General features: G+C 71.5%; 59 protein-coding genes and 1 pseudogene (1 of these 60 only partly in view). 24 read left to right on the plus strand and 36 right to left on the minus strand.

Going from position 1 to position 56,343, the window contains the following annotated elements; all coding sequences use genetic code 11:
- Positions 1-118: 118 nt before the first annotated feature.
- From moeZ to ACWD38_RS05595, 3 genes are all read right to left on the minus strand, one after another.
- Positions 119-1,303: an adenylyltransferase/sulfurtransferase MoeZ gene (gene moeZ / locus ACWD38_RS05585; protein WP_184477033.1), complete on the minus strand. Its 1,185-nt coding sequence runs from the start codon at positions 1,301-1,303 to the stop codon at positions 119-121.
- A gap of 201 nt (positions 1,304-1,504) precedes the next feature.
- Positions 1,505-2,551, minus strand: coding sequence for a DUF3152 domain-containing protein (locus ACWD38_RS05590; protein WP_184477031.1), 1,047 nt, complete (start codon positions 2,549-2,551; stop codon positions 1,505-1,507).
- Positions 2,552-2,647: 96 nt separating this feature from the next.
- Positions 2,648-3,655, minus strand: a complete 1,008-nt coding sequence (locus tag ACWD38_RS05595; RefSeq protein ID WP_450123441.1) for an alpha/beta fold hydrolase — start codon at positions 3,653-3,655, stop codon at positions 2,648-2,650.
- 129 nt (positions 3,656-3,784) lie between these two features.
- Between ACWD38_RS05595 and ACWD38_RS05600 the strand changes: the two genes are divergently transcribed.
- A complete protein-coding gene (locus ACWD38_RS05600) occupies positions 3,785-4,405 on the plus strand; it encodes a TetR/AcrR family transcriptional regulator (RefSeq protein ID WP_184477029.1) in 621 nt (206 codons plus the stop codon).
- Between the two features lie 272 nt (positions 4,406-4,677).
- On the opposite strand, the gene ACWD38_RS05605 is transcribed toward ACWD38_RS05600, so the two are convergent.
- On the minus strand, positions 4,678-5,577 hold the full coding sequence (locus ACWD38_RS05605; RefSeq protein ID WP_184477027.1) for an alpha/beta fold hydrolase: 900 nt from the start codon (positions 5,575-5,577) through the stop codon (positions 4,678-4,680).
- Positions 5,578-5,609: 32 nt separating this feature from the next.
- Positions 5,610-6,509 carry an AurF N-oxygenase family protein gene (locus ACWD38_RS05610; RefSeq protein ID WP_184477026.1) on the minus strand — a complete coding sequence of 300 codons (900 nt, stop codon included), beginning with the start codon at positions 6,507-6,509 and terminating at the stop codon, positions 5,610-5,612.
- A gap of 83 nt (positions 6,510-6,592) precedes the next feature.
- Between ACWD38_RS05610 and ACWD38_RS05615 the strand changes: the two genes are divergently transcribed.
- Together ACWD38_RS05615 and ACWD38_RS05620 are read left to right on the plus strand one after the other, a co-directional pair.
- Entirely contained in the window at positions 6,593-7,360 is a 768-nt protein-coding gene (locus ACWD38_RS05615; RefSeq protein WP_343071189.1) for a TetR/AcrR family transcriptional regulator, read from the plus strand.
- 17 nt (positions 7,361-7,377) lie between these two features.
- A complete protein-coding gene (locus tag ACWD38_RS05620) occupies positions 7,378-7,698 on the plus strand; it encodes a DUF4873 domain-containing protein (RefSeq protein WP_184477022.1) in 321 nt (106 codons plus the stop codon).
- A gap of 276 nt (positions 7,699-7,974) precedes the next feature.
- Here the strand turns inward: ACWD38_RS05620 and ACWD38_RS05625 are convergent, their stop codons facing one another.
- Positions 7,975-8,202, minus strand: coding sequence for a DUF3107 family protein (locus ACWD38_RS05625; protein ID WP_184477020.1), 228 nt, complete (start codon positions 8,200-8,202; stop codon positions 7,975-7,977).
- Positions 8,203-8,309: 107 nt separating this feature from the next.
- Positions 8,310-8,990, minus strand: a complete 681-nt coding sequence (locus ACWD38_RS05630; protein WP_184477018.1) for a ferritin-like fold-containing protein — start codon at positions 8,988-8,990, stop codon at positions 8,310-8,312.
- Between the two features lie 660 nt (positions 8,991-9,650).
- Between ACWD38_RS05630 and ACWD38_RS05635 the strand changes: the two genes are divergently transcribed.
- Entirely contained in the window at positions 9,651-11,255 is a 1,605-nt protein-coding gene (locus ACWD38_RS05635; RefSeq protein ID WP_450123442.1) for a DEAD/DEAH box helicase, read from the plus strand.
- Between the two features lie 198 nt (positions 11,256-11,453).
- A complete protein-coding gene (locus ACWD38_RS05640; RefSeq protein WP_450123443.1) occupies positions 11,454-12,890 on the plus strand; it encodes an Rv3212 family protein in 1,437 nt (478 codons plus the stop codon).
- A 41-nt stretch (positions 12,891-12,931) separates the two neighbouring features.
- On the opposite strand, the gene ACWD38_RS05645 is transcribed toward ACWD38_RS05640, so the two are convergent.
- The 5 genes from ACWD38_RS05645 to ACWD38_RS05665 form a co-directional block, all read right to left on the minus strand.
- Entirely contained in the window at positions 12,932-13,453 is a 522-nt protein-coding gene (locus ACWD38_RS05645; protein WP_184477014.1) for a hypothetical protein, read from the minus strand.
- A 23-nt stretch (positions 13,454-13,476) separates the two neighbouring features.
- Positions 13,477-14,310: a PD-(D/E)XK nuclease family protein gene (locus ACWD38_RS05650; RefSeq protein WP_184477012.1), complete on the minus strand. Its 834-nt coding sequence runs from the start codon at positions 14,308-14,310 to the stop codon at positions 13,477-13,479.
- A gap of 110 nt (positions 14,311-14,420) precedes the next feature.
- Positions 14,421-15,299: a PHP domain-containing protein gene (locus ACWD38_RS05655; protein WP_450123444.1), complete on the minus strand. Its 879-nt coding sequence runs from the start codon at positions 15,297-15,299 to the stop codon at positions 14,421-14,423.
- Between the two features lie 222 nt (positions 15,300-15,521).
- Entirely contained in the window at positions 15,522-16,091 is a 570-nt protein-coding gene (locus tag ACWD38_RS05660) for a PH domain-containing protein (RefSeq protein ID WP_184477009.1), read from the minus strand.
- An 18-nt stretch (positions 16,092-16,109) separates the two neighbouring features.
- Positions 16,110-16,271: a hypothetical protein gene (locus tag ACWD38_RS05665; RefSeq protein WP_184477007.1), complete on the minus strand. Its 162-nt coding sequence runs from the start codon at positions 16,269-16,271 to the stop codon at positions 16,110-16,112.
- Between the two features lie 165 nt (positions 16,272-16,436).
- Here ACWD38_RS05665 and ACWD38_RS05670 point away from each other — a divergent pair.
- The 4 genes and pseudogenes from ACWD38_RS05670 to ACWD38_RS05685 all read left to right on the plus strand — a co-directional run.
- Positions 16,437-16,745 (plus strand): annotated as a pseudogene (locus ACWD38_RS05670) (NUDIX hydrolase); the annotation flags it as partial.
- 504 nt (positions 16,746-17,249) lie between these two features.
- Complete coding sequence (gene corA / locus ACWD38_RS05675; RefSeq protein WP_450123445.1) at positions 17,250-18,329, plus strand: magnesium/cobalt transporter CorA; 1,080 nt, start codon at positions 17,250-17,252, stop codon at positions 18,327-18,329.
- Positions 18,330-18,472: 143 nt separating this feature from the next.
- Positions 18,473-18,664 (plus strand): hypothetical protein, encoded by a 192-nt coding sequence (locus ACWD38_RS05680; protein WP_184477003.1) that lies wholly within the window; start codon positions 18,473-18,475, stop codon positions 18,662-18,664.
- A gap of 337 nt (positions 18,665-19,001) precedes the next feature.
- Positions 19,002-19,502 carry a CAP domain-containing protein gene (locus ACWD38_RS05685; RefSeq protein ID WP_450123446.1) on the plus strand — a complete coding sequence of 167 codons (501 nt, stop codon included), beginning with the start codon at positions 19,002-19,004 and terminating at the stop codon, positions 19,500-19,502.
- A gap of 61 nt (positions 19,503-19,563) precedes the next feature.
- On the opposite strand, the gene ACWD38_RS05690 is transcribed toward ACWD38_RS05685, so the two are convergent.
- Genes ACWD38_RS05690 through ACWD38_RS05700 form a run of 3 tightly spaced genes read right to left on the minus strand, consistent with a single transcriptional unit; the run spans position 19,564 to position 22,564 of the window.
- Positions 19,564-20,403 (minus strand): carbohydrate ABC transporter permease, encoded by an 840-nt coding sequence (locus ACWD38_RS05690; protein WP_184476999.1) that lies wholly within the window; start codon positions 20,401-20,403, stop codon positions 19,564-19,566.
- Positions 20,403-21,293 carry a carbohydrate ABC transporter permease gene (locus ACWD38_RS05695; RefSeq protein ID WP_184476997.1) on the minus strand — a complete coding sequence of 297 codons (891 nt, stop codon included), beginning with the start codon at positions 21,291-21,293 and terminating at the stop codon, positions 20,403-20,405. The genes ACWD38_RS05690 and ACWD38_RS05695 overlap by 1 nt, the downstream gene beginning before the upstream one ends.
- Positions 21,293-22,564 (minus strand): ABC transporter substrate-binding protein, encoded by a 1,272-nt coding sequence (locus ACWD38_RS05700; RefSeq protein WP_425503516.1) that lies wholly within the window; start codon positions 22,562-22,564, stop codon positions 21,293-21,295. The genes ACWD38_RS05695 and ACWD38_RS05700 overlap by 1 nt, the downstream gene beginning before the upstream one ends.
- Positions 22,565-22,680: 116 nt before the next feature.
- Here ACWD38_RS05700 and ACWD38_RS05705 point away from each other — a divergent pair, with 116 nt between their 5' ends.
- Both ACWD38_RS05705 and ACWD38_RS05710 read left to right on the plus strand, forming a co-directional pair.
- A complete protein-coding gene (locus ACWD38_RS05705) occupies positions 22,681-23,103 on the plus strand; it encodes a type II toxin-antitoxin system Phd/YefM family antitoxin (protein WP_450123447.1) in 423 nt (140 codons plus the stop codon).
- Complete coding sequence (locus ACWD38_RS05710; protein WP_450123448.1) at positions 23,100-23,354, plus strand: Txe/YoeB family addiction module toxin; 255 nt, start codon at positions 23,100-23,102, stop codon at positions 23,352-23,354. Before ACWD38_RS05705 ends, ACWD38_RS05710 begins: the two co-directional genes overlap by 4 nt.
- A 12-nt stretch (positions 23,355-23,366) precedes the next feature.
- On the opposite strand, the gene ACWD38_RS05715 is transcribed toward ACWD38_RS05710, so the two are convergent.
- The 4 genes from ACWD38_RS05715 to ACWD38_RS05730 all read right to left on the minus strand — a co-directional run bounded on the left by ACWD38_RS05715 (position 23,367) and on the right by ACWD38_RS05730 (position 29,872).
- On the minus strand, positions 23,367-23,894 hold the full coding sequence (locus tag ACWD38_RS05715) for a general stress protein (RefSeq protein ID WP_450123449.1): 528 nt from the start codon (positions 23,892-23,894) through the stop codon (positions 23,367-23,369).
- 79 nt (positions 23,895-23,973) lie between these two features.
- The gene (locus ACWD38_RS05720) at positions 23,974-24,990 is read right to left on the minus strand and encodes a CPBP family glutamic-type intramembrane protease (RefSeq protein WP_184476989.1); all 1,017 of its coding nucleotides are present in this window, start codon (positions 24,988-24,990) and stop codon (positions 23,974-23,976) included.
- Positions 24,991-25,007: 17 nt separating this feature from the next.
- Positions 25,008-28,718 carry a patatin-like protein gene (locus tag ACWD38_RS05725; protein WP_450123450.1) on the minus strand — a complete coding sequence of 1,237 codons (3,711 nt, stop codon included), beginning with the start codon at positions 28,716-28,718 and terminating at the stop codon, positions 25,008-25,010.
- Between the two features lie 191 nt (positions 28,719-28,909).
- On the minus strand, positions 28,910-29,872 hold the full coding sequence (locus ACWD38_RS05730; RefSeq protein ID WP_184476987.1) for an aldolase/citrate lyase family protein: 963 nt from the start codon (positions 29,870-29,872) through the stop codon (positions 28,910-28,912).
- 417 nt (positions 29,873-30,289) lie between these two features.
- Here ACWD38_RS05730 and ACWD38_RS05735 point away from each other — a divergent pair, with 417 nt between their 5' ends.
- A complete protein-coding gene (locus ACWD38_RS05735; RefSeq protein ID WP_266092339.1) occupies positions 30,290-31,597 on the plus strand; it encodes a magnesium transporter MgtE N-terminal domain-containing protein in 1,308 nt (435 codons plus the stop codon).
- Entirely contained in the window at positions 31,590-32,123 is a 534-nt protein-coding gene (locus ACWD38_RS05740) for a DUF1003 domain-containing protein (protein ID WP_184476985.1), read from the plus strand. Before ACWD38_RS05735 ends, ACWD38_RS05740 begins: the two co-directional genes overlap by 8 nt.
- An 81-nt stretch (positions 32,124-32,204) precedes the next feature.
- On the opposite strand, the gene ACWD38_RS05745 is transcribed toward ACWD38_RS05740, so the two are convergent.
- Positions 32,205-32,696 (minus strand): MarR family winged helix-turn-helix transcriptional regulator, encoded by a 492-nt coding sequence (locus tag ACWD38_RS05745; RefSeq protein WP_184476983.1) that lies wholly within the window; start codon positions 32,694-32,696, stop codon positions 32,205-32,207.
- Between the two features lie 274 nt (positions 32,697-32,970).
- On the opposite strand from ACWD38_RS05745, the gene ACWD38_RS05750 reads away from it, so the two are divergent.
- Entirely contained in the window at positions 32,971-34,110 is a 1,140-nt protein-coding gene (locus ACWD38_RS05750; protein ID WP_184476981.1) for a P-loop NTPase, read from the plus strand.
- Positions 34,111-34,186: 76 nt separating this feature from the next.
- Here the strand turns inward: ACWD38_RS05750 and ACWD38_RS05755 are convergent, their stop codons facing one another.
- A complete protein-coding gene (locus tag ACWD38_RS05755) occupies positions 34,187-34,804 on the minus strand; it encodes an O-methyltransferase (RefSeq protein WP_343071186.1) in 618 nt (205 codons plus the stop codon).
- Between the two features lie 335 nt (positions 34,805-35,139).
- Here ACWD38_RS05755 and sigE point away from each other — a divergent pair, with 335 nt between their 5' ends.
- From sigE to tatB, 4 genes are all read left to right on the plus strand, one after another.
- Positions 35,140-35,727, plus strand: a complete 588-nt coding sequence (gene sigE / locus ACWD38_RS05760) for an RNA polymerase sigma factor SigE (RefSeq protein WP_184484686.1) — start codon at positions 35,140-35,142, stop codon at positions 35,725-35,727.
- On the plus strand, positions 35,724-36,449 hold the full coding sequence (locus tag ACWD38_RS05765) for a zf-HC2 domain-containing protein (RefSeq protein ID WP_184476979.1): 726 nt from the start codon (positions 35,724-35,726) through the stop codon (positions 36,447-36,449). The genes sigE and ACWD38_RS05765 overlap by 4 nt, the downstream gene beginning before the upstream one ends.
- 173 nt (positions 36,450-36,622) lie before the next feature.
- Positions 36,623-38,413 carry a trypsin-like peptidase domain-containing protein gene (locus tag ACWD38_RS05770; RefSeq protein ID WP_184476977.1) on the plus strand — a complete coding sequence of 597 codons (1,791 nt, stop codon included), beginning with the start codon at positions 36,623-36,625 and terminating at the stop codon, positions 38,411-38,413.
- Positions 38,414-38,515: 102 nt separating this feature from the next.
- Complete coding sequence (gene tatB, locus ACWD38_RS05775) at positions 38,516-38,926, plus strand: Sec-independent protein translocase protein TatB (RefSeq protein ID WP_184476975.1); 411 nt, start codon at positions 38,516-38,518, stop codon at positions 38,924-38,926.
- Here the strand turns inward: tatB and ACWD38_RS05780 are convergent.
- A complete protein-coding gene (locus tag ACWD38_RS05780) occupies positions 38,905-40,131 on the minus strand; it encodes an MFS transporter (RefSeq protein ID WP_343071185.1) in 1,227 nt (408 codons plus the stop codon). The genes tatB and ACWD38_RS05780 overlap by 22 nt on opposite strands.
- Before the next feature lie 63 nt (positions 40,132-40,194).
- Here ACWD38_RS05780 and ACWD38_RS05785 point away from each other — a divergent pair, with 63 nt between their 5' ends.
- Positions 40,195-41,133 (plus strand): LysR substrate-binding domain-containing protein, encoded by a 939-nt coding sequence (locus ACWD38_RS05785; protein WP_184476973.1) that lies wholly within the window; start codon positions 40,195-40,197, stop codon positions 41,131-41,133.
- Positions 41,134-41,182: 49 nt separating this feature from the next.
- Here ACWD38_RS05785 and ACWD38_RS05790 read toward each other — a convergent pair whose 3' ends face one another.
- Both ACWD38_RS05790 and ACWD38_RS05795 read right to left on the minus strand, forming a co-directional pair.
- Positions 41,183-42,760, minus strand: coding sequence for a leucyl aminopeptidase family protein (locus tag ACWD38_RS05790; protein WP_343071184.1), 1,578 nt, complete (start codon positions 42,758-42,760; stop codon positions 41,183-41,185).
- A gap of 129 nt (positions 42,761-42,889) precedes the next feature.
- The gene (locus tag ACWD38_RS05795) at positions 42,890-43,057 is read right to left on the minus strand and encodes a DUF3117 domain-containing protein (RefSeq protein ID WP_184476971.1); all 168 of its coding nucleotides are present in this window, start codon (positions 43,055-43,057) and stop codon (positions 42,890-42,892) included.
- Between the two features lie 375 nt (positions 43,058-43,432).
- On the opposite strand from ACWD38_RS05795, the gene ACWD38_RS05800 reads away from it, so the two are divergent.
- Positions 43,433-44,221, plus strand: coding sequence for an enoyl-CoA hydratase-related protein (locus tag ACWD38_RS05800; protein WP_184476969.1), 789 nt, complete (start codon positions 43,433-43,435; stop codon positions 44,219-44,221).
- Between the two features lie 48 nt (positions 44,222-44,269).
- Here the strand turns inward: ACWD38_RS05800 and ACWD38_RS05805 are convergent, their stop codons facing one another.
- The 3 genes from ACWD38_RS05805 to ACWD38_RS05815 all read right to left on the minus strand — a co-directional run bounded on the left by ACWD38_RS05805 (position 44,270) and on the right by ACWD38_RS05815 (position 45,511).
- Positions 44,270-44,725 carry an SRPBCC family protein gene (locus ACWD38_RS05805; protein ID WP_184476967.1) on the minus strand — a complete coding sequence of 152 codons (456 nt, stop codon included), beginning with the start codon at positions 44,723-44,725 and terminating at the stop codon, positions 44,270-44,272.
- Positions 44,726-44,730: 5 nt separating this feature from the next.
- On the minus strand, positions 44,731-45,072 hold the full coding sequence (locus tag ACWD38_RS05810; protein ID WP_184476965.1) for a DivIVA domain-containing protein: 342 nt from the start codon (positions 45,070-45,072) through the stop codon (positions 44,731-44,733).
- An 88-nt stretch (positions 45,073-45,160) separates the two neighbouring features.
- A complete protein-coding gene (locus ACWD38_RS05815) occupies positions 45,161-45,511 on the minus strand; it encodes a helix-turn-helix transcriptional regulator (RefSeq protein WP_184476963.1) in 351 nt (116 codons plus the stop codon).
- A 337-nt stretch (positions 45,512-45,848) separates the two neighbouring features.
- On the opposite strand from ACWD38_RS05815, the gene ACWD38_RS05820 reads away from it, so the two are divergent.
- Positions 45,849-46,217: a hypothetical protein gene (locus ACWD38_RS05820; RefSeq protein WP_184476961.1), complete on the plus strand. Its 369-nt coding sequence runs from the start codon at positions 45,849-45,851 to the stop codon at positions 46,215-46,217.
- Between the two features lie 13 nt (positions 46,218-46,230).
- Here ACWD38_RS05820 and folP read toward each other — a convergent pair whose 3' ends face one another.
- The 3 genes from folP to ACWD38_RS05835 form a co-directional block, all read right to left on the minus strand.
- Positions 46,231-47,109 carry a dihydropteroate synthase gene (gene folP / locus ACWD38_RS05825; protein ID WP_246456661.1) on the minus strand — a complete coding sequence of 293 codons (879 nt, stop codon included), beginning with the start codon at positions 47,107-47,109 and terminating at the stop codon, positions 46,231-46,233.
- Between the two features lie 165 nt (positions 47,110-47,274).
- Positions 47,275-47,826, minus strand: coding sequence for an LOG family protein (locus tag ACWD38_RS05830; RefSeq protein WP_246456660.1), 552 nt, complete (start codon positions 47,824-47,826; stop codon positions 47,275-47,277).
- Positions 47,823-48,599 (minus strand): LOG family protein, encoded by a 777-nt coding sequence (locus ACWD38_RS05835; protein WP_184476957.1) that lies wholly within the window; start codon positions 48,597-48,599, stop codon positions 47,823-47,825. Before ACWD38_RS05835 ends, ACWD38_RS05830 begins: the two co-directional genes overlap by 4 nt.
- 232 nt (positions 48,600-48,831) lie before the next feature.
- On the opposite strand from ACWD38_RS05835, the gene ACWD38_RS05840 reads away from it, so the two are divergent.
- Positions 48,832-49,761: a slipin family protein gene (locus ACWD38_RS05840; RefSeq protein ID WP_450123451.1), complete on the plus strand. Its 930-nt coding sequence runs from the start codon at positions 48,832-48,834 to the stop codon at positions 49,759-49,761.
- A 15-nt stretch (positions 49,762-49,776) separates the two neighbouring features.
- On the opposite strand, the gene dapE is transcribed toward ACWD38_RS05840, so the two are convergent.
- Positions 49,777-50,853, minus strand: coding sequence for a succinyl-diaminopimelate desuccinylase (gene dapE, locus ACWD38_RS05845; protein WP_184476953.1), 1,077 nt, complete (start codon positions 50,851-50,853; stop codon positions 49,777-49,779).
- Between the two features lie 206 nt (positions 50,854-51,059).
- On the opposite strand from dapE, the gene dapD reads away from it, so the two are divergent.
- Entirely contained in the window at positions 51,060-52,046 is a 987-nt protein-coding gene (gene dapD, locus ACWD38_RS05850) for a 2,3,4,5-tetrahydropyridine-2,6-dicarboxylate N-succinyltransferase (protein ID WP_450123452.1), read from the plus strand.
- A 71-nt stretch (positions 52,047-52,117) separates the two neighbouring features.
- Entirely contained in the window at positions 52,118-53,041 is a 924-nt protein-coding gene (locus ACWD38_RS05855; protein WP_184476949.1) for a CHAD domain-containing protein, read from the plus strand.
- Positions 53,042-53,045: 4 nt separating this feature from the next.
- On the opposite strand, the gene dapC is transcribed toward ACWD38_RS05855, so the two are convergent.
- The 5 genes from dapC to mshB all read right to left on the minus strand — a co-directional run.
- Entirely contained in the window at positions 53,046-54,164 is a 1,119-nt protein-coding gene (gene dapC, locus ACWD38_RS05860; protein ID WP_450123453.1) for a succinyldiaminopimelate transaminase, read from the minus strand.
- Positions 54,161-54,481, minus strand: coding sequence for a ferredoxin (gene fdxA / locus ACWD38_RS05865; RefSeq protein ID WP_184476945.1), 321 nt, complete (start codon positions 54,479-54,481; stop codon positions 54,161-54,163). Before fdxA ends, dapC begins: the two co-directional genes overlap by 4 nt.
- Positions 54,482-54,645: 164 nt before the next feature.
- Complete coding sequence (locus tag ACWD38_RS05870; protein ID WP_450123454.1) at positions 54,646-55,680, minus strand: hypothetical protein; 1,035 nt, start codon at positions 55,678-55,680, stop codon at positions 54,646-54,648.
- Positions 55,681-55,692: 12 nt separating this feature from the next.
- A complete protein-coding gene (locus ACWD38_RS05875) occupies positions 55,693-56,058 on the minus strand; it encodes a hypothetical protein (RefSeq protein WP_184476942.1) in 366 nt (121 codons plus the stop codon).
- Positions 56,055-56,343, minus strand: partial view of an N-acetyl-1-D-myo-inositol-2-amino-2-deoxy-alpha-D-glucopyranoside deacetylase gene (gene mshB, locus ACWD38_RS05880; RefSeq protein ID WP_450123455.1) — the final stretch only. Its footprint extends 623 nt past the window's final position; the window shows 289 of its 912 coding nt (coding positions 624-912); its start codon lies beyond the right edge, outside the window — the gene reads right to left on this strand; the stop codon is at positions 56,055-56,057. The genes ACWD38_RS05875 and mshB overlap by 4 nt, the downstream gene beginning before the upstream one ends.

Raw genomic sequence — 56,343 nt, forward strand, 5'->3', positions numbered from 1 at the left:
TGTCTTCTCGCGAGGACAGCTTTTTCCCTCGTGGCGGAGCCACTTGGGAAAAAGATCCCGCAGCGAGAAGACACCTGAGGTTCCGCCACCCGACCACCCGAGCAAAAAGACCGGACGATCAGTAAGTAGGCAGGCTGGTGTCGACTTCGTTGGCCCATCCGAGGACTCCGCCGCCGACGTGCACGGCGTCGGAGAATCCGGCCTTGTGCAGCGCCGCGAGGGCCTCGGCGGAGCGTCCGCCGGACTTGCAGTGCAGCACGATCTGCCGGTCCTGCGGCAGTTCCGCGAGCGCCTCGCCGGAGAGGATGCGGTCCTTCGGGATCAGCGTGGAGCCGTCGATCTTGACGATCTCGTACTCGTGCGGCTCCCGGACGTCGATCAGCTGGAACTTGTCGCCCCGGTCGAACTTGTCCTTGAGCTCGCGCGGCGTGATCGTGCTGTTCACGGCCGCCTGCTGCGCGTCGTCGGAGACGACGCCGCAGAACGCCTCGTAGTCGATCAGCTCGGTGATCTTGTCCGCGTTCGGGTCCTTGCGGATCTTGACCGTCCGGTAGCTCATCTCCAGCGCGTCGTAGATCATCAGCCTGCCGACGAGGGTCTCCCCGATGCCGGTGATGAGCTTGACCGCCTCGGTGACCATGATCGAACCGATGGAGGCGCACAGGATGCCCAGCACGCCGCCTTCGGCGCAGGACGGCACCATCCCGGGCGGCGGCGGCTCGGGGTACAGGTCCCGGTAGTTCGGGCCCTTCTCCTCCCAGAACACGCTGACCTGGCCTTCGAAGCGGAAGATCGAGCCCCACACGTAGGGCTTGCCCGCCAGCACCGCGGCGTCGTTGACCAGGTACCGGGTGGCGAAGTTGTCCGTGCCGTCCAGGATCAGGTCGTAGTCGGCGAAGATGCCCAGCGCGTTGTCCGAGGACAGGTACGTCTGGTGCAGGTTGACCTTGACGAACGGGTTGATCTCGGCGATCGAGTCGCGCGCCGACTCCGCCTTCGGCCTGCCCAGGTCGGACTGGCCGTGGATGACCTGGCGGTGCAGGTTCGACTCGTCGACGGCGTCGAACTCGACGATGCCGATCGTGCCGACACCGGCCGCGGCCAGGTACAGCAGTGCCGGGCTGCCGAGGCCACCGGCACCGATCACCAGGACCTTCGCGTTCTTCAGCCGCTTCTGCCCGTCCATCCCGACATCCGGGATGATCAGGTGGCGGCTGTAGCGCGCGACCTCTTCCTTGGTCAACTCCGCCGCCGGCTCAACGAGCGGCGGGAGCGTCGTTGCCTGGGCTGAATCGCCGGACATCTCCCAGCTCCTCCTCAGTGGTCCTCACCTCGCCGTTCTCCGCTTCCGCGGAGGCGACGAGCGTCCGCGCCCGGAATCGGTGGAACCGAACCGGCGCGAAAGGTGCAACGCCAGAGTGGCGGATCGTCTTCCCGCCTCCCAAATTACTCCCACGATCCGGGAACGGAGTGGCCGCGCGCACGTTTCCGCGGGCCGGGGAGATCAGCGGCCGCTGCCGCCGACGGGGAACGGCCACGCGTTGTACTTGCAGACGTAGCCGTCGGCGGGGATCTCCGTGCCCTGCGGCACGGCCTTGTTCAGCTCGTGCAGCTCGTTGTTCGCGGTGCTGAACGTCTGCTGCATCATCACCGGCGCCAGGCCGCCCTGCTGCCCGCACGGCACGTGCCCGTTGCCGAAGACGTGGCCCACCTCGTGGTTGATCGCGTAGCGCCGGTAGGTGCCGATGTCGCCTTCGAACGCGACCGCGCCGCGCACCCAGCGGGCCGCGTTGATGTAGACCCGGTCGGAGATGCGGCACGAGGTGTCGAACGGCAGCCCGCTGCCGTAGCCGCAGATCTCCCTGGCCGTGTTCTGGCTGACCAGCGTCACCCGGAAGTCCGGGGAGGCCGAGCCGTCGACCCGCTGCAGCGCGATGTCGCCCGCCTCCGGGTTCGTCCAGCTGCGCGGGTCGGCGAGGGTCTGCTGGGTGAGCCTGCCGAAGGAGTCGTTGCCCTCTTCCAGCCGCACGCCGACTTCGACCTCGACCGTGTAGCGGTACAGGTCGCCGCCGGTGCCGACCTTCGGCGAGGCACCGGGCAGCACGTCGAAGGTGCGCCCGCCGACCTCCGGGACGGGCGAGCCCGGCGGGAGTTCGGCGGAGAACATGTCCGCGTCGTAGGTCTGCCCCGGCGGAGCCTCGGTGACCACCGGCGCCTCGGGCACGTTCGGCGCTTGCAGGTGCGTTCCCGGCCCGGCCTCACCGAGCTGCTCGGACCCCGGGTCCACGGACTCGAACACGGCCAGCGCGGTGACCACGACCAGCAGCGGGACGGCGTAGATCCGCCACCCGTACAGCGACCAGGCGCCGCGCCGTTCGCGCCGCGGGCGCTCCGGCTCGTCGATGTCGTAGTCGCGCTCGTCGAACGGGCGCCAGGACGCCGCGAGCGGCTCGTCCGGGCGCGGTCGGCGCCGCGCGTGCGGTGCGGCTCCGTCCGCCGCATCCGAGTGGCCGGGGGTGGCGTCACGGGATCGTCTCGGAGGGCGCGGCACGGTACAAGCGTGCCATAGCGCGATCGTGGGCAGCGAGGCTGTGGCCTGCGATGTCCGGTACACCCGACAAAGATCACCCGATTCGGCTCTCGGTGATCACCAACGGTCGACTTCGACCTCCCGGAGCATCCCGATCACGGCCGCCGCGACCACCCGCGGATGCTCCAGTTGCGCTACGTGGCCGGTGCGCGGCAGCACCAGGAGTCGTCCGCGCCGCAGTTCCCGCGCGGTCCGCGGCGCCTTCCGGACGCTCACCACGCGATCTTGCGCGCCCCACACGACGAGGCCGGGCGCCGCCACCTCCGGCAGCAGGTTCCACGGGGAACGCCACGGCGGCGACAGCCAGGACCACATCAGTCCGGTCGTGGTGCGCCCGAGCGCCGCCTCGGCCCAGGCGAAGTCCGCCCGTTCCCGGAACTCCTCGACGACCAGCCGCAGCCGGTCGTCCGGCACCGCCGCCGGGTCGGCGAAGCACAGCTCCAGCAGCTTCCGGGCGCGCTCGCCCGGCGGCACCGCCGCGAGCCGCCGCCGCACCGCGGGCCCGAGCAGCGGCAACCAGGCCAGCGGGATGCGCGGATCGGACAGCCGCCGCGGATCGGGCCGCAGGTCCGGCATCGCCGGGGAGATCAGCGTCAGCGACGACACCAGGTCCGGGCGGCGCGCCGCGATGAGCACGGCCACCGCACCGCCGAACGAGTTCCCGAACAGGTGCACCGCGCCCGTCCGCGACTCCTCCAGCAGCCCGATCACGACGTGCGCGTGCTGCTCGCAGCTGTAGTCGAACCAGTCCGGCGGTTCGGACAGCCCGAACCCCGGCAGGTCCACGGCGATCCCGCGCAGGTGCGGCGCGAGCGATGCCGCGAGGTCCGTCCAGTTCGTGGCGGAACCCGCGAGCCCGTGCAGGTACACCGCGATCCCGTCCTCGGAGCCGGGCGTGTCCCGGACGTGCACGGTCGCCGGGCCGAATCCCGTGATCAGCGGCACCTGCCGACCGGGCGCGGGGACGCCGGAGAGGTGGGTCTCGACGGCGTCGGCGGGCATCGGAACCCTGGTCAGCTCGCCGCTCGACCGCGATGCGTCGAGGCGACGTGTTCTCGTCCGCATGCCCCCAGCATGCCCCGGGAGGGCGACGAACCGCCGGATGTGGTCGAGACCGAGTTTACCGGCGAGTAAGGTTGTGCTTCCCCGGCTGGAGCGCCCAGCAGGTGTCACGGAAGGACGGGTGGGGCAGGCATGACGGAGACCGCGCAGCCGAGCAGAGGCGTTCGGCTGCCCCGCGACGCCCGCCGAGCACAGCTGCTCACGGCGGCTCAGCACGTGTTCGTGACCAACGGCTACCACGCGGCGGCGATGGACGACATCGCCGAGCACGCCGGGGTCAGCAAACCCGTCCTCTACCAGCACTTCCCCGGCAAGCTCGAGCTGTACCTGGCGCTGGTGGAGATGCACGGCGGCGAGCTGGTGCGCCGCGTCCGGGAGGCCATCGAGACCACCCCGGACAACAAGCAGCGGGTGCGCGCCGCGGTCGGCGCGCTGTTCGAGTTCGTCGACGGGGAGGGCCAGGCCTTCCGGCTGGTCTTCGAATCGGACCTGCGGGGCGAACCGGCCGTCGACCAGGCCGTGGACGGCGCGCTGTCGGATTGCGTGGACGCGGTCGCGGAGGCCGTCACCGCCGACGCCGGCCTCGACTCGGAACGCGCGCGGCTGCTGGCGTTCGGCCTGGTCGGGCTGAGCCAGGTCACCGCGCGCTACTGGCTGGACGAGACGGAGTCGGTGCAGCGCGACGAGGCGATCAGCCTCATCTCCACCTTGGCGTGGAAGGGCCTGGCGGGCTTCCCGCTGCAGAACGGCTGACCACCGAAAGACGACGAAGGCCGAGCCGCGATCTCCACACGGCTCGGCCTCCTAGCACCTGCCCCGGTGCAAACCTCTTCTTGTCAGCGGCGAAGCCGCTGAGCAGCGACCACCATGCCCACCGGCACCGCCGCGGGTTCTCAGCGCCCTTCTCGCGAGGACGGCTTTTTCCCTCGTGGCGGAGCCACTTGGGAAAAAGATCCCGCAGCGAGAAGAGCGCTGAGGTTCCGCCACCCGACCCCAACGCAGAACGCGGGAGCGAAGGCAGGCACTCAACTCCGGTCTGCGGCTCCGACCAGTTCGGTGATGCGGTCTGCGACCTCGTCGGTGCGCTCCATCGGCAGCATGTGCCCGGCGCCCGAGTACACCAGCAGCCGCGCGTGCGGCAGCGCGTCGGCGATGCGCCGGGAGTGCGGCAGCGGGCAGAGCCGGTCCGCGGAGCCCGCGAGCACCACCACCGGGATCGATCGCAGCGCGGCGAGCGCGTGCGCGCGATCGTGCTCGGCCAGCGACTTGCGGAAGCCCGCCAGGTTCGACGGGTTGCAGGCCGCGACCCAGTCCGCGCTGTCGGCGACGTCCTGCCGCTCGGCGCCCGCGCCGAACAGCAGCCACCGCATGCCCGGTCGCAGCGGGCGGGAGTTCCTGCTCAGCCGCTTGCCGGCGGACTTGGCGAGCACGCCGCGCACGCCGAGTTCGGCGCGGTGCGCGACGGAGGCGATCGGCGCGGGCAACCCCAGCGTGGGCGCGGCCAGGTCGCCGCTGGAGGTCGCGACGAGCGCCGCCCCGGCGATCCGCGCGGCGAACAGCTCCGGGTGCCGCTCGGCCAGCGCCATGATCGTCATGCCGCCCATGGAGTGGCCGGCGAGCACGATCGGCCCGGTGGGCACCCGCTGCGCGATGAGTTCGGCGACGTCGTCGGCGCAGCGTTCGATGGTGGCCGATCCGGCGGGCGCGGCCTCCGATTCCCCGTGCCCGCGCAGGTCGAAGCGCACGACGCGCACGTTCGACTCGCTGAGCACGGCGTCGACGACCCGGTCCCAGGTGTGCGTGGTGAGCGTCCAGCCGTGCACGAGCAGCAACGTGGTGGGGGCGTCGGCCGGGCCGTGCTCCCACACGCGCAGCCGCACGCCGTCGCCGGTGGTGAGGGTGTCGGTGTCCAGGGTGCTCGTCATCGCGGTGCGGGTTTCCTGTTCTGGAGTAGTGGTCAGCGGATCAGGAAGGACTTGCGCCAGAAGGTCATGCCGGGCTTGCCGATGAGCCCCGCCTCGTCCAGGAAGCTCATGATCTTCTCGCCGCCCCAGTGCAGGGTGTCCTGGAAGTGCGGGTTCGCCCAGGCGGCGGCGTGCGCGTCCCTCGGCCGCAGGCCGACGGACTTGTACACCCTGGGGTTGATCAGGCTGAAGCAGATCCCGTAGGACACCAGCGCCGTCCAGTACTGGTGCCAGGCGCGTTCGGCGGCGTTGCACTTCTCCATCCGCCGGATGACCTCTTCGCGGGCGAAGGTGACGTGCCGTGCTTCTTCCAGCACGTGGATGCGGTTGACCATGCGAACCAGCGGCTGCACGGTCTCGTCGTTCATCTGGTCGCGCTGGAACCGGTCCAGGATCTCCTCGGCCACCAGGATCGACGCGTACGCGGAGGGGCCTTTCAGGATCGCGGGCAGCACCCGGCCGCCGTGGCGCAGCAGCGGCACCGGGCCGTAGGCGGGCGCTCCGACGCGCCGAACAGCCTTGCCGAACATGGTGGAGTGCCTGCACTCGTCGGCGATCTCGGTCAGCGCGTAGTGCGCGTGCTCGGAGCGCGGGTCGGAGTCGTAGAACTCCTTGAGCAGCATCTGCATCAGCAGGACTTCGAACCAGAGCCCGTTCGAGGCGATGCTGGCGAACTCGTGCTTGGTCAGCTCGACGCGCTGCGCGTGGTCCAGCCGGTCCCACATTCGGGTGCCGTAGAGGCTGCTGCGGTGGAACGGGATGTAGGGCGCGTCGTCGAGCAGCGGCGCGTTCCAGTCGATGTCGACGTCGGGGTCGTAGCTGTTCTTCGCGGACGACTTCAGCAGCCGGGCCGCTGTCTTCTCCCGATCGTTCACCTGCAAGGTCCTGACCATGACGGCGCTCCCCTTCGACCTCCGCGCGGCTCCGGCGCCCCGCGTATTGCATGTTACTTCGAGTAACAGCTACCTTGGGTAGCGTGAGCCACCGCACTCGACCTGTCAAGGTCGTCCCCTCGTCGCCCCCACCGGAACGCGGCGACGCCCGCCGGGAGCGCTGGCGCGAGCACCGCCAAGCTCGCCGCGCCGAGTTCGTCGAAGCCACCGTCCGCGCCATCGGCGAGCACGGCGCCGACGTCGGCATGGACGAGATCGCCGCCGAGGCCGGCGTCAGCAAACCCGTGCTCTACCGGCACTTCCACGACAAGAGCGACCTGTACGTGGCCGTCGGCGAATGGGGCTCCGACCTGCTGATGCAGCGGCTGGCGCCCGAGATCGCCGCCGACGGCAGCCCGAACGAACGCATCCGGCGGATGCTCGACGCCTACCTCGGCGTCCTCGAGCAGTACCCCGACCTCTACCGGTTCGTCGTGCGGCGCACCTTCGCCGACAAACCGGTGCGCGACGACCCCGTCACCGCGGAGAAGACGGAGATCGCGAACTCGCTGTCCCGGCTGCTCGGCGAATACCTGCGCGCGCTGGGGCTGGACTCCGGCGGCGTCGAGCCGTGGTCGCACGGGCTGGTCGGCATGGTGCAGGCCAGCGGCGACTGGTGGCTGGAACGGCAGTCGATGAGCAAGGACAACCTCACCGACTACCTGACCCGGATCATCTGGCACGCCCTCGACGGCGTGCTGCGCTCCGGCGGCATCGTGGTCGACCCCGACGAACCGCTGGAGCTGAGCACCGGCCTGCGGCTGATCAGCGAGCACCACGGCGAACCGAGCACCGACGTCGGCGAGAGCTGACCGCGGAAGGGAGAAGCATGTCCGACGTGCGCGAATCGACGACCGCCACCGATCAGGAGCACGGCCCCGAGGAGGAGTACGAAGGCGAGGCCGTGCTGTTCACCGAGGACCACGAGGTCGCGGTGGACGTGGTGCTGCGCGGGCACTTCCAGCCCATCGACGGCCGCTTCCACTGGTACGGCCGGATCTCCGCGCACGACGGCGTCGCGGAGCTGGCCGGGGGGCGCAAGACCGACGTGGTGCTGCGCACGACGCGCGGCCAGGCGGTGGGCACGCTGACCGACCCGGACCCGTGGCAGCGCTACCGGATCACCGGCCTCGGCCGCCCACCGTTCTGAGGAGCCCTTCCAGAATGACCTGCTTAGCGGGTCGCTCAGCGGAACCTCAGCGGCTTCCTCGCTGCGGGATCGATTTCTCATGTATGTCCATACACAGCGAAATCGCTGTCCTCGCGAGGAAGCCGCTGAGAACCCGCCGGTGGTCGTCTTGCGTGCGTGGTCACTGCTCAGCGGCTGCGCCGCTGACAAGACACTGATCAGAAGATCGTTCTGCAAGGTCCCTGAAGACGACGATGCCCCCGGCCGGAGAGCTCCGGCCGGGGGCATCGCGGTAGATCACTGAACGCCGAAGCCGACCCGCGGGGACTCCGAGGGACCGATCTCGACGTAGGCCACCTTGGCGGCGGGCACCAGGTAGCGCCGGTCCTTCTCGTCGGTCAGCGACAGCACCCCGTCGGTGGTCTTCAGCGCGTCGGCGACCAGCGACTCGACCTCGGCCGAGGACTGACCGCTGGCCACGACGAGCTCGCGCGGGCTGTCCACGACGCCGATCTTGACCTCCACGCTTGACCTCCGTAATTCGCAACCGATGCGTACGCCCGAGAGGTTATCCCAGCTCCCGCCGAACCCGCCTTCGCCGTGGGCGAACACGTCGGGGGTGGCACCCCCGATCAGCCCAGGCCGAGGCGGGCCATCCGCTTCGTGTGGTTGTTCTGGAGGCGGCGGAACAGGGCGACGATGCCGGTGAGATCACCGGAACCGGTGATGATCAGCTCGGAGAGGGCGTCGCGTTCGGCGACGACGCGCTGGGCCTGGGTGACCGCCTCGCCGAGCAGCCGCCGGCCCCACAGGGTCAGCTTGTCACGCAGCGAGCGGTCGTCGGCGATGGCGGCCAGCACCTCGCGCTCGGCGAACGCGGAATGCCCCGTGTCGGCGAGCACGTTGAGCACCAGGTCGCGGGTCGAGTCGTCGAGCCACTCGGCGACCTCGCGGTAGAAGTCCGCCGCGAGCCCGTCACCGACGTAAGCCTTGACCAGCGACTCCAGCCAGGAGTGCGGCGCGGTGGAGGCGTTGAACGCGTCGAACGGCTCCGCGAACGGGGCCATCACCTCGTCCACCGCCACTCCCCGGCCGGCGAGCGCGTCGTCGAGCAGGCGGTAGTGCCCGATCTCGGCGGCGGCCATGCTGGCCAGCGCGGCCCGGCCGGACAGGGTGGGGGCGGTGCGCGCGTCCTCGGCGAGCCGGTCGAAAGCGGAGAGTTCGCCGTAGGCGAGCGCGGCCAGCAGGTCCACGACCCCCTCGGCGTAGGTGGAATCGGCGGATCCGGCTGCGGAGGGGTCGAGCTCGCTCATACCGGCAGCCTAAGGGGTCCCCGAGCGCGCGAGCGGGACCACCGCAGACCTGCCGCGCACCGCCGCCGTCGGCTCCGCGCGCGCCCGACACGCGCGGAGCGCGGGGACCGCGGCGGCACGGGACCCGCCCCCGACGCTGGTCGTGCGGGCCGTTTCACGAAGCTCATCGCACATTGCCGACCTAGATCCGGTGTGGACCAGGTATCCTGGCGGACGCAGAAGCCATGAGGCATCAGGCAACCGGCAGTGGACCCCTCTCCCCGCGCGGGCCCGACGGGCTCGAAGCGGGCCACGGTCCCACCCCGTGAGCGGCCGGTCGCCCAGGGTCCGTGCGGGAGGCCCGGGCGTGGGCGCAACCTGTGCCCGGCTACCAGGCGCGGGCGACGGCGTGAGCCTCGCCACGATGCCGACCGAACCAGCAGCGGGATTTCCGCTGATCGAACAGGGGCGCGCGACCATCGCATCGGTGACCACGAGCATGCGGCACGCGAACAACGCGGCCGGACGCGGCTCAGACCGCGGCCAACATGCCGGAGGGCGTCACCGCGAGATCGGCCGAGAATCGGCCGCAGCGCGCCGGTACTGAGAGAGGCGATCACTCTGACCCTCAGCAATGAGCGGGCCCCCGAGGCCCCCGCGACAACGGACAGAACCGAGGACGTGCACGCGATCGAGCACAGCGAGAGCGGCGCCCCCTCCGTGGAGGAAGCGCCGCCGCTGCACGCGGAGAGCACCGTCCCGAACACCCCGACCTTCGCCGAGCTCGACGTGCACGAGGAGATCGTGCGCGCGCTGGGCGAGGCGGGCATCGAGCACACCTTCGCGATCCAGGAGCTCACGCTGCCGCTCGCGCTGCGCGGCGAGGACCTGATCGGGCAGGCCCGCACCGGCACCGGGAAGACGCTGGGATTCGGCGTGCCCCTGCTGCAGCGACTGCAGGTGCCCGGTGACGGCACTCCGCAGGCGCTCGTCGTCGTGCCGACCCGCGAGCTGTGCGTGCAGGTCGCCCGCGACCTCACCGACGCCGGCAAGCACCTGGGCATCCGCACCCTCGCGGTGTACGGCGGGCGGCCCTACGAGCAGCAGATCGACGCGCTCAAGCAGGGCGTCGACCTGGTCATCGGCACCCCCGGCCGGTTGCTGGACCTGGCCGAGCAGCAGCACCTGATCCTCGGCAAGGTCCGCGGACTGGTGCTGGACGAGGCCGACGAGATGCTCGACCTGGGCTTCCTCCCGGACATCGAGCGGATCCTGAACATGGTCCCCGAGCAGCGGCAGACGATGCTGTTCTCCGCGACCATGCCGGGGCCGATCATCACCCTGGCCCGCACGTTCCTGAACCAGCCCACGCACATCCGCGCCGAGGAAGCCGACGCGAACGCGATCCACGAGCGCACCAAGCAGTTCGTCTACCGCGCGCACGCGATGGACAAGTCGGAGCTGCTGGCGCGGGCGCTGCAGGCCCAGGACCGCGGGCTCACGATGATCTTCACGCGAACCAAGCGGACCGCGCAGAAGCTCTCCGACGAGCTGGCCGAGCGCGGTTTCGCCGCCGCGTCGGTGCACGGCGACCTCGGTCAGGGCGCCCGCGAGCAGGCGCTGCGCGCGTTCCGCTCCGGCAAGGTCGACACCCTGGTCGCGACGGACGTCGCCGCCCGCGGCATCGACGTCTCCGGCGTGACGCACGTGGTGAACCTGCAGTGCCCGGACGACGAGAAGACCTACGTGCACCGCATCGGCCGCACCGGTCGCGCGGGGCGCGAGGGCGTCGCGATCACCCTCGTCGACTGGGACGAGGAAACCCGCTGGAAGATGATCAGCGACACCCTCGACCTGGGCAAGCCGGAGCCGGTGGAGACCTACTCCACGTCCAAGCACCTCTACGAGGACTTGAACATCCCCGCGGACGCGACCGGCCGGTTGCCGCTGTCGAAGCGCACCCGCGCCGGCCTGGGCGCCGAGGTGGACGAGGACGCGAAGCGCTCCTCCTCGTCGCGCAAGCCGCGTCGCCGCACCCGCGGCAACGGCGGTGGCGAGCAGTCCACCGGTGAGCCCGCGGGCGACACCCGTCCCGGTGGCCGCACGCGGCAGCGCAGGCGCACCCGCGGTGGTGTGGGCGCGGACAGCGGCGCGAAGCCCGCGGAGTCGGCTCCGCAGGGCGAAGGCGCCGGTGACTCGGCGGAAGCTCCCCGCAAGCGGCGGCGCAGGCGTCGCGGCGGCGGTGGCGGTTCCGGCTCCGGTGGCGGCGAATCGACCGCCGACTGAGGTAGGACGAGCGGCGGGCGGCCCGAGGACCGGGCGGCCCGTTGGCCGTGCCGGGGTGGCTAGGCTCGGTGGCCGGGAGGCACCGGGCCCGAGCTCCGACCGAGCACGGGCGAGTCCACCGCGGCTCGCGCCGCACCGATCAGCAACCGAGGGCCCGGCCGACGCCGGAAGACCAACGAACGCCCAACGAGGAGTGCAGTGGTACGGCCGGAACGGCGGACGCGGTCCGACTTCGTCGCGGTGGCCCTGATCCTGGTGGCGGTGGTGTCGGCCGCCGCCGTCATCTGGTGGCGCAGCGATGCACGCGCGACGTTGTCCGAGCCCGCCTCCGAGCAACCTCCCGTGGCGTCCGCACCCGCCGGAGCACCCACCTCCGTCCACGAGCTGTGGCGGGCGCCCAGCCCGGCCACGCCGGTTCCGGTGGTCGCCGACTCGACCGTGGTGACCGGCGACGGCGGAACGGTCCTGGGCCACGATCCGGAAACCGGCCGGGAGCACTGGCGCTACTCCCGCGACCTCCCGCTGTGCACGGTCGGCGGCGAGTGGGACCGCGCGGTGGCCGTGTACCGCAAAGCGGCGAACTGCAGCGAGATCAGCTCGTTGCGCGGCGGTACCGGCGTGCGCGGACCGGCCCGCAACTCCGACACCCAGTTCGGCACCCGGTTGCTCAGCGACGGCAAGTACCTGACCGCGACCGGTGATCGGGTGCTGGAGAGTTGGCGCTCCGACCTGGTGCGCACCCAGCAGTACGGGATCATGCCCGCGTTGAAGAACGCCGGGAACAACCTTCGCCGACCGGACTGCACCTACAACTCGACGGCGGTCGGCAGCGAACGGGTCGCGGTGATCGAGGACTGCCCCAGCGACCCGACCAAGCGCCTCAGCGTGCTCAAGACCAAGCCCGAGGACGACGAGGAACCGGAAGAGGTCACCACCGCGGTGCTCAACGGTTCCGAAGCGGCCGCGGTGGCGGTGTCCACCAAGCAGACCGTGGTCTACCTGCGCGATCGCGGTTCGCTCGTGGTGTACGCGAACGCCACCGGCGGGGTCGAGGCGGAGTACCCGCTGCCCGCCGAGGGGACCCGGGTCCCCGACGCCGGTGTGGAGGCGGTCGCCCCGGACCGGGTCTGGACGGTCAATTTGCGTCCCGTCCCCGAACCCGAGCAGCAGCGCGCCGCGCGTTCGATCGCCGCCGCGCTGCACCGGTTCGATCCGACGATCACCGAGCAGAGCGTGCGGCACGGGCTCGCCACCGCCGGGCCGGACCGGCCGTTCCGGGTGGCCGTCCTCGACGACGAGCAGTACCAGCAGGTCAAGGACAAGGTCGGCGACATCGCCGGGGCCACCTTCGGCGGCCTGCTGTACTGGCACAACGGCGCCACCACCGTGGCGCTGGACGCCGCCACCTTCGCTCCGCGGTGGACCGTTCCCGGCGCGCTCGGCCCCGGGACGCTGTTCGGCGGCGAGCTGCTGGTCCCCGTTCCCGAAGGCATTGCCGTCGTGGACCGCTTCACCGGAGCGCGCCAGCGGGTGATCCCGGTGGACCGGCAGGGCTACGACGGCCCGATCAGCATGGACTCCGCGGGCCCCGCCCTGCTCGAACAACGAGGCGCGACGCTGGTGGCGCTGGGCTGAGGCCCGGTGCTCGAACTCCGCTCAGCCGTCGGCGGGAGCCGTCAGAGCCACCACCAGAACCACAGGGTGCCGAAGACGGCGATCAGCACGCCCAGCAGCGCGGCCCCGCCGCGTCGATCCCGGTTGCGGTCCGCGAACGCCTGCAGCACCAGGGCCAGCACGACGCCGACGGCGTGCGTGACGATCATGCTCGTGCCCGGCCCGGCCTCGCCTTGGCGGGTGGACCAGATCTGCACGCCGAGCAGGCCGACCGTCACCACCAGCAGGCCGAGCGCCAGCGAACCGGTCAGCCCGCGCAACCACGTCCCGGCCCGGGTACCGCTCGCCGCCCCGGCGCGGCGGATCGTCGGCCGTTCGTCCACGTCCTGCTCGTGGTACCACTCCACCGGCTGCTGCCGAGGTGGGCGCGACGAGCGGAACGGCACCGTGCCCGGCTGATCGGCGGGAGCGCCGGGTCCCGCCCCGTAACCGGGGCCTCGTTGCGGCCCGCGCAGCGCCTGCGCCTGCCGGTGGCGGGCATCGGAGTTTCCGCGTGCGGCGTCCTGCGGCCCTCGTCGGGGCATGTCCATGTCGTTCCTCTGGTCCTTCATCCGGCCAACCCGGCCCACGGCGCGGCGGGCGGCGCCGCCTGCTGCCCCTCCGGGCAGTGCGCCCGGAACTCGCACCACGCGCATTGTGCGCCGGGCTTCGGGGGGAAGGCCGCACGTCCGCCGTCCCCCTCCTCGAACGTGTCGGAGGCGGCCTGGAGTTCCGCGGCGGACCGCTCCGCCGCCCGCACGTGCTCGTCGAGGGAGGCCTGGTCGTGATCCCACGCCCCGACCCGCCCGCTGGGCAGGTGGTGCAGTTCGACCCGTCCGGTCTCCCCGCGCAGCGTCTTGCGGGTGGCGACCGCGTACAGCGCGAGCGCTCGCGAATCCCGCGCGTCCTCGTCGGTCGCGGCGCGCCTGCCGGTCTTGTAGTCGACGACGACCAGCGCACCGTCGCGCCGGTCGATGCGGTCCACCCGGCCCTCCGCGATGATCGTGCCCACCGGGGCCGACACCCACCGCTCCACCGCGACGGGGTCCGCGCCGGGGCCGAGCCGCTCGACGTACTCGGCGACCCACCGCTGCGCGCGTCCCCGGTACTCGTCGGCCTGCTCGAAGTCGGCGAACCCGTCGCTCTTCCAGCACTGCCGGACCAGCAGCACCGCCTTCTCGGGGGTCCGCTGGGCCGTCGGGAGTTCGAAGAACGCCTTCAGCGCGTTGTGCACGACCGCGCCGAGCGTGGCGTTGGCGCGGGCACCGGACCGCGACGGCGTCGGCCGGTCCAGGTACGTCATGCGAAACTTGCGCGGGCAACTGTCCCAGTTGGCGAGTTTCGCCGGAGTGACCCGGACGAGCTTGCCGGGGATGCCTTCGAGGCCGAGCTGTCCCTGCACTCGCCCCACCCTACGCAGCCGGACCGTCGCGTCGAGTTTCGCCCCGCACGGCGCCGAAAACTCGCACGATCACCGCGAATCCGCACCGCGCGAGCCGGATGCCCGGCCGATCAGCCCGCGGTGAAGACCTCGCTGCCGCTGCTCTTGTCGATCAGCCGCTGCAGCGATTCCGGGGCGGTCGTCTCCTGGCCGATCCGGATCGTCTTGTTGGTGCCGTGGTAGTCGCTGCTGCCCGTCGGGACCAGGTTCAGCTCGGCGGCGAGGCCCCGCAGCTCCCGCCTGGTCGGCTCGTCGTGATCCGGGTGGTCCACCTCGATGCCGGTGAGTCCCTGCCCGGCCAGCTCCGCCACGACCGCCGCGTTGATCACAGGCCCGCGGGCTCGCGCGAAGGGGTGCGCCAGCGCCGTCACGCCACCAGCGTCGGCGATCATCTCGATCGCCCGCCGCACCGGGGTGTCGGTGCGCGGCAGGTAGTACCGGCCACTGCTGCCCAGGTAGCGGGCGAAGGCCTCGTCCACGCTCGCGACCAGACCGGCCCGCACCAGCTGCCGGGCCAGGTGCGGCCGCCCGCCCGGCGAGTCCGGCGGCAACCCCGCCATCAAGCCCTCCGGATCCACCGGGAACCCCTCGGCCGCCATCCGCTCGGCCATCTCCCGCAACCGGCCGCGCCGCTCCGCGCGCAGCCGCGACTGCTCGGCGACGAGCGCGGGCGAGGTCGGGTCGAACAGGTACGCCAGCAGGTGCACGGTGATGGTGCGGCCGTTGCCGTCCGGGCAGCTGCAGGACAGCTCGGCACCCGGGACGACCCGCAGCCGGCGCGGACCGGTGCAGGCGGCGACGGCCGCGGCCGCCTCGGCCCAACCCGCCGTGGTGTCGTGATCGGTGATCGCGACGGCGTCCAGTCCCGCGTCGAGCGCGGCGGCGACGAGTTCCGCGGGCGTATCGGTGCCGTCGGACTCGGTGGAGTGGGCGTGCAGGTCGATGCGCAAGCGTGGCCTTTCCGTTGAACCCGGCGGTCGGCGGCGGACGATCCCCCCGCCGTTCCCGCGAGTTCGGTCGAGAACCCCGCACCGGGTGTTCGACCGGCGCCCCGGGCGACCGTCCTTCCGCTGCGCACAGTCTCGCCGATGCCCGCGAGGGCTCCCGCACCAGCCCATGAACACGGACGGGGCCGCAGGCAGCGCCTGCGACCCCGGCTCGCGAGCCACCGATCAGCTCGGAAGCTTGGCCTTCTTCTTGCCCACCGCGGCACGACGGGCCTTGAGCATGGAGAACCGCTCCTGCTGCGCCTTCTTCTCCCCGAAGACCAGGTAGGAGATCGCGTCTTCCACCTCGTCGGGGCTGGGCACGTACTCGATCCGGTTGAGCGCCTGGATCTGACCGGCCGACTCGACCACCAGGGTGCCGTAGCCGAACATGCGCCCGGCCAGGGTCCGCTGGAAGGTCAAGTCGGTGACCTTCCCGATCGGCATCATCGCCACGTTGGTGGTGAAGATGCCTTCGGCGATCAGGAATCGCTTGTCGGTGACGACGATGCGCTCCACGTACCAGTCCAGCACCTGATAGGTGAACCGGAGCAGCACGACCAGGCCCGCGTACCAGAGCACGTTCTGCGGCAGGGTCGTGTCCTGCGGCAGTAGTTGGGACACCATCACCACACCGACGAGCAGCCCGATCGCCTCGAACAGTTCCCAGACCAGGCTCGCCCAGTGTCTGCGGAGCCGGATGACCCGGCGTTCGGTGTCGAGCAGGTACTCGTCGGGATCCCTAGGCGCGAACACGTCAACCGCCCTTCGGCACTACACGAAGATGTTCTGCATGAAGAGGATGACCGCCTGCGCGGCTCCTTCCAGGCTGGCGAGGATGTTGTTCACCAGGTTACCGGCCTGCTGTGGGGCGGAGAAGAGGAAGAAGAGGAGGAACGCGACCCCGGCCCAGGTCAGGATCTTCTTAAGGTTCACTGCGATACACCCCGTCCGAAATGCCATTGAACACGCTGGCGCCTGCCGATCTGTTGTACCGCACTCGGCGGCGTTAGGGCAGCATTGTCCCGCACTTGGGTCAGTCGCTAGCCGAACCGTCCGGATCAACTACCCTCCGTATCCGTGATCATACCCAACGGCCCAGTGATCCGGTGCGTCGGTGGGGTCGTCCACGATGCCGATGGCAGGTTGTTGCTGGTACTACGCCGCCACGACCCCGGCAGGGGGCAGTGGTCCGTACCCGGTGGGCGGGTGGAGCCCGGAGAAACCGATCGTTCGGCGGTACACCGCGAACTCCTGGAGGAAACCGGACTCTCCGTGATCGTCTGGAGGTGGTTCGGACGCGTGCTGCGCCCGGCTCCGACTGGTACCTACGAGATTCACGACTACGCATGCCGGACCAACGAAGTAGCCCTTTTCCCTGGTGACGACGCCTCCGACGCGATGTGGGCGGATACTGCGACCTTGGCCACACTCGACGCCGAGCACCGGCTGACCGACGGCCTGGCGGAGACCCTCCGGGAGTGGGGCCAACTCCCGAAGACCTCCCCGCCGCACTGAAACGGACCGTTGCGACAAGAAGAATGATCAGGGCGATCCGGACGGATAACGGAGTTTCCCTGTGCGCCGAAACCTAAGAATCACCCGTTTCGCCGTGTCCCATCACACCCGGCACCGCCGCCGACCGGGCCGGGCACGGCGAGTATCGTGAACCGTTGGCCGGTCCGGACCACCTCGCCGATGCGCGAGGCGGACAGAAGGAGGTGAGGGATTGTGAGCGGCAGTGCCGATAGCGCGCTTCCGAGTAGTACCAACCGCATCCCCGCCTGGAAGGCCTGCGGCTAGACCGAAGTCCAGGCGCCGGAACCCTTCGGGGTTCCCGCTGCGCCGGCGGGGATGCGCGGTCCAGGTGTGCGAGATCGCCCCAGATCCGATTCCCCGCCTTTGGAGGTCGCCGTGCCCAGCCTTCCCTCGCTCGGCCTGCGCAACCGCGCGGCCCGCAACAACGGCCGAGTCACCCCGGTTCCCGCCGCTCCCCCGGCTTACGTCATCGACTGCGGCGTCTACGTCGACGGCGTGCGCTTGTCCGGCACGTGGTCACACGCCGAAGCGATCGACGAGGTACGCAGGCGCGGCACCGGCTTCGTCTGGATCGGCCTGCACGAACCGGACGAATCCCAGCTCAACGTGCTGGCCGAGACCTTCGGGCTGCACGAGCTCGCGGTCGAGGACGCCGTGCACGCGCACCAGCGGCCGAAGCTGGAGCGCTACGACAGCACGCTGTTCATGGTCCTCAAGACGGTGCGCTACATCGACAACGAGAAGCTGACGGCCACCAGCGAGATCGTCGAGAGCGGCGAGCTGATGGCCTTCGTCGGCCGCGACTTCGTGATCACGGTGCGGCACGGCAAGCACGCCAGCCTCGGGCAGGTGCGCGCGCAGCTGGAGACCGATCCGGAGCAGTTGCAGCTGGGGCCCGCTGCGGTGCTGCACGGCATCGCCGACCACGTCGTGGACACCTACCTGGAGGTCACCGAGGCCATCCAGGACGACATCGACGACATGGAAGCGGCGGTCTTCGCTCCGCGCACCAAGATCGAGGCCGAGCAGATCTACCTGATGAAGCGCGAGGTCATGGAGCTGCGGCGCGCCGTGATGCCGCTGGCCCGGCCGCTGCAGCGGCTCGCCGAGGGCTATACGCCGATGGTGCCGGAGGAGGTCCGCTCCTACTTCCGCAACGTCGAGGACCACCTGACGACGGTCTCGGAGCGGGTGGCGTCCTTCGACGAGCTGCTGACCACGCTGGTCGACGCGACCCTGGCCAAGATCACGCTCCAGCAGAACACCGACATGCGCAAGATCTCGGCGTGGGTCGCGATCGTATCGACGCCGACGATGATCGCCGGGATCTACGGGATGAACTTCGACGTGATGCCCGAATTGCAGTGGAAATTCGGATATCCGGCGACGCTGCTGGTGATGATGCTGGCCTGCTTGACGCTGTTCAAGATATTCCGCAGGAACAAGTGGCTCTGATGGTGCGCTGTAACGTTTTCGATCATTCGAGCGATGTAGTGCGCAGAGGTTCGACGGCCGCGGTTTCCCACCGCGAGCGTTCCCGCCGAACAACCGCCACCGTGCTGACTCCGGTGCGCGTCGGGAGAAGTGAGGAGGTGGCCATGCCGATCGTCGTGCGGTTCAACGGACCGCGTCGCAGCGCGATGGGGCGCCGGGTGTTCACCCGCAGGCTGCCCGTGACCGGTTCGGGGAACGTGGCTCCGGGGCGAAGTCCCGTGCCGCGCCGGGGGCGAAAACCCGGCGCGATGTGGGACGCGATGTCCGCCTCGCCGCGCATGGGCTCCATGCGCTGACCCTCGTTGCGGCGTCGCCGCCCCCACATCGTGAGACGACAGCTCGTTCTCGATCATTTCTCACGCTGCCGGGAGGCACCGCCATGACTCGTCTCGCCACCAACAAGCTCGCCGTGCTCACCACCCTGATCATGGGCTGGATCCTGACGCTGTTCATCATCATCGCGCAGCAGATGTGATCCGATTCGTCCACTGTGGACGACGATTTTCCGAATCCCGTTCGGGTGATCCGCCGCGCAGCGCGGATCACCCGTTGCGTGGATTCCCGGACCGGCACGCCGAAAAGCAGGTTAGAACTGTCCGCACCTGGGACCGCTGTCTTCGAGGAGTGGTGCGGATGTTCGTTCTTCCCCGGTCGATGCCCGGCTCGCCCGCCTTCCGCTGGCGCGGCTCCGTCCGACCGATCCTGCTGTGCGCGCTGCTGAGCGCCTCCGCGATGGTCGTCCCGTCCGCGCACGCGGACCGGATGGACGTCGTCACCGCGGAGGTCGTGGACCGCACGAACGCGGTCCGCGCCGAAGCCGGGTGCGGGCCGCTGGCCCCGTTCCCCGACCTGGAACGCTCGGCGCAGGCGCACGCCGTCGACATGGCCGTGCACGACTTCTTCGCCCACTCCGACGCCGCCGGGCGGGTGCTCGCGCGGCTCAGCGGCGCGACGGCGGAGAACATCGCCGCGGGCAACGCCTCGCCCGCCGCGACGTTCCACCAGTGGATGACCAGCCCCGGTCACCGGGCGAACATCCAGAACTGCGCCTACACCCGGATCGGCGTGGGGCACGCCTTCGACCCGAACAGCAGCTACGGCCACTACTGGGTCCAAGAGTTCGCAGGTCCCTGATCGACAGTGCCGGAGTGAACGGACCGTTCGCCCCTTCTCGTGGGACGAACGGTCCGCCGGCTCACTCCTTGACGGCTCCCGAGGTGAGGCCGGAGACGATCCTGCGCTGGAAGAACAGCACGAACAGGATGATCGGGATCGTGATCACCACGGCCGCGGCGGCGATCGTCCCGGTCGGGTCCTCGAACTGCGAGTCGCCGGTGAAGAACTGCAACGCCACCGGCACCGTGCGGGACGCCTCGGTGGAGGTGAGCGAGATGGCGAACAGGAAGTCGTTCCAGCAGAAGATGAACACCAGGATCGCCGTGGTGAACACGCCCGGCGCGGCCAGCGGCGCGATCACCTTCCGGAACGCCTGCCCCGGAGTGGCCCCGTCCATGGTGGCCGCCTCCTCCAGCTGCCACGGGATCTCCCGGAAGAACGCCGAGAGCGTGTAGATCGCCAGCGGCAGCGAGAACGTGATGTACGGCAGGATCAGGCCGGGCCACGTGTCGAACAGCCCGAGCGCCCGTTCGATCTCGAACAGCGGCGACACCAGCGACACCTGCGGGAACATCGCGATGAGCAGCGACACCCCGACCAGCAGGCGCTTGCCGGGGAACGTCAGCCGCGCGATCGCGTACGCGGCCATGGTGCCCAGGACCACGGCGATCGCGGTGGCGATCAGCGCGATGCCGATGGAGTTCAGCAGCGCGCGCAGGAACTCCCCCGTCCGGAAGATCGCCGCGTAGTTCTCCAGCGTCCACTCGGCCGGGATGAACCTGCCGTCGCTGAGACCGGCGGAGGTCTTGAACGACAGCGACACGATCCACAGCACCGGCACCAGCGCGTAGAGCACCACGACCGCGTTGAGCACGGTCCACTTGGCCGTGTCGGCGGGTTTCCTCGCACGGCGGGTCATCAGCGCCTCCCGTCGTCGTCGGCGCCGGGCGCGGCGGTGCCGAACAGCTTCACGAACAGGAACGCGATCAGCGCCACCGCGAGGAAGATCAGCACGGACATCGTGGAGCCGATGCCGAGGTTGAGTCCTTTGATCAGGTTGTTGTAGGCCAGCACCGACACCGAGGAGGTGTCCTGCGCCCCGTCGGTGAGCACCACGATGTTGTCGAAGACGCGGAACGCGTCGAGCGTGCGGAACAGCAGCGCGACGAGGATCGCCGGCTTCATCACCGGCAGCATGACCTGGGTGAACCGCTGCCACCGCGAGGCGCCGTCGATCTGCGCCGCCTCCAGCATGTCCTCCGGCACCAGGGCGAGCCCGGTCATCAGCAGCAGCGCCATGAACGGCGTCGTCTTCCACACCTCGGCGACGACGATGATCGCCAGCGCGGAGGCCCGTTCGGTCAGCGGCGCGCCGTCGGTGAACAGGTTCGCCAGGTACCCGGTGTCCGGTGTCCACGCGTAGCGCCAGCTGAACGCGGCGACGACGGTGACGATCCCGTACGGGATGAGGCTGACCGTGCGCACCAGTCCCCGGCCGATCAGCGCCCGGTGCATGATCAGCGCCAGCGCCATGCCCAGCACGAATTCGATCACCAGCTGGGCGACCGTGATGAGCACGGTGACGCCGAACGCCGTCCACCAGTACTGGTTGCCGAGCACCGTGACGTAGTTGTCCAGGCCGACGAACTCGCGCTGGTCGGGGTACTTCAGGTCGTAGCGCTGGAACGAGAGCCACACCGCGTACAGGATCGGCCAGCCGGTGACGGCGACCATCACCAGCGCGGCCGGCGCGCACAACGCCCAGCCCAGCCTGCGCTCCGCGCGCCCGGCCGCGTCCGTCGTGGACATCAGGGCATCACTCCCTGCGAGTCGAGGGCGTTCTGCACCTCGGTGCGCATCCGCTCGGCGGTGCGCGGCGGGTCGATCGCCGAGGCCGGGGACAGCAGCTTCGACAGCACCGTCGAGACGTTCTGGTACGCCGGGGTGATCGGGCGGATCGCCGGATCCCGCAACTCCTCCAGGATGGTGTCGCGCATCGGGTACTCCGCGGCCATCTCCGGTCCGGAGTAGACCGATTCGATGGTGGGCGGCAGTCCGTCCTCGACCGCGGAGAACCGCTGGCTCTCGGCGCTGCGCAGGCACAGCGCGGCGTCGAAGGAGGCCGCCGGGCGCGGCGAGTACCTGCTGACCGCGAGGTTGAACCCGCCGATGGTCACCTTGCTTGGCCGGTCCGGATCAGAACTCGGGTAGCGGGCCCAGTGGACGTTGCGGGCGACGTCCGGCGCGTCCTCCTGCATGGACGGGTAGACGAACGGCCAGTTGAGCTGGAACGCCGCCTCGCCCTGCTGGAATTCGAGCCGGATGTCGTCCTCCTGCGCGTTGGACATGGACGGGCTGGTCAGCCCGGAGTCGGCGAGCGCCTTGAGCTGCTCCAACGCCCGGACCGCGCCCTCGTCGACGACGGCGCGGGTGCCGTCGTCGGAGATGAGCCTGCCCCCGGCGGAGGCCAGCAGCGTGTTGTACTGCACCACGTAGCCCTCGAACTGGGCGCCGGGGATCAGGATCGTCGACGGACGGCCCTCGGCTTTCAGCCGCCGCGCCTGCTCGATCATGTCGTCCCAGGTCCGCGGGGGTGTCCGCACCACGTCCGAGCGGTACCAGAGCAGCTGGACGTTGGTGTTCTTCGGCGCCCCGAACAGCTTCCCGCCGTAGCGCGCGGATTCCAGCGGTCCGGCGAGCGTGCCCGCTTCGGCCTGCTCCCGGTCCTCGCCGGTCCACTCCCGGACCCAGCCCGCCCGCGCGAACTCGGCGGTCCACGTGGTGTCCAGGCCGAGGACGTCCATCCCGTCGTCCTGCGCGGCGAGCCTGCGCACCATCTGCTCGCGCTGCCCGTCCGCGTCGCGCGGCAGCTTGTGGTAGACGATCTTGAAACGGCCCTGGGCCTGGTCGTTGCACTTGTCGACGACCGTCTGCAGGTTCTCCTCGGGCGCGTAGTAGAGGTTCACCGTGTTCGCGCTCTGCGGCGGCGCGCACGCCGTCACGCCCGCCGCGGCGGCCACCGCCAGCCCCAACGCCACGGCCCGCCGGACCGCGCCCCGATCGCGTTCTCGCACCCTCACCGTCGTCGGCCTCCCAGACGTCTCGCGCCGGTGCGGCTGCGGCCGAATGCCCGCGCCCCATCGCACGCAACGGACCGCACCGACGGCCCGATGCGGGTGAGAGCAACCTAGGCGCGTTGATCGACTCCGGCAATACCCCTATCGGCGCAGCGAACCCGCATTCCAGCGGTGGCGAGGACGGCCGGTGGCGCGGAGCGGGCCAGGATGCGGGAACGCCGCTCGACACCGACGCTTCCGCCCAGCTCCACACCAGGAGTACAACTTTCCGTACGCATAGGAGGTGGCTTGTGAAGACGATGTCGTACTCGGAGTCGCGCGCGAAGTACGCCGAGACCCTCAACTCCGTTGTCGACGATCGCGAGGAAGTGGTGATCATCCGATCCGGACACGAACCAGTGGTCATGGTCGCGCTCGATGACTACGAGTCGCTGAAGGAAACGGCTTACCTGCTCAAGAGCCCGGAGAACGCGCGTCGTGTGCTCGCCTCCATCGATCGCCTCGAGCACGGCGGGGGCACGACTCGGGAACTCATCGAGTGAAGTCGGTCTGGGATGAGAACGCCTGGGACGACTACGTCTGGTGGCGGACTCAAGACCGCAAAGTCCTCAAGCGGATCAACACGCTGCTGAAGGACGTGGAGCGGAACGGCAATGAGGGAATCGGTAAGCCGGAGCCGCTCAAGCACGGCTTCCACGGGTTCGGCCGGATCACCGACGAACACCGCCTCGTGTACCGGCTGCAAGAAGACCAGATCCAGGTCGCCGCGTGCCGCTACCACTACGGCGGTTGACCCCGGCCCGGCTCACTGGGAGGTCTGCGGCCGCATCGCCAGGTGGGCCAGCAGGTTGCGGCCGTGCTCGGCGTGGCGGGGCTGGGCGAGCACGTCGTAGCGGCCCGCGACGAGCTGGCTCGCCGAGGAGAAGTCCCGGCGCCCCCGCATCGCGAGGTACCCGGCGACGGCGAAGCCGATGCCGATCACGACGCCACCTCCCAGGGCGGCCAGCATCGAGCTCAGCGCGCCCGTGCCGGGCGGTGTCGCGATGCTCATGACCAGGCCGATGAGCAGGCCGATCCACGCTCCGGAGGCGGCGCCGCCCGCGATCACCTTGCCCCAGGTGAGCTTGCCGGTGATCCGCTCCACGAGCATCAGGTCGACGCCGACGATGGTGACCTCCCGGACCGGGAAGTCGGAGCCGGCGAGGTGGTCGACAGCGCGCTGCGCTTCCTCGTACGTGCCGTACGAGCCGATCGGCCATCCCGTCGGCGGGATGGGCATGCTGCTCGGTGAACCCGGCGCCGGCCGAGCCGAGCCGGAAAACGGGGAAGACACCGCTGACACCTCCGTGGAGCGCACTACCTAGCAGGATCGGCAAGGGCCCGATTCGTCCCCTATCGTCCCTGCCTCCAGGCTACCTCGTCACCCCGGCCCGGAGATCGTCTTGGGTCTCCGCGCGCAACGACCACGGGTTCAGCGGCACCCGCCCGCCGGTGACGGTCCACTCCCCCCGCTGCGCCGCCCTGCGGTCCACCCACCAGCCGTACGCCAGCACCGCCGCGATGAACGGCAGCACGTCGCCCACCGCGAAGTCACCGGCCTGCTCGATGCCCGGCACCCCGGACAGGCCGCTGACCAGCACGCTGAGGCTGTTGTTCGCCACGTGCAGCGCGATCGCCGCCTCCAGGCCGCCGGTGCGCAGCGTCAGCCAGCACATCGCGACGGCCATCACCAGCAGCTCGCACCACACCAGCGGATCGGTGTAGCCGTGGCCGAGCAGGAACAGCACCGAGGTGATCACGATCGCGGGCCACGGCGTGCGGAACCACGCGGTCAGGGTCTGGAGCAGGAAACCGCGGAAGGCGAACTCCTCCGCCGCGCTCTGGAACGGCACGATCAGGACGGCCAGCGCCACGATCCGCGCGTAGTCGGCCCAGCCCGGGAAACCCGGTCCGCTGGAGCGTCCGGCGGCCCAGGTCAGCACCGCGGAGATCGCGAACGCCACGGCGAACACGGCCACCGCGGCCAGCAGGCATTCGCCGAGCCACCGCCAGCGCATCCGCCCGGTCACGCCGATGAGCTGCCGCGGGCTCCGCCGCTGCGCCCACAGCACGGCCAGCATCACCGCCGGGATCAGCGCGGCCAGCGCCCCGAACGACACGTACAGCAGCACGAACGGATCGCGCACCACCGCTTCGACGTAATCCGGGTTCAGCCACAGCGACGCCAGCCGGAACTCGCCGAACCCCGCCGGGTACAGCACGAACAGGCCCAGCAGCACCATGGCGACCAGCAGCAGCACGAACGCGAGCACCGCGCCGAACAGCAGCGCCAGCAGCGGCGTCCACCACCGGTGCCGGGAATCGCGGGCGAGGAGGTGGTACGGGGTGCCCTCCGGCGTCGGATCCGCCGTTGCCGGGAAGTCGCTCACCCCTCGGATCGTAGTGCTCACCCGCCCGTGGCCGGAGCCGCGCGCGCGGCATCCGATCGGGCGGAATCCGGGCTCGGGCCGGGGCGGCCGCCGGGTTCGGAACGCTGCGGGCGCGGCCGGGGACGCAGCAGGTCCACCGTCGAGAGCAGCACCACGTGCGCGTAGGCGGCGACGATCGACGCGGGCAGCAACCAGGCGACGGCGCCGACCGCGGGCTCCGCCAGCCACAGCGCCCCGGCGAACACCACCGCCGACACGGCCGCGGCGACCGCCCGGCCCCACGGGCGCAGGCCCAGCGACCCCAGCCAGGTCAGCGCAACCGCCGCCACCACCAGGCCTTGCGGGCCGAGGGTGAACCCGGTGCTCGCCGTCCACAGCAGGGCCGCCGTCAACGCCGCGGCGATGAACACCGCGGGCAGCCACCGGGCGAGCCCCTTGCCGCGGCTCAGCAACCGGAACCCGAGCCACAGCGCCGACACCGCGGCGACCAGCAGCGCCAGCAGCACGCCCACATTGATCACGAACGGGTCGTAGGTGAACGGCCGCAGCACCGACACCGCCGAGGAGTCGGGCGGCACCACCGCGATCCGCGCGCCGATCGCCGTCGCGGGCTCGTTGAGCAGGCAGGACATCGTGGCGTCCGGTGGTGGCCGCCCCGCCGGGCAGGTCAGCGAGTACTCCTGCGCGTACGGCGCCCCGACGGGCGCGACCCCGCTGAGCACGACCGCGCCGGCACCGAGGAAGAGCACCAGCGCCACCCGCCGCGGTGCCGCCACGGCCAGCACCACCAGCAGCAGCACCGGCTTGACCACGGTCATCGCCACTCGGCCGAGCAGCCGCAGCACCCCGGCCGTGCCCGGTCGGACCGCCCGGTAGGCCAGCAGGGCCGACCTGGTCGCGACCGAAGCGAGCCGGGGCTCGCCGAGGTCCTCGACGCGCTGGCGCCCCACCGCGTAGCGCCGCACGTCCCGGGTGAGCCGCTGCGGCTCCGGGATGTCCGGCAGCCGGGGCTCGCCCGGATCGGCGCCGGTCGCGACGGTGGCCACGAAGGGCAGCTCCTGCGCCGCGATCGTCCAGTGCAGCCGCTCCACGACCAGCGCCTTCGTCTCGGTCAGCGGGTGCTCGTCGACGGGGTCGGCGAACATCGCCGCCAGCTCCGCCCGCACCTGGTCGGCCCGCCGCTCCCACAGCTCCGTCAGGAAGCTCTGCCAGCGCTCCGAGCCGGCCACGTCGCCGAGCTCCGCGCGGGTCGGGGTGGTGACGATGGCGCGCAGCCGCTGCGCGATGCCCTCCGGGCCGAGCCCGGCGCTGTGGCGCAGCAGCCGGGCGGGCACCAGCAGCAATCCGACCAGCGCCGACGCCGCGTCCAACCGGCCCCACATCCAGTCGTTAGCGCGCCACCGCGCGGACAAGAACGCCCCGAAGTTGCCCAGGTCGCCGCCGCGCACCTTGTCCTCGACGCGCAGTTCGCGGGCCACCCGCAGCGCGTCGAACGGCAGCGGTGACGGCGCGTCCCCCACGACCCGGAGGAAGTTGATCCGGTCGCCCGGCGAGCGACCCACGTCCAGCGGCGCGGTGAGCACGACCAGCGCGCGCAGCACGGCCGGGCGGCGGTCGGTGCGCTCCAGCAGGCCGTAGCCGATCTGCGCGGGGGATTCGACGTGGGTGCGCGGCGGCGCGGCGGCGGCGATCCGGTCCGCGATCCGGTGCAGCACGACGCGGGCCTCGGCCACCGCGTCCACCCCGTTCTCGTCCCACGGCACCGCGTCGGCGCCCGAGGTGTCGGCCATGGACGCGAGTTCGGCGGCGAACTCCTCCAGCGCGCGCTGGAAGCGGCCGTCCTGCTCGACCTCGTTGAGCACCGCGCCCAGCAGCGGTCGCACCGGCGACGGCAACCGGTGCTGCATCCGCTCGCGGCGCTCGGCGACCCGCAGCACCCAGTCCGCGAGCTCGCCCAGCTCGACGATCGGTTCCAGGACGGCGCCGTTGATCCAGTAGCGGTCCGCGTGCCCCTCCAGGACCTCGGCGAACGTGCGCAGCCGGTACAGCGCCGCCTTGCAGCGGCCGATCAACGGCAGCTGCTCCGGGCTGGCCCAGCGGCCGATGTCCCGCGCCCAGTCCAAGCATTCCTGCACCCCGGACGACAGTCCGCGCACGTCGTCGAAGACCCGATCAGGTTCCGCCGCGGCTAGCTCGGCCAGCCCCGCCGCCAGCCGCCTGCCCAGCACGGTGCGGACCTGCGGCGACCAGCCCTCCAGCGGGTCCCCGACCACCGGCGGCAGCAGCCTGCCGTCCTCAGTGCCCGCCGGCTCCACCAGCAACCGCAGCACCGCTTGGGCGTCGAGCTCCGCGCGCACCACCGCGTACTCGGCCTCGACCTGCCCGGCCTGGGAGAACAGCACCGCTTCCCGCTCCGCCGGGGCTGCGGGCAGCAGCGGCGCGAACACCGATCTGCGGCGCAGTTCAGTGCGCTGCACGGCGGCGTTGTGCTCGTCGAGCGCGTGGATGTCGGCCAGCAGCGACTCCTGCGACATGCGCGCGCTCATCGCGGTGGACACCACCGGCAACGCCAGCTGGCGGCTCAGCGGCCTGCCTTCGCCGACGGTCTCCGGTTCCGGGTTCAGGTACAGCAGCCAGCGCGCGCTGGGGCGTTCGGTGGGCACCGCGGCCATCGCCTCCACCGCCGCGGTGACGGGGATGTTGTCCAGCACCCCGCCGTCGATCACCCGGAACGGCCGGGGATCCGCGGTGTTCTCGGAGAACACCCCGAACATGTCCGGTTCGCCGGGTGGCGGCGCGCCGGTGCTGGAGTGCACCTGCGCCGGTTCGAAGGCGAACGGGAACGACGAGGTGGCGCGTGCGGCCTGCGCCAGGCGCAGCGCGGTCGCCGGGAATTCCTTGCCGGTGCCGAAGTCCGACAGCGGCTGCCCGGAGCGGCCCCGGTGCCGGAAGCGGAACGAGGCGGTGCGGCGCTGCTCGGTCAGCGGCCCCGACCTGCCGTCGAAGTGCCGCTCCAGCACCGGGTCCAGCAGGGTCGCGGTCAGCAGCAGGTCCAGCCGGTCGCCCAGGTTGCGGGCGTCCTCGGGGGCCGGGGTCAGCTCGCTGATCAGCCTCGCGAGCTCGGCGCGGAAGTAGGCGTCGCCCTCCAGCAGGGAATCCGGCCTGCGCTGCCAGAACTTCGGCACCGCGCGGCACATCGCCTCCAGGTCCGCCAGGCGCACCCACAGCTCGCGCATGTCCTCGAACGGCATGCCGTAGACGATCGAGGCGGACAGCAGGGTCGCGTTCAGCCCGCCCGCCGAGGCACCGGCCAGCACGTCCACGGACACCGAGTCGTAGCCCGCGAGCCCGGCCAGCGCCGCCCACGGGTGCTCGTCGTCCGGTTCCGGGTTCGGCTTCGCCGTCCCGGGCGGGGGCGTGCCGGACGTCGCGCAGCGCAGCAGGTCGATCTCGGCGACGGCGCCGCCGATCCATACCGCGAGGCTGGCCCCGCCGCGCATCGCCAGCGCCAAGCGGAGTTCCTGGTCGTTCTCGGCGTCGCCCGCGCCGGAAGCGGGTTCGCCGCCGGAGTCCGCGCCCGCTCCGCCGCCTTCGGCCCGATGCCGACCGGCCGCCTCCCCCGTGGTGCCACCGCCGGCCCGCCCGTCGCCGGTCGCCCCGCTCTCGGCGGGGTCGCCGCGGGTCAGGTCCTCGTCGGCCATGCCGCCGCCCCCTCGGTCGACTCGCACGCCGGGAAAGACCTCGGCACGGCTCGTTCCGCGGAGGAACCCGACGATCGCTCTTGATCAGAACGTACCGCGCCGCACCGGCTCCGGGATCGTCCACACGGGCGTCAGGACGCGCGTGCCCAGGCAGGCCGCCGCGACGGGTGTTCCGGGGCCGGGCGCGTCGCCCCGCCGCTCCGCTCGAACCCGGCGGCTCAACCGGCGGCGGGCGGCGTCCACTCGTCGGTGCGGGACATGCCCGCCGCCCGCCCCTTGCCCGCGATGACCAGCGCCATCTTCCGGGACGCCTCGTCGATCATCTCGTCGCCGAGCATCGCCGCACCGCGCTTGCCGCCCGCCTCCGAGGTGTGCCAGTCGTAGGCGGCCAGCACGTTCTCCGCGTGGTCGTAGTCCTCCTGGCGCGGCGAGAACAGCTCGTTGACCGCGTCCACCTGCGCCGGGTGCAGCACCCACTTCCCGTCGAAGCCCAGCGCCGCCGACCGGCCGCCGACCCGGCGCAGCCCGTCCACGTCCTTGATCGCCAGGTAGGGGCCGTCGATGGCCTGCACGTCGTGCGCCCGCGCCGCCATCAGCATCCGCATCAGCACGTAGTGGTAGGCGTCGCCCACGTCGTAGCCGGGCGGTTGCTCGCCGACGACCATCGACCGCATGTTGATCGAGGCCATGAAGTCGGCCGGGCCGAAGATCAGCGCCTCGATCCGGGGCGAGGCGGCGACGATCGCGTCCACTTCGACCAGGCCGCGCGCGTCCTCGATCTGCGCTTCGATGCCGATCCGGCCGACTTCCAGGCCGGTGGCGCGTTCGATCTGGGTCAGCGTCAGGTCCAGCCAGCGCACGTGGTCGGGGCTGGAGACCTTCGGCAGCACGATCGTGTCCAGGTTCGCCCCGGCGCCTTCGACGACCTCCACCACGTCCCGGTAGGTCCACTCCGAGGTGAGGTCGTTGACCCGTACGGAACGGATCTTGCCGTCCCAGCCGCCCTCGTTGAGCGCCGCAGCCACCCGGCCGCGCGCCTCGGCCTTCGCCAGCGGCGCGACCGCGTCCTCCAGGTCCAGGAAGAACGAGTCCACCGCCAGCCCGCGCGCCTTGTCGATCATCTTCGCGCTGGAGCCGGGCACGGCCAGACAGCTACGGCGGGCACGTCGACGATCGACCACGAGTTCCTCCTCATAGAACGGGCACAGAGGTATCTACCACGCCGACAACCCCCACAGCCGTGACCCCGCTCCCCCAAGAGCCGCAGCAAACCCACGAAGAACGAACAAACCACGCTCACCCAGCGGCCGAAGGCCGTGCCTTTGCGGCGAAGCCGTGCAGTTGGGCTGCGAAGCAAGCCTGCCTTGCGGCGAAGCCGTGCCTGTATGTGCGAAGCACATGGCCCACGTCAAGAAGCCGACCACCCGCGGGTTCTCAGTGGCTTCCTCGCTGCGGGATCTTTTTCCCGAGTGGCTCCGCGAGGGAAAAGCTGTCCTCGCGAGGAAGCCACTGAGGTTCCGCCACCCGACCCCCACGCCAAAACGACCCCGACAACGCCGCAACTGCCCCACCACCTACAGCCGACTAGCCTGATCGGCGTGGCAGCGACCAGGGTGTACGCGGCACGAGTAGCCGGACTCGCCGTGTTCGGGCCGGACGGCGAGTCCATCGGCAAGGTCCGCGACGTCGTCGCCGGGCTGAGCACCGCGCACCAGCCGCCGCGGGTGCTGGGCATCGTGATGGAGATGGCGGCGCGGCGGCGGATCTTCGTGCCGATGCTCCGGGTGGTGCGCTTCGAACCCAACGCGGTCACCCTCGCCACCGGTTCGGTCAACACCCGGCAGTTCCACCAGCGCCCCAACGAGGTCCTGGTGCTCGGTCAGCTCCTCGACGCGAAGGTCACCGTCGCCGCTTCCGGCGCGTCCGCGGTGCTGGTGGACGCCGCTCTGGAGCAGACCCGCACCCGCGATTGGCGGATCAGCAGGCTCGCGGTGCGCGAGCGCACCGGGCGGCTCGCCCGTCGCGGGCCGGTGCAGGTGCTGGAGTGGGATCAGATCACCGGGCTCGCCGCCGCCGAGCTCACCGACCGGCCGCAGGGCGTGGAGCAGCTGCTGGCGCTGCTGGACACGATGCGCGCCGTCGACGTGGCCAGCACGCTGCACGAACTGCCCGCCAAGCGCCGCTACGAGGTGGCGGAGGCGCTCGACGACGAACGGCTCGCCGACGTCGTCGAGGAGCTCCCGGAGGACGACCAGAAGGACCTGATCGGCCACCTCGGCGAGGACCGGGCCGCCGACGTGCTGGAGGCGATGAGCCCGGACGACGCCGCGGACCTGCTCGCGGAACTCCCCGAGGTGGACAAGAACCGGCTGCTGGAGCTCATGGAGCCCGCCGAGTCCGCCCCGGTGAAGCGGCTCCTGGAGTACTCCTCGGACACGGCGGGCGGGTTGATGACGCCGGAGCCCGTCGTCGTCGGCCCGGACGCCACCATCGCCGAGGCGCTCGCGATGGTCCGCAATCCGGAGCTGCCGGTGGCGCTGTCCAGCATGGTCTTCGTGTGCCGCCCGCCGTCGGCCACGCCCACCGGCCGCTACTTGGGTTGCGTGCACATCCAGCGGCTGTTGCGGGAACCGCCGTCGACGCTGGTCGCGGGGGCGCTGGACACGAGCCTGGCGAGCTTGCCACCGACGGCCGCGCTGGCCGAGGTGACCCGCTACTTCGCCGCGTACAACCTGGTGTGCGGGCCGGTGCTCGACGACGAGGAGCACTTGATCGGCGCGGTCACCGTGGACGACGTGCTCGACCACCTGCTCCCGGAGAACTGGCGGGAGAGCGGCTTGCCGGACCGGGACGACCGGCCCGGCGCGCATTCCCCGGACGCACCGAAAGCGAGCGACGATGCCTGAACTGCTCTCCCGGCGGCGGCTGGACCAGCCCCGGATGCCGCGCCGGTTCGCCGTGGAGTTCGACCCGGAGCTGTTCGGCCAGGTCTCCGAACGCGTCGCCCGCTTCCTCGGCACCGGGAAGTTCCTGTTCTGGATGACGGTGTTCGTGATCAGCTGGATCGGGATGAACCTGTTCGCGGTGGGGCTGCGGTGGGATCCGTACCCGTTCATCCTGCTGAACCTCGCGTTCTCCACCCAAGCGTCGTACGCGGCGCCGCTGATCCTGCTCGCGCAGAACAGGCAGGACGACCGCGACCGGGTCTCGCTGGAGGAGGACCGGGCGCGCGCCGAGCAGACGAAGGCCGACACCGAGTACTTGGCGCGGGAGCTGGCCGCGTTGCGGCTGGCCATCGGTGAGGTCGCGACCCGCGATTACCTGCGGGTCGAGCTGGACCGGCTGCGCGACGAGCTGCCCGGCACGGAGAGCGCGGGCGCGCGCCGGCGGCGCCAGGGCTCGGGCGACGGCAACGAGGAGGGCCACCGCTGAGGGTTCCTGGACGGGGCCGCTCCACCCGGCGCGCAGGCACGGGCCGACGTTAATCGGATTATCCGCGCGCGGCTGCGGCGCTCAGGCTTGGGCGCGTTGGCCCGGCGGTGCCGGAACCCCGCCCGCGGCGAGCTTTTCGCAGGTGCGGGCGAACTCTTCGAGCTCCCGCGGCTCGGTCACCGAAAGGAAGTACTGGGTCACTCCACCGAGGTGCGTGCTGGATGCGGTGCGCAACCGCCCCTCGCCGGCCTCGGTGATCACTGCGAGTACTCCCCTGCCGTCCGAATCGACCCGGACGCGACTGACCAGACCGATCCGCTCCAACCGGTCGACCAGCCGGGTCACCCCGGATCTGGACAGCAGCACGGTGTCCGCGAGCTCGGTCATGCGCAGTCTGCGCTCGGGCGCCTCGAACAGCGCGTGCAGCACGTCGTAGGCGGCCAGCGTCAGCCGCTGCTCGGCGATCAGATCCCCTTCCAGGCAGCGCGTGACGCGGGCGTGCGCACGCAGGAAGGTTCGATAGGCCAGCAGCTCGCCACGAGTGGGTAATCGATCAAGACCCGTCTCGGTCACGATGAGTGATACTACGGAGGGCAGTCACACGATTGCGAAGCGCCCCCGGATTTCACGATGCGAGCACGTCGGACCCGGTGCTTGGAATAATCCAGCGCACAGCCCCGCGCAACCGGCTTCCGCGCACCCGAGCGGCACCCGGCGCGGAGACCCCCGTCGTCACCCGCTGCGCACCTCGCCTGCGATTCCGGGGCTACCGGCCCGTAACATCGAGGGTCGGTCCGTAGCATCGAGGGCAAGCACAGCCGCAGGAAGGGTCGGTGTCACCGCAACCGTGACCAGCACGCACTCCGCTCCCACGGAAGAGGCCGTTCGCCAGGCCCTCACCAAGGTCGAGGACCCGGAGATCCACAAGCCGATCACCGAGCTCGGCATGGTCAAAGCCGTGACGATCGGCGAGGAAGGCCAGGTCACCGTCGAGGTGTACCTGACGGTGCAGGGCTGCCCGATGAAGGAGACGATCACCCAGCGGGTCGACGCCGCGGTCGGTGCCGTCGACGGCGTCCGGGCCGTGACCGTCGAGCTCGACGTGATGAGCGACGAGCAGCGCTCCGAACTCCGCAAGAAGCTGCGCGGCAACTCCGAGGAGCCGCGCATCCCGTTCGCCGAACCCGGCTCGATGACGCGGGTGTACTGCGTGGCCTCCGGCAAGGGCGGCGTCGGCAAGTCCAGCGTCACGGTGAACCTGGCCGCCTCGATGGCCAAGCGCGGCCTGTCGGTCGGCGTCGTCGACGCCGACATCTACGGCCACTCGGTGCCCCGGATGCTCGGTTCCAGCGGCAAGCCCACCCAGGTCGAGAAGATGATCCTGCCGCCGCAGGCGCACGGCGTGAAGGTCATCTCCATCGGCATGTTCACCCCCGGCAACACGCCGGTCGTGTGGCGCGGGCCGATGCTGCACCGCGCGCTGCAGCAATTCCTGTCAGACGTGTTCTGGGGCGACCTGGACGTGCTGCTGCTGGACCTGCCGCCCGGCACCGGCGACGTCGCGCTGTCCACCGCCCAGCTCATCCCCAACGCGGAGATCCTGGTCGTGACCACGCCGCAGCAGGCCGCGGCGGAGGTCGCCGAGCGCGCGGGCGCCATCGCGATGCAGACCCGGCAGCGGCTGGCGGGCGTCGTGGAGAACATGTCCTGGATGGAGCTGCCCGACGGTCAGCGCATGGAGGTCTTCGGCAGCGGCGGCGGCCGGATCGTGGCCGACTCGCTGACCCGAGCGGTGGGCTCGGAGGTCCCGCTGCTGGGCCAGGTGCCGCTGGACACCCGGCTGCGCGAAGCGGGCGACAGCGGCACGCCGCTGGTCATCGAGGCGCCGGACTCCCCGGCGGCCCAGGTGCTCAACGACGTGGCGAAGCGCCTGTCCACCCGCGCCCGCGGGTTGGCCGGTCAGCTGCTGTCCGTCTCCCCCGCCTGAGCCGGCACCACGAGGCGGTCCCGGCGCGGACCGGGACCGCTGCTCGTGGAGGCGTCAGGTGAGCGCGCCGCGACCGTCAGGAGCGCGCGATGGCCAGCAGGCCGTCGCCGACGGGCAGCGCCACCGGCACCAGCGACTCGTCGGCCCGCACGGCCCTGATCAGCTCCCGCACCGCCTGCGCGCGGGGCTCCTGGTGCTGGGTCGCATCGACCGGACCGGCGAACACGATCGCTCCGCCCGGCCGCAGCAGCGGCGCGCCGAGCTCCAGGAACATCGGGTACCGGCTGGGCATGGCGTCGACGAACACCAGGTCGTAGGCGTCCTCGGTGAGCTTCGGCAGCACCCGCTCGGCCAGCCCGGCGATGAACCGGGTGCGACCGCGCGCCACGCCCTGCGCGGCCAACGCCTCGCGGGCGATGTGCTGGGCCGACGCGTCGACGTCGATGGAGGTCAGCACGCCCTCGGGCACCATGCCGCTGAGCAGCCAGCTCGCCGAGGCGCCCGTGCCGGAGCCCACCTCGACGACGGATTTGGCGCGCAGCACGGTCGCCAGGAACCGCAGCGCGGCGCCGACGGACGCATCGATGGTGTCGTGCGCTGGGTCGGTCACGGGCCCGATGGATCCGCGGGCGTCGCCGAGCATGCTGCCCGGCCGGTCCAGCGGACCGGTGCCGATCGACGTCTCGGGTATCACGAGTCGCAAGATTATCTTCGCGGGCCGGTTCGGTTGTCCTGTTTCGGCACATCGTTAGACGCCTGTTTCCGTGAACCCGCCGGTCTTGCGCCGATCAGGTGAAAGTCAGGTTCTCAGGCTGCTCTCAGCGCTCTTTCATCCGTCCCTCACGAGCGCGCGCGAGAGTGGAGGGCGAATCGAGGGCGGACCACGCCCTCAGCGATAGCGGCGACACCGCGGAACGCGCTGCGCACCACCCGCTCCGGACCTTCACCGGGAACAAAGCGGCGGGCGAGTTCGTTCCCCTTGTGCACCAGCCGCAGGAGGTGGCTCCACGTCCGATGCCAACACAGTCGATGAGTCCGGCCGTTCGAGCGGACCAGAACACCGTCGCCGCCGCACCCGTCTCGGATGCGGAGTGGACGCCACCGTCCTGGGACGAGGTCGTCCGCGAGCACGCCGACCGGGTCTACCGGCTCGCGTACCGGCTCAGCGGCAACCAGCACGACGCCGAGGACCTCACGCAGGAGACGTTCATCCGCGTCTTCCGCTCGCTGGCGTCCTACAAGCCGGGGACGTTCGAGGGCTGGCTGCACCGGATCACCACGAACCTCTTCCTCGACATGGCCCGCCGCCGTTCGCGGTTGCGGATGGAAGGCCTGCCCGAGGACACCGACCGGCTGCCGAGCACCGGCCCCAGCCCGGAGCAGGTGTTCTACGAGACGCACCTCGACCCGGACCTGCAGGCCGCGCTGGACGAGGTGCCGCCGGAGTTCCGCGCGGCCGTCGTGCTCTGCGACGTCGAAGGACTCTCCTACGAGGAGATCGGAACCACCCTCGGGGTGAAGCTCGGTACTGTGCGCAGCAGGATCCACCGCGGCAGGCAGATGTTGAAGGCCACGTTGGAAGCTCGGCGGGAACAGGCTCGGGAGGAGTCGGCATGACGGCTCGGCGAGGGTGGGGGCTGTCCGAACAGCACCTCGCGCTGGACGCGCTCGTGGCATTCGTGGACGGAGAGCTCACCGCCAACGCCCACGACCGCGCCGCCGCCCACCTCGCCCGGTGTCCGGCCTGCGCGGCGGACGCCGCGGCGCAACGGCAGGCGCGCACGGCGGTGCGCTCCGCACCCGCCCCTTCCGTCTCGGCGGGCCTGCTCCAGGCCCTCCAGGCGATACCGTCGAGCGCTGAGCTGCCCGCCCAGCCCGACGGGCTGGCGCTGACCGAGGACGGGCAGCTCGTCGCGGTCAACCCGGGAGCACGACCCGGCCGGTTCGGTTCCGGAGCCGCCCTCGGCTCCACCACTCCGCTCGGCGGCGGCCAGCAGCCGATGGGCACGAGCACCCCGCTCGGCGCGACGTCGCCGGACCAGCGCGCCGGGCGCGGTAGGCGAACGGGTGCGGGCGTGGTGTTCTCCGGGCTGGTGCTCGGTGCGCTGGCCCTGGTGAGCGTTCCCGACGAGCAGCTCCCCCCGACCGACGCGGGCCCGATGCCGCACCCCGGCGAGGCCTACGACTCGGCGATGATCCCGGCCTCCGCCCGGCTGAGCGAGCCGCCGCGCGACGCCCCGGCCCCGCCTCCGCCGTCCGAATCGGCGGCCTTCCCCAGCTCGGACGCTCCGGCGACGCCGTCGGGCTCGCCGCTGATCTCGGCCTCCGTCCAGCCCTGAACCACCTCGCCCCGGGCGAATCCGGTGTGCGAGCGGGCACCTACGCGGACTTCACCTGATGCTGGGCAGGATGTGCGGTGGACGCCCACCACCGGTACCGGTGCGCGGGACGCCACCTTCATGTGATCCACTCGCATGCCGATGTGTCGACGACTTCGCAGGTCCGGGGAGCGATGAGCGAGCAACCGAGGAAACCCGCGCAGGGATCCGACCCGGTGCGGCCTGATCGGACCCGTCCGCACGGCGACCAGGACGGCACCTTCCCCACCGGCGGCGCGCCGCGCGAGCAGGCGCTGCACCCGTGGCAGCAGGGCTCCGCAGCGCCCGCGCGCGGGGTCCCCGCCGAAGACTTCCAGCGCCCCGGCACCGGCGGCGAGCGGCCGGTGGCGCGGACCGGCAACGGGCCTTCCGAACCGCACGAGACCTCGCCGCCGAACCCGGCGGGCCCCGCCGGACCGGGGCACCAGCCCGCCGCCGCTCAGCAGGACGACCCGCAGCGCCTCGGGGCACGCCCGACGCAGCGCCCCGACGTCGACCCCGCGCAGGCCCGGACGTTCGGCAGGCCCAGCGGCGTGTCCGGCAGCTTCCACCCCGACGCCTCCCGACGGCCGGGCTCGGGCGTCGAGCAGGCACCACCACCGCCGGACGCGCTGACCAAGGCCTTCGGCCGCCCCCAGGGCACGCCCGATTCGCTGCAGCGCGAGCCCGGCGAGACCCCGCCCGCGACCACCACCGAGCAGCCCGCGACGTTCTGGAACGACCGCGGCGACCGGGACCCGTGGCGCAACCCCTCGGCGAGCTCCGTGATCGGGCCGCCCGCGCTGCCCGAGGAGGCCGCCGAACCCGACGCCGAACCCGGCCCCGGCCCGCTGCTGAGCGCCCGCGAGGTCCTGTTCGGGCGCCGGGTGCGCCCCCGCTCGCTCGCCGCGCTCGCCGGAGTCGCGGTGCTGCTGGCCGGTGTCGGCGGCTTCGTCGGCCGCATCACCGCCGAGGAGGGCAACCCGCTGACCAACCCGGACGTGACGCTGGCCGAGGTCGAACCCGGCATGGAACGCCCCAGCGGCGGCGTCGCGGGCGTCGCCCACCGCATCGTGCCCGCCGTGGTCTCGGTGGAAGTGCACGTCGGCGCGCAGGGCGGCAGCGGCTCCGGCGTGGTGATCGACGGCAACGGCTACATCGTCACCAACAACCACGTCGTGTCGATGGCCGCGGACACCCCGGGCGCCAGGGTCTCCACGGTCTTCAGCGACGGCAGCCGGGTGCCCGCCCGGATCGTGGGGCGGGACGTGAAGACCGACCTCGCGGTGATCAAGGTCGAGGTGGCCAACCCGACCGTCGCGCAGCTGGGGCGCTCCGCCGATCTGGCCGTGGGCGACCAGGTGATCGCCGTGGGCTCCCCGCTGGGGCTGGCGAGCACCGTGACCACCGGCATCGTCAGCTCGGTGAACCGGCCGGTGCGGCTGGCCGGGGAAGGCACCGACACCAACGCGGTGGTGGACGCGATCCAGACCGACGCGGCGATCAACCCCGGCAACTCGGGTGGTGCGCTGGTCGACGGCAACGGTGCGGTGGTCGGCATCAACAGCGGCATCCGCACCATCGGCTCCGGCGGTGAGGGCGGCTCGATCGGCCTCGGGTTCGCCATCCCCATCGACGACGTGCGGCGCATCTCCCAGGAGCTGATCCGCGGTGGCAGGGCCGTGCACGCCGACCTCGGGGTCAACGCCAAGTCCGTCAACGACGGCACGACCGACGGCGCCCAGGTGCTCAACGTGCGGGACAACGGCTCCGCGGCGGCGGCGGGCATCGCCGAGGGCGACGTGATCATCCGGGTGGGCGACCGGAAGGTCAGCACCGCGGACGAGCTCGTGGTGGCCGTGGACCGCTATCCCGTGGGCAGAACGGTCCCGGTGACCGTGGTGCGGCAGGGCCGTGAGCTGGTGTTGGACGTGGCGCTGCGCTGAATGCGCATCCAGTTGGGAAAAGTGGCGTTTCCGCAAGGTCCGTCCGGGTGGGTAGGCTGGCGGAGCGCGACGCGCACGGCATGGAGTGAAAGGTGATCCGAGGTGTTCGACAGCATCGGCTGGGGTGAGATCCTGGTCCTCATCGTCGCCGGTCTGTTCATCCTCGGCCCGGACCGGTTGCCGGAGGGCGCAGCGTGGCTGGGCCGCACGATCCGCCAGGTCAAGGAGTACGCGACGGGCGCGCGCGATCAGCTGCGCTCCGAGCTGGGACCGGAGTTCGACGACCTCCGCAAGCCCCTCGAAGACCTGCGCGGCATCCGCGACTTCAACCCCCGCACGGCGGTGACCAAGCACCTGCTGGACGGCGAGAACCCGCTGAACCCGCCGCTGAACGGCAACAACGGCAGCAACGGCAACAACGGGTCGACTTCCACTCCGCCCAAGCCGCAGTCCCAGCCGCAGACACCGCTCGCTCCGGGGGAACGGCCGCCTTACGACTCGGACGCCACCTGAGCCTCGGGTTCCGGCGCGGCGGCGCCCACCGTCCGAGCTCGCCGACTGCGCAGCACCGGCACCGCGGCGAGGACCAGCCAGCAACCGAGCACGGCGGTCATGCCCGCCCAGCCCCACGCCGCGTAGGCCACGCCGCCGAGCACCCCGCCGACGCTGCTGCCGCCGTAGTAGGCGAGCTGGTACATCGCGGAGGCCTGCCCGCGCGCCGAAGGTGACGCGAGCAGTCCGACCCAGCCGCTGGCCACCGAGTGGGCGGCGAAGAACCCGCCGGTGAACACCACGAGCCCGGTCAGGATCACCACCAGGTTCCCGCCGAGCATCAGCAGCAGCCCCAGGACCGCCGTGCCCAGTCCGGCCAGCAGCACCGGGCGCCGCCCCCAGCGGTCCGCGAGCCGCCCGGCCAGCGCCGAGGTGACGGTGCCCGCGGCGTACGCCAGGAACGCGAGAGCGGCCAGCGCGGGCGGCACCGACAGCGGCGGCTCGACGAGCCGGAAGCCCAGCACGTTGTAGACCGCGACGAACGACCCCATGCCGAGCGCGGCGACCAGGAACGGGGGCCGCAGAGCCGGATCGGTCGCGGCGGCGCGCACCCCGGTCAGCAGCGGTGTCCAGCGCAGTTCCTGGCGCCGCTGGTGGCGCTCCCGAGGCAGCAGCAGGACGAACGCGACCGTGCAGATCCCGGCCAGCGCGGCGACCGCCGCGAGCCCGCCGGTCCAGCCCGCGAAGTCACCGGCGATGCCGCCGAGCAACCTCCCGGACATGCCGCCGATCGTGGTGCCCGCGACGTAGAGGCCCATCGTGGTCCCGAGGTCCCGGCCGCCGGTCTCGTCGGCGAGGTAGGCGGCGGCGACGGCCGCGATGCCCGCGACCGCGGCTCCCTGCACCAGGCGCAACGCCACCAGCAGCGGGAAGTGGGCCACGAAGGGCAGCAGCAGCCCGATGGCCTCCGCCAGCAGCAGCGAGCACACCATGATCCGCCGCCTGCCGAACACCTCGGACAGCGTGCCGAGCGGGATCGCGGCCACCGCCAGGCCCAGCGTGCCCGCGGAGACCAGCAGCGCCGTGGTGCCAGGGGCCAGCGCGAACGACTCGGCGAACTGCGGCAGCACCGGCTGCGGCGCGTACAGCAGCGCGAACAAGGCCAGGGCGCCTGCCAGCAGTGCGAGCCGGATGCGCCGGATCCGGTTCAGGTCATCGGTGAGCACGTGGGCGACGGTAAGCAACGCTAACTAATGCGTCCAATTCATCGAACATCGACAATCCATGCCGTGACGCATGAATCAGATGGATCGCTGGACGCCGCCCAGCTCACCGCGGATCTGGCCCCGACGTTGAACCTGCTGCGCACCGTCGCGGCGGAGGGGCATCTCACACGGGCGGCCCACCGGCTCGGCATCCCGCAACCCACCGTAAGCCGCACCCTCGCCCGGCTCGCCGATCGCCTCGGGACCGAGATCGTGACGCGAGACGGGCGCGGCGTGCGGCTCACCCGCACCGGGGCGAAGCTGGCTGCCGCCGCCGACGACGCCTACCGCGAACTGGCCGACCGGTGCCGCGAAGTCGTGGAAGAACTCGATCCGGACCGGGGACGGGTGGCACTCGGCTTCCAGCACACCATGGGCGGCGCCCTCGTTCCCGAACTCATCAGGAGCTTCCGGACCGACCATCCCGGAGTGCGGTTCCGGTTGGTCCAAGGTGCGCGCGACGAGCTGCTGACCGGGGCGCGGGACGGCAGGCTCGATCTCTGCCTGGTCTCGCCGATGCCGTCCGGCCCGGAGTGGGAGGCGAGCCCGGTGACGCGCGACGAACTGGTCGCGGTCGTGCACACCGACCACCGCCTCGCCGGGCGCACGAGCGTCCGGCTGGCCGACCTCGCGGGTGAGGACTTCGCGCTGCTGAGCTCCGGCTACGGGCTGCGGCGCATCGTCACCGAACTGGCCGGCGCGGCGGGCGTGGCGCTGCGGACCGCGTGGGAGGGCGAGGAGGTCGACACCGTGCGCGGACTGGTCGCGGCGGGTCTCGGCGTCACCGTGCTGCCCAGGGCGCTGGGCGGTGCGGTGGCGGGCACCGCGGAGATCTCGTTGAGCCCGGCCGCGCACCGCACCGTCGGCATCGCCTGGCCGGCCCACCGCACCCCGCCTCCCGCCGTGCACGCCTTCCGCGAGCACGCGATCACCCGCGGAGACCCACCGGCCGGATGCGAATGATCCCGCGGCGGATCACGCCCGCCACGGGATCACTCGGACATCAGCGGTGTCACTCGGCCAGCGAGGCGGCGAGCTCCACGAGGGTCCTGGCCGCGAATCCCGTCGCGCCCGGGACGACGTCGTCGTAGGCCTTGTCCGCACGCCCCGGCCCGGCGATGTCCAGGTGCGCCCACGGCACCGCGCCGACGAACTCGCGCAGGAACAACGCGGCCGTGATGCCACCCGGTCCTTGCGGCGCCTGGCGCACGTCGGCGAGCTCGCCCTGCACGTCCGCGGCGTGGTCCTCCAGCAGCGGCATCCGCCACCAGGACTCGCCGACGCGCTCGCCGGCCTCGCGCAGCGCGCGCTCCAGCTTCTCGTCGGTGGCGAACAGTCCACCGGTGCGCAGCCCCAGCGCGACCTTCATCGCCCCGGTCAGCGTGGCGACGTCGACGATGAAGTCCGGCTCGTGGCGCTGCACCGCGTAGGCCAGCGCGTCCGCGAGGACCATCCGGCCTTCGGCGTCGGTGTTGGCGACCTCGGTGGTCTTGCCGCCGTAGTGGCGCACCACGTCGCCCGGCCGGTAGCTGCTGCCGGAGACGTGGTTCTCCGCGGACGGCACCAGCGCCGTCACCCGCACCGGCAACCGCAGCCGGGCGATGGACAGCAGTGCGCTGAGCACCGCGCCGCCACCGGCCATGTCGGTGCGCATCAAGTGCATCCCGTCGGCGGGCTTGATCGAGATCCCGCCGGTGTCGAACGTGATCCCCTTGCCCACCAGCACCAGGTGCGGGCCGGACTTCACGCCCTCCGGCCGCCAGGTCAGCTCCAGCAGCCGCGGCGGGCTCACCGAGCCGCCGCCGACCGCGAGCACACCGCCGAAGCCCTTGTCCGCCAACCACTTCTCGTCGCGGACCGTCGCCGTGACACCCGGCAGCGGTCCCGCGAGTTCGGTGCCCGCGCCGGCGAGCCACACCGGGTTCTTCACGTTCGAAGGTGCGTTGGCCAGGTCCCTGGCCAACGAGGTCGCCGCGGCCCACTCGTGCGCGCGGGCCGCGGCGGCGCGCAGCTCCGCCGGGTCGACCCCGTCGGGCACCACCAATAAAGCCTTGCGCATCCGCGGCGCGGCCGGTTCGGCCGACACCCGGAACCGGTAGTCGCCCAGCGACAACCCGAGCGTCAACGCCGAGACGAGCTCGGCATCGGCGTCCGCGGGCAACCGCACCTGGACGTACTCCGCTTCCGCCGCGTCGCCGAGGTCCGCCGGGTCGGCGTCGTCCTCCGCGATGCCCTCGCCGAGCCGGGCGCGCGCCGCCCGCGCGATCGACGCGCCGATGGAACGCCACCGGCCGACGCCGGAACCGGCGCCGACCACCCAGCCGAAACGCCCGTCCGGCAGCGGAACCGTGCGCACATCGCCCACGGTGGCCGTGACGCCCAGCGCCTCCAGCAGCGAGGGGTCCACGCCCCACGGTTCGGCGGCCGCGGCCAGGTCAGGCCCGGAGGCCCCGTCGAACACCGGCACCGCCGCCGGAACGCCGTCCCGCCACCGCGAGACCACGTCCACTTCGACCAGTGCCGTCGGGATCACCGGGAGCACCGCGTGCTCCGGGGTCCGCGACGAGCCGAACACCGAGGAATCGGACACGGATTGAAATCCTTCCCGCACTCAAAGAAAAGGCCGTCTCGGCCACTCCACGGATACCGGCCCCGGCATCGACCTCGGATGCCAGGGCCGGCGACGATCGGGTGCACGCCGATCGCTTGCGCAGCGGCCTCAGCCGGTGACAGATTCCAGGGCCTCGCCCAGGTTCGTTGCCTCCTCCACCGACATCTCGACGACGAGCCGCCCACCGCCCTCAAGGGGGACGCGCATTACGATTCCGCGACCCTCCTTCGTCACCTCGAGGGGACCGTCACCGGTCCGGGGCTTCATGGCCGCCATAGCGTGCTCCCTCCGTGAACTCTTCCCACCCGCTGATCGCCCACAATCAGTCGGGTCCGGTTCCATTCTCCCCCATCCGGACGCAGCCGCGAAACCGAACCGATCAACTCGTGTCGCTCTTGCGCTGGTCGAATACCGGCGGCGGGTGGCAGACTCAGCCTTCGTGCGGGCATGTTCGGGACTTTTCGGCTCGCAGCACGGCCATTCGTGCGAGCGTCGTGCTGCCATTGCTGCATTTCCGGTCGACCGTCCCATCAGGACCGTTCCCGAGATGCGCACCGTGATCGCGCCGGCACTCCCCGTGCGCAGTCCACTGTGGATGCGCTGGTCAGAGTGCCCGCGGCCCGCACACCTCAAGCGACGAAAGGGCGAGAAGTGTCGGATGTACTGCTGACTCAGGACACCGGTGGCGTGCGGCTGATCACGCTGAACCGGCCGGAGTCGTTCAACGCGCTCACCGTGGAGCTCAAGCTCGCGCTGACCGCGGCGCTGCGCGAGGCCGCGGCCGACGACGCGGTGCGGGCGGTGGTGGTCACCGGTGCGGGACGTTCCTTCTGCGCGGGCCAGGACCTCAAAGAGCACATCGCGATGCTGGAGTCGGACGATCCCACTCCACTGCGGACGGTCGAGGAGCACTACAACCCGCTGATCCGCGCGGTGGCGACCATGCCGAAGCCGATCATCGCCGCGGTCAACGGCAGCGCCGCGGGCGCGGGCGCCTCGCTGGCGTTCGCCTGCGACCTGCGCATCGCCGCCGCGGACGCCAAGTTCCTGATGGCCTTCGCCAACGTGGGCCTGTCCTCGGATTCCGGCGCGTCCTGGACGCTGCCGCGCCTGATCGGCTACGGGCGGGCGATGGAGCTGATGCTGCTCGCGGAGCCGGTCGCGGCCGAGGAGGCCCTGCGCATCGGCATGGTCAACAGGGTCGTCGACGCGGGCCACGCCACCGAGGCGGCGATGGAACTCGCCGGACGCATGGCCACCGGCCCCACCAGCGCCTACGCGCGGATCAAGGAAACGATGCGCGCCGCAGCGGCGGAGGGGCTCGACGAGGCCCTCGACGTGGAGGCGGGCGCGCAGATCGAGGCGGGCCAGACCGCCGATCACCGCGAAGCGGTGGCGGCCTTCGTCGCGAAGCGCAAGCCGAACTTCACCGGCCACTGAGCCTTCCAGGGCCGTTCGCCCCGCTCGACGGCGGCGGACGGCCCTCGCTCACCGGGCGAGAGCCGGGTACTCCGCGCAGAACTCGGCGAACCGGTCCAGCGACCGCCGCAGCCCCCAGGTGAAGGCGGGCCGCACCACCGGCCACATCATCCCGGTCCCGGCAGGCGTCGCGAGGTCCTCCCACCACACGAACGTCGACTCGTCCGACTCGCCGCGCGCGATCACCCGGAAGCCGCCCTCACCGGAGACCAACGCCCCCGTGTGGCGCACCCGGCAGCACAGCGGCACCCGCATCTCGATGATCTCCATCGTGTCCAGGAAGCCGACGCCGCGCAGTCCGGTGAACGCGGCCAGCGTCGTACCGCGACCACCGTCACCGCTGACCACGTGCACCGTGGTGCCCAGCATCCACTCGCCCTGCCGCGGCCAGTCCGTCGCCGCCGCCCACACCTGCTCCGGTGCGGCGCGCACCGGCACCTCCAGCCGTAGCTGCGCGTTGCCCACCCGACTCACTCCTCCCGGTCCACCGCCCGGGCCCGCTGCAGCTGCTCGCCCGCGACGTCCAGCTGCCGCTGCAGGACGGCGACCTGGCCGCGCAGGTCGTCGACCTCGTTGGCCAGCCGCTCCAGCGCCCAGTCCACCTCGGCAGCCTTATACCCGCGCACGACCTGTTGAAACCGCAGCGAGCGCACATCGGCGCCTTCGACGTCGACGGCGGGCAATCTGGTCGGCGTCGCGCCGGGCGGTAGCGCCTCCAGCTGCTCCCCCCGCCCGAAGACCAGGGCAGCGAGCAGGTAGATCACCGCGGCGACCACGAGCACGACGAACAGGTAGATCAGCGCACTAGCCACGCTCCGATCGTGGCACGGCGCCCGTGCTCGGCGGCAGCAGACCTCGATGTGCGCGGACTCGGTCGCATCACCCGTCCGTGCGCTGGCGTCAGGTCTTGGCGGAGGCCTGGGAAGGGATGACCTTGCCTTCGAGCACGCCCTCGATGGCGGAGGTGAACTCGCGCCACGCCCGGCGCTCCGAGTGCAGCGTCTCGACTCCGGACTGGGTGAGGCGGTAGGTACGGCGCTGCCTGCCGCCGACCGTGCTCCACGCGCTGCTCACGTAGCCCGCGCGCTCCAACCGGCGCAGCGCGGGGTAGACGGTGCCCGTCGGCAGGTCCAGTGCACCACCGCTGCGCTGCTGCAACGCCTCGATGATCGCGTAGCCGTGCAGCTGTCTGCCATCGAGCGTGGCGAGCAGCAGGGCATCAAGGTGGCCGCGGAGCGCATCAGCCTTCACAGGTAGCGACTCTACGGTCATTTCCCACCACTGTCACCGTCCGGGCACAAGGGGCCGTTGGTCCTTTCCCGATTCTCCCAGGCGTGAATTGGATCACTCACCCGCATGGCGGGCGGCCTCCTCGGACGAATGCTGCGCCGATGGTCCGAAGAGGTGGCGCGGGAGATCGCGGTTCGTGATCGGCCGCGGTGAACCACGGCCCCGTTCGTGGGGCATTGCTCGGCCGAACGAGTGGATCGATTCACAAGGGACTCATCGCGGCGGTTCGGCGGCCCACACTGCGGATCACCAGGCGCGCCCCCGCGGGCGCGTGCCGACGAGCAGGCAGGAGGTCGGCGTGCGCGACGACAGCGAACGACACGCTCCCGGTTCGATCGACGAACGGGAGGTCATCCTGCCGTCTCCCAGGAACCAGCCCGACGCCGACCCGGCGCCGCAGAGCGCCCTGTCCGTCCGGTCCGGCCTCGAAGATCTGCGGGTGCGGATCGCCGCGCTGGTCGAGGCGGTGCACCAGCTGCCCGCCACCGGACTCGAACTCGACGAGGCGCAGTGGCGCATCGACGAGCTCGCCCAGGAGATCAACCGCCCGTACCCGAGCCGGCCGCGGGTGCGGTCCCGCTGGCTGCGGCTCGCACCGCTGCTGCGCGAGCTCGACGCGGCGCTGCCGGTGGCCGCGACCGGCCGCATGATCGACGACGCCTTCTGACCCTCCGGCGCGGTCAGGCCAGGGCGCGCAGCACCTGGCTCGGCGGCCGGGTCCCGGCGACGGCGGCGACCATGTCCACCACGCGCCGGGTCGCCGCGACCTGGTGCGCGCGGAACACTCGCGCGCCGGACCAGGCCGCGACGGCGGTCGCCGCCAGCGTGCCCTCCAGCCGCTCGGAGACCTCGACGTCGAGGGTCTCGCCGATGAAGTCCTTGTTCGACAACGCCATCAGCACCGGCCACCCGGTGTCGACGAGCTCACCGATCCGCCGGACCAGTTCCAGCCCGTGCCAGGTGTTCTTGCCGAAGTCGTGCGTCGGGTCGATCAGCACCCCGGCGCGCGGCACCCCGAGCGAGACGGCGAGCTCGGCGCGTTCAACCAGTTCCGCGGCGACCTGCGCGACCACGTCCGAGTAGCGCGCCCGGTACGGGTCGGTGCGCGGCGGCAGCCCTCCGGTGTGCGAGCACACGACGCCCACGCCGAACTCGGCGGCGACCCGCGCCACCTCAGGGTCCGCCCCGGCCCAGGTGTCGTTGAGCAGGTCGGCGCCCGCCTCGCACACCCGCCGGGCGACCTCGCCGCGCCAGGTGTCGACGCTGATGACCAGCTCGGGATGCCGTTGCCGAACCGCGGCCACGAACGGCACGACCCGGCGGGACTCCTCGTCGGCGTCGACCCGTTCGCCCTGCGCTCCGGCGCGGACGCCGCCGATGTCGACGATGTCGGCGCCGTCCTCGACCGCGGCGTCCACGGCGGCCAGCGCGGCCTCGGCGGCGAAGGTGGCGCCGCGGTCGAAGAACGAGTCGCGGGTGCGGTTGACGATCGCCATGACCAGCGCGCGGTCCGCGGCCACGTCCTTGTCACCGAACCGCATCGCGGGCTGAGACGTCATGCCCCGATCCTGGCACGCCGCCGTACTGCCCGTGTTCGATCTCGGCTTGAGCAGCGGGTCGTTCAGCGGAACCTCAGCGGTTGGTCTTCTTGCATTGGTGGTCACTGCTCAGCGGCTCCGCCGCTGACAAGACGACGACCTCACTTCGAGATCGAAGACAGCCGGTCAGGCGCACGCGTCGAGTGCCGCGTCCACCTCGGTGACTATCGTCAGCGCGTCGAGCGAGCGCTGCGAGGCGAACCCGTCGGCGACGAGGCCGCGCACCCAGTCCAGCATCCCGCGGTAGTGCCCGTCGGGGTCGAGGATCACCACCGGCTTGCTGTGCATGCCGATGTAGCGGGAGGTCCACACCTCGAACAGCTCCTCGCAGGTGCCGATGCCGCCGGGCAGCGCGAGGAACGCCGAGGCGTGCGCGTCCATCAGGCCCTTGCGCTCCCGCATCGTGTCGACGACGAGCAGTTCGTCCGCGTCGTCGTCGGCGACCTCCAGGTCCACCAGAGCGCGCGGGATGACCCCGACGGAACGGCCGCCGCCAGCGCGGGTCGCCCTGGCCACCTCACCCATCATGGACACCCGGCCACCACCGGAGACGAGCGTCCAGCCGCGCTTGGCGATGCCGCTGCCGACCTCCGCCGCGAGGTCGAGGTAGCGCTGGTCCACCGGCCCGGATGCGCAGTACACGCACACCGCTGCCCCGGTGGTCTCCTGCTCGCTCAATGCGCGTCCTCCCATGCTTGATATGCCTCTTCCACGATGCGCACGGCATCCTCCACGTCGTCGGTCAGGTGCAGCAGGGCCAGGTCCTTCTCGCCGACCTTGCCGGACGCCAGCATGGTGTCCCGGACCCAGTCGTAGAGGCCCTGCCAGTAGGAACGTCCGAACAGCACGACGGGGAACTTGGTGACCTTCTTGGTCTGCACCAGGGTGAGGGCCTCGAACAGCTCGTCCATCGTGCCGAAGCCGCCCGGCAGGCAGATGAAGCCCTGGGCGTACTTGATGAACATCGTCTTCCGGGCGAAGAAGTATCGGAAGTTCACCCCGAGATCAACCCACGGGTTGAGCCCCTGCTCGAAGGGCAGCTCGATGCCGAGTCCGACCGAGAGCCCGCCCGCTTCGGAGGCGCCGCGGTTGACGGCTTCCATGGTGCCGGGGCCGCCGCCGGTGATGACGGCGCACCCGATGTCGGCCATCGCCGCGCCGAGCCGCCTGCCGATCTCGTACTCCGGGTGCTCGCGCGGGGTGCGGGCGGAACCGAAGACCGTCACGGCGCGCGGCACCTCGGCCAGCGCGCCGAACCCCTCCACGAACTCGGATTGGATGCGCATCACCCGCCAGGGGTCGGTGTGCACCCAGTCGGTCGGGCCGCGCGAGTCCAGCAGGCGCTGGTCGGTGGTCGTCGATTCGTGCAGCCGGGAGCGGCGCAGCACGACCGGTCCGCGTCGTTTCTCCTGCGGGCGCTCCGCGCCGTTGGGTGAGCCCTCGATGGTCATGGAACGAGGGTAAGCACCTGCGGGAGAACTCCGGGTTCCGCGCCGGTGACCACGTGGTGCCGTGTCGGCGCGGGACTCGCCGCGCCGAGCGGCCATGGCCCCGCCGACCTGCGGCGGAACGCTCGGACCGGGGTGGACCCGAGGCGTACCGTGAGCAGTACGACGACCCGACTGGTGCCCGTCCGGCGCAGGTCGGCGGCACCGAGGCCGCGGATCCAGGTTGGGGGCCGCCATGCTCATCGAGCTGCTCGTCATCGTTCTGGCCATCGCCGTGCTCTGCGCCGGTTCCGCCGCGAAGATCATTACGCAGTACGAGCGCGGAGTCGTGTTCCGCTTCGGCCGGCTGCAGGAGTCCGTGCGCGGGCCGGGCCTCACCTTCATCGTTCCGGTGGTGGACCGGCTGCGGAAGGTGAACCTGCAGATCATCACCATGCCGGTGCCCGCGCAGGAGGGCATCACCCGCGACAACATCACGGTGCGGGTGGACGCGGTGGTGTACTTCAACGTCACCGACCCGGCTCGGGCCGTGGTGAACGTCGAGGACTACCTGTTCGCGATGGGCCAGGTCGCCCAGTCCTCGCTGCGTTCGATCATCGGCAAGAGCGACCTCGACGACCTGCTCTCCAACCGGGAGCGGCTCAACGAGGGCCTCGAAGTCATGATCGACAGTCCGGCGCTGCACTGGGGCGTGCACATCGACCGGGTGGAGATCAAGGACGTGTCGTTGCCGGAGTCGATGAAGCGCTCCATCGCCCGGCAGGCGGAGGCGGAGCGGGAACGGCGCTCCCGGATCATCGCCGCCGACGGCGAGTACCAGGCTTCGCGCAAGCTCTCCGACGCCGCCGGGGTCATGGCCGATGCGCCCGCCGCGCTCCAGCTGCGCCTGCTGGAGACGGTGGTGGAGGTCGCGGCGGAGAAGAACTCGACGCTGGTCCTGCCGTTCCCGGTGGAGCTGCTCCGCTTCGTCGAGCACGTCCAGGGCTCGCAGCAGGCCACGACGGCGCAGGACGAGCCCGCAGCCCCGGACACGGCCCCGGACGCGATCGCCCAGGTCCCCGAACCGGCGGGCGTACCGGACGTCGAGGGGATGCCTGCGGTGCACGACGCCAGGATCCTGCCCGGAGCTCCCGCGCAGGACCTCGGCTCACCGAGCGGCCGCTGACCCGGCGGGGCGGCCTCAGCGCAGGAAGCGGGTGAGGACGTCGGCGCAGTGGCGGATGTCGGCGGTGGGCACGTTCTCCTGCTGGGTGTGCGCCAGAGTCGGCGAACCGGGGCCGAAGTTCACCGCGGGCAGTCCCCGCGCGGCGAACCTCGCGACATCGGTCCAGCCCAGCTTCGCCACCGGTTCCCCACCGGCCGCGGCGACGAGCTCCGCGGCAGCGGGCGACCCCAAGCCGGGCAACGCACCCCCGGAGGCGTCGACGACGGTCACGTCGAAGCCGTCGAACACCTCGCGGACGTGGGCTTCCGCCTCGGCCAGGGACTTGTCCGGGGCGAAGCGGTGGTTGACCGCCACCACGCACGAGTCCGGAACGACGTTGCCCGCCACACCGCCTTCGATCCGGACCGCCTGCAGCCCCTCGTGGTACTGCAGGCCGTCGATCACCGGTTCGCGCGGGGTGTAGTCGAGCAGCCGCCGCAGGATCGGCTCGGCGGCGTGGATGGCGTTGTCGCCCATCCACGCGCGCGCCGTGTGCGCGCGGGTGCCGCTGGTGCGGATCTCCACGCGCAGCGTCCCCTGGCAGCCGGCTTCGATGGTGGCGTTGGAGGGTTCGCCGACGATGGCAAGGTCGCCCTGCAGCCAGTCCGGCAGGTCCCGTTCGATCCGGTTGAGCCCGTTGCGCTCGGCCGCGATCTCCTCGCAGTCGTAGAACAGGAACGTGAGGTCGTGGCGCGGTTCCGGCAGGGTCGCCGCCACGTGCAGCAGGACGGCGTCGCCGCCCTTCATGTCCACGGTTCCGCACCCGTGCAGCACTTCGTCGTCGCCGGAGCCGGTGCGGCGCGACGGCAGGTTGTCGTTGATCGGCACCGTGTCGAGGTGCCCGGCGAGCAGCACCCGCGAGTCCCGCCCCAGGTGGGTGCGGGCGAGCACGGCTTCACCGCTGCGCACGACCTCCAGGTGCGGGGCCTGGGTGCGCAGCGCGTGCTCGACGGCGTCGGCGATGCGCCGCTCGTCACCGGAGACGCTGGGAATGTCCACCAGCGCGGCGGTCAGCTCGACGGGCTCGGCACGGAGATCCAAGGGCGCGGTCACCCCAGGCAGGCTACCCGGCCGCCGGTCCGGCCCGCCGCCGCGACACGGGAGTGATCAACGCCACTCCGGAAGTCCACGATGGACACTGGTCGCGGCGGAATTCGCCGCTGCGGTGGGCAATCGCACGATCACGAACAGTGCACGAGCGCCCGGACGAGCCGACCCCTGGAGGGCGGTGCCGGAATGCGCCGATTACCGTTTTTCGCATGAGCGCGCAGACACCCGACCCGCAGACCACCGGCGCCCACGGCGTCGGCCTGGCCACCGTCACCGATGACGGCACCGTGCTGGACACGTGGTTCCCCACCGTCAAGCTCGGCGAGCCCGGCGAATCCCGCAGCACCCGGCTCAGCGCCGAGGAAGCGGCGAACTCCCTGGGCGCGGCCGGGGCCGCGCTGCTCGGCCGCGACGACGCCCGCGGTGTGGACGTCGTCGCCGTGCGCACCGAGATCGGCAGGCTCTCCGACCAGCCCGCCGACACCCACGACCTCTACCTGCGCCTGCACCTGCTCTCGCACCGCCTGGTCCGCCCGCACGGGCAGAGCCTGGACGGCATGTTCGGGCTGCTGTCCAACGTCGTGTGGACCAACCACGGCCCCTGCCCGGTCGAAGGGTTCGAGGCCACCCGGATGAGCCTGCGGGCGCGCGGCCCGGTCACCGTCTACAGCGTGGACAAGTTCCCCCGCATGGTCGACTACGTGATGCCCTCCGGCGTGCGCATCGGCGACGCCGACCGGGTTCGGCTCGGCGCGCACCTGGCCAGCGGCAGCACCGTGATGCACGAGGGCTTCGTGAACTTCAACGCGGGCACGCTCGGCGCCTCCATGATCGAGGGCCGCGTCTCGGCAGGCGTGGTCGTCGGGGACGGCTCCGACATCGGCGGCGGCGCCTCGGTGATGGGCACCCTCTCCGGCGGCGGCAAGGAGATCATCTCCATCGGCGAGCGCTGCTTGATCGGCGCCAACGGCGGCGTCGGCATCACCCTCGGCGACGACTGCGTCGTGGAGGCCGGGCTGTACGTCACCGCGGGCACCAAGGTCTCGCTGCCGGACGGCACGCTGACCAAGGCTCGCGAGCTCTCCGGTTCGAACGGCCTGCTGTTCCTGCGCAACTCCGGCACCGGCACCGTGGAGGTCCGGCCGCGCTCCGGCGGCAAGGTCGAGCTGAACGCGGCGCTGCACGCGAACGACTGACCGGCCGCGCGGCTCGATTCGACCACCGAACGACGGGGGTTCACCGGTCCGGAATCGGTGACACTGGTGGTATGAACCGCCCCTTCGGCACGTCCGGCCTGCCACCAGAACCCGTGGTGGCGGGCCGGACCGACCCGATCGCCCAGCACGTCCGCGCCGCGCTGGACGCCCGGCTGCGCACGCTGCTGGAGCACGAGCCCGGCGCGCGAAGCGGCGAGGAACCCGAGCGGCTGCACCAGATGCGCGTCTCGGTCCGCCGGATGCGAGCGGTGCTCAAGTCCGCCGGACCGTTCCTCGACCAGCGCTGGTCGGAACCGCTGCGCGAGGAACTGGGCTGGCTCGGCCGCGAACTCGGCGAGGTCCGCGACCTGGACGTGCTGCTGGGCCGGCTGCGCGGCGAGGCCTCGGATTTCGAGGCGGCGCAACGGGAATCCGCGGCCCTGCTGTTCGGCCCGCTGGAGATCGAGCACCGGGCCGCCCGGGAGTCGCTGGTGATCGCGCTGGACGGGCAACGCCACCGAGCGCTGATCGACGCGCTCGTCGACGCCGTGCAACGCCCGCTGCCCGCCTCGGACGTCGAGCACTGCGGGCCGCGCGAGCTCCGCGCGCTGGTCGCCAAGCAGTACCGGCGGGTGCGGCGCACCGTCGACGAGATCGGCACCGACCCGACCGACGCGGAGCTGCACGAACTGCGCATCCTCGGCAAACGGCTGCGCTACACCGCGGAACTCGCCGAACCGGTGCTCGGCAAACCGATGCGGCAGCTGCTGGGCGCGGCGAAGCGCTTCCAGGACGTCCTCGGCGAACACCGGGACGCCTGCCTCGCCGAACGGCGGGTGCTGGACCTGCTCGCCGCCCGGGGCCCCGCTCCCGACCCGGCGATCGCGTTCGTGGCCGGTCGCCTGGTCGAGCGCGAGCGCTCCCGCCGGCTCGCCCACCGGGAGCAGTGGCACGAGAGCTGGCGGGAGCTGCGCGGTACTGCCGCGAAGGTGTGAGCGCTCAGCTCAAGCGGTCCGCCGCCGCCTGGATCCGCTCGTCGGTGGCGGTCAGCGCGATCCGGACGTGCCGCTGCCCGGCCGGGCCGTAGAACGTGCCGGGCGCGACGAGGATCCCGCGCTGCGCCAGCCAGCCCACCGTGTCCCAGGCGTCCGCTCCGCGCGTCGCCCACAGGTACAGGCCGCCGTGCGAGTGCTCGATGGTGAACCCGGCTGCTTCCAGCACGGGCCGCAGGACCGCGCGGCGAGCCGCGTACAGGTCGCGCTGCACGCCCACGTGCTCGTCGTCGGCCAGCGCGGCGGTCATGGCCTGCTGCACCGGTCGCGGCATGATCATGCCCGCGTGCTTGCGCAGTTCCAGCAGGCGCCCGACCAGGTCGGGGTCACCGGTGACGAACCCGGCGCGGTACCCCGCGAGGTTCGACGACTTCGACAGCGAGTGCACCGCCAAGATCCCGGTGGGGTCCGCGGTCACCGAGGGGTGCAGCACCGACACCGGTTCGGCTTCCCAGCCGAGCTCCAGGTAGCACTCGTCCGAGGCCACCACGGCCCCGGCTGCGCGCGCCGCCCGCACCGACGCCGCCAGTTCGGCGGCGTCGAGCACCCGGCCGGTCGGGTTGGACGGCGAGTTGAGCCAGACCAGCGCGGTTCCGGCTGGCGGGGTCTCGCCCGGAGCGAGCCGCACCACCTCGGCACCGACGAGCTTCGCGCCGACCTCGTAGGTCGGGTAGGCCAGGTCCGGGATGGCGACGACGTCGCCCGGTCGCACCCCCAGCAGCGTCGGCAGCCACGCGACCAGTTCCTTGGAACCGATCGTGGGCAGCACCGCCGCGGGATCGACGGTCACGCCGTGCCTGCGCAGCAGCGCGTCCACCGCGGCGGCCCGCAGCTCGGGGGTGCCGTGCGTGGCCGGATAGCCGGGGATGTCGGAGACCGAAGCCAGCGCCGCGCGCAACGGCTCCGGCACCGGATCGACCGGCGTGCCGACCGAGAGGTTCACCAACCCGTCGGGATGCGCACGTGCCGTCGCGGTCTGCTCCGCCAAGGAATCCCAGGGGAAATCCGGCAGTCGCGGGCCGCGCAGCGCGTGCGCCCCGTCCACGGGATGCGTCTCGGAGGTCATTCTCCCTGCGGCGGCAGGCTGGTCACGGGCTCGACGTCCTTCTCGACCTTGCCGACCTTGGCCGCGCCGCCGGGCGAGCCGAGCTCGTCGAAGAAGTCCACGTTCGCCTTGGTGTAGGCGCCCCACTCGTCGGGGACGTCGTCCTCGTAGTAGATGGCCTCCACCGGGCAGACCGGTTCGCAAGCACCGCAGTCGACGCACTCATCGGGGTGGATGTAGAGCATCCGCCCGCCTTCGTAGATGCAGTCGACAGGGCATTCCTCGATGCATGCCTTGTCGAGCACGTCGACGCAGGGCTCGGCGATCACGTAGGTCACGGTTGCTCTCCTGCTTGTTTTCGATCCGGACCAGGCTTCCGCTACCCGGCCGATGACAGTATCCCCCGGCCCCGGCGCGGCGGGCCAAGGTGGTCCCGCCGCACGGGACCCGATTCGACCATACGACGGCCCGCCCACGACGGTAAACGCCGTAAACCCCTAGATCACCGACGCGTCACCGCGTGGCCTTCGGCCCGCAACCACTTCGCGCCGAGCTTGCCGATGCGCCGCAGCGCGGAACGTTCGCCCAGGTAACCACCTACGACACCGACGATCGGTACGTTGCCGAGCCACTCGTGGTAGAAGCGGCCCTGCGGGCGTTTGTCCAACTCCGAGTCGATCTCCCAGAGCGCACGTGCCATTCGCCACACCGTGCGCACGACCGCCTTCAGCCGGGAGCCGCCGGAGCGCTCCGCGGCGTCGAGCTCCTCGGTCAGCTCCGCGGTCTTCGCGTCCTCCTCGGCCTGCGCTCCGCCGCGCGCCCCGGAGGCGACGTCCTCGGCGAGGTCGCGGTCCAGCAGCACCTTCGCGATCAGCCGCACCCGCGTGGGGTGGTCGGTGACGCCGTGCTCGGCCGCGATGGCCGACAGGACCAGGCCTTGGCCCGCCAAGCCGAGCGCGTTGCGGATCGGCAGCCGCGAGGTGAGCGCGCCACCGAACCGGGGCAGGCCCGCGACGACCGCGACCAGCCGCCCCACTCGTTGCGCCCACCAATCGCAGCGCTCGTCCACGCCCATCGCGTCCCAGGTCGAGCTGCCCGGCAGCCGCATGCCGTCGAGCTGCCGCAGCATCTTCTGCAGCAGGCCCGGTCCCTTGTCCGGCTCGTGCTCGGTTCCCGCGCGCCCGCCGTCCGCGTCGGCGCCGTCGGCCACCCCGGCGCCACCGGCGGTTGTTCCTGCGCCGTCGGCTGCTCCTGCGCTGTCGCCTGCACCGGCACGCTCGGCTGATCCGGCGCCTTCGCCCGGGCCGTCGGCTGCTCCGGCATCGTGCGGTGAACTCCGCTGCGGCTGGTCATCGCCCGTCGTCGCCTCGCCGGCCGGGGCGGCGCCTTCGGCCTGGACCTCGGCCGCCGTGTCCTCGAACCGGCCGCGCAGCCGGAACGGGTCGGACTGCCGCAGCACGTCCAGCAGCGGCGTGGTGGCGCGCACGAACGGGCGCAGCACCACCGCGACGCGTTCATCGGTCAACACCTCGGCCACGACCGCACCTCGCTACTTCCCCGCAGGCCTGCCCAGGACGATCCCGAGCATCATCGCCGACGGCAGCGTTCCCGCACCGATCAGCAACAGCGTCCGCCAATCGTTGCCCAGCAGCATGACGTCGCCGCCGGGACCGAAGAGGCCGAACACGAAGATCGTCGCGAACCACACCACCAGCGGCGCGCCCGCGACCCGCCTGCTCGCCGAGAGCCGTCCCGCGGCCGAGACCAGCAGCGGAGTCGTCACGGCGGCGACGGCCGTGGTGATCGGGAACGGCACGCTGCCGATCCACAGCGGCAGGAACAGCAGCTCGACCAGCGCCAGCACCACGGCGTCGAGCAGCAGGAATCCGAACACCAGCCGGTCGTAGCCCGTCACCGCGGCGCCACCGGTTCGGTCCCGCTCACGCCGAGTCCGCCGAACAGGTCGTGCTCGCCACCCGCCGGGTCGCCCGTGGCCAGCACGTAGTGCTCGGTGTCCGAGAGGGGCTGCGCCAAGTCGTTCGACAACGCGTAGGCGCCGACGCCCTCGCCGTTGTTCCACTCGTCGACCCACACCCGCACCTGCGTGCCGTGCGCCCGCAGCGCGCGGATCTTGCCGGACAGGTGGTCCGCGATGTCGATCACCGTGGTGATCGACTCGTCGGCCACGCTCGGCAGGTCG

This window comes from Saccharopolyspora sp. NPDC002578 (assembly GCF_053592695.1).

Excerpts from the sequence above, each read along its gene's own strand:
- moeZ (WP_184477033.1), bottom strand. The coding sequence starts at position 1,303 with ATGTCCGGCGATTCAGCCCAGGCAACGACGCTCCCGCCGCTCGTTGAG.
- ACWD38_RS05595 (WP_450123441.1), bottom strand. The coding sequence starts at position 3,655 with ATGCGGACGAGAACACGTCGCCTCGACGCATCGCGGTCGAGCGGCGAG.
- ACWD38_RS05600 (WP_184477029.1), top strand. The coding sequence starts at position 3,785 with ATGACGGAGACCGCGCAGCCGAGCAGAGGCGTTCGGCTGCCCCGCGAC.
- ACWD38_RS05605 (WP_184477027.1), bottom strand. The coding sequence starts at position 5,577 with ATGACGAGCACCCTGGACACCGACACCCTCACCACCGGCGACGGCGTG.
- ACWD38_RS05610 (WP_184477026.1), bottom strand. The coding sequence starts at position 6,509 with ATGGTCAGGACCTTGCAGGTGAACGATCGGGAGAAGACAGCGGCCCGG.
- ACWD38_RS05620 (WP_184477022.1), top strand. The coding sequence starts at position 7,378 with ATGTCCGACGTGCGCGAATCGACGACCGCCACCGATCAGGAGCACGGC.
- ACWD38_RS05630 (WP_184477018.1), bottom strand. The coding sequence starts at position 8,990 with ATGAGCGAGCTCGACCCCTCCGCAGCCGGATCCGCCGATTCCACCTAC.
- ACWD38_RS05645 (WP_184477014.1), bottom strand. The coding sequence starts at position 13,453 with ATGCCCCGACGAGGGCCGCAGGACGCCGCACGCGGAAACTCCGATGCC.
- ACWD38_RS05680 (WP_184477003.1), top strand. The coding sequence starts at position 18,473 with ATGCCGATCGTCGTGCGGTTCAACGGACCGCGTCGCAGCGCGATGGGG.
- ACWD38_RS05685 (WP_450123446.1), top strand. The coding sequence starts at position 19,002 with ATGTTCGTTCTTCCCCGGTCGATGCCCGGCTCGCCCGCCTTCCGCTGG.
- ACWD38_RS05690 (WP_184476999.1), bottom strand. The coding sequence starts at position 20,403 with ATGACCCGCCGTGCGAGGAAACCCGCCGACACGGCCAAGTGGACCGTG.
- ACWD38_RS05695 (WP_184476997.1), bottom strand. The coding sequence starts at position 21,293 with ATGTCCACGACGGACGCGGCCGGGCGCGCGGAGCGCAGGCTGGGCTGG.
- ACWD38_RS05740 (WP_184476985.1), top strand. The coding sequence starts at position 31,590 with ATGCCTGAACTGCTCTCCCGGCGGCGGCTGGACCAGCCCCGGATGCCG.
- sigE (WP_184484686.1), top strand. The coding sequence starts at position 35,140 with ATGAGTCCGGCCGTTCGAGCGGACCAGAACACCGTCGCCGCCGCACCC.
- ACWD38_RS05765 (WP_184476979.1), top strand. The coding sequence starts at position 35,724 with ATGACGGCTCGGCGAGGGTGGGGGCTGTCCGAACAGCACCTCGCGCTG.
- ACWD38_RS05770 (WP_184476977.1), top strand. The coding sequence starts at position 36,623 with ATGAGCGAGCAACCGAGGAAACCCGCGCAGGGATCCGACCCGGTGCGG.
- ACWD38_RS05795 (WP_184476971.1), bottom strand. The coding sequence starts at position 43,057 with ATGGCGGCCATGAAGCCCCGGACCGGTGACGGTCCCCTCGAGGTGACG.
- folP (WP_246456661.1), bottom strand. The coding sequence starts at position 47,109 with ATGACGTCTCAGCCCGCGATGCGGTTCGGTGACAAGGACGTGGCCGCG.
- ACWD38_RS05835 (WP_184476957.1), bottom strand. The coding sequence starts at position 48,599 with ATGACCATCGAGGGCTCACCCAACGGCGCGGAGCGCCCGCAGGAGAAA.
- ACWD38_RS05840 (WP_450123451.1), top strand. The coding sequence starts at position 48,832 with ATGCTCATCGAGCTGCTCGTCATCGTTCTGGCCATCGCCGTGCTCTGC.
- dapD (WP_450123452.1), top strand. The coding sequence starts at position 51,060 with ATGAGCGCGCAGACACCCGACCCGCAGACCACCGGCGCCCACGGCGTC.
- ACWD38_RS05855 (WP_184476949.1), top strand. The coding sequence starts at position 52,118 with ATGAACCGCCCCTTCGGCACGTCCGGCCTGCCACCAGAACCCGTGGTG.
- dapC (WP_450123453.1), bottom strand. The coding sequence starts at position 54,164 with ATGACCTCCGAGACGCATCCCGTGGACGGGGCGCACGCGCTGCGCGGC.